General features: G+C 69.1%; 45 protein-coding genes (1 of these 45 running past the window's edge). 29 read left to right on the forward strand and 16 right to left on the reverse strand.

Annotated features, from left to right (window positions below; all coding sequences use genetic code 11):
- From AC1MBE_RS16585 to AC1MBE_RS16605, 5 genes are all read right to left on the reverse strand, one after another.
- Positions 1 to 124, reverse strand: the start of a protein-coding gene (locus AC1MBE_RS16585) for an OsmC family protein (protein ID WP_479779762.1). The gene continues 305 nt to the left of window position 1, outside the view; 124 of the gene's 429 nt are visible here — the first part of the coding sequence; the start codon lies at positions 122 to 124; its stop codon lies off the left edge, out of view.
- 237 nt (positions 125 to 361) lie between these two features.
- Positions 362 to 712: a hypothetical protein gene (locus AC1MBE_RS16590; RefSeq protein WP_479779764.1), complete on the reverse strand. Its 351-nt coding sequence runs from the start codon at positions 710 to 712 to the stop codon at positions 362 to 364.
- A gap of 96 nt (positions 713 to 808) precedes the next feature.
- The gene (gene sucB, locus AC1MBE_RS16595) at positions 809 to 2,572 is read right to left on the reverse strand and encodes a 2-oxoglutarate dehydrogenase, E2 component, dihydrolipoamide succinyltransferase (RefSeq protein ID WP_479779765.1); all 1,764 of its coding nucleotides are present in this window, start codon (positions 2,570 to 2,572) and stop codon (positions 809 to 811) included.
- 122 nt (positions 2,573 to 2,694) lie between these two features.
- Entirely contained in the window at positions 2,695 to 4,080 is a 1,386-nt protein-coding gene (gene lpdA, locus AC1MBE_RS16600; RefSeq protein WP_346959029.1) for a dihydrolipoyl dehydrogenase, read from the reverse strand.
- Positions 4,081 to 4,379: 299 nt separating this feature from the next.
- Complete coding sequence (locus AC1MBE_RS16605; protein WP_479779767.1) at positions 4,380 to 5,906, reverse strand: leucyl aminopeptidase; 1,527 nt, start codon at positions 5,904 to 5,906, stop codon at positions 4,380 to 4,382.
- Between the two features lie 321 nt (positions 5,907 to 6,227).
- Between AC1MBE_RS16605 and AC1MBE_RS16610 the strand changes: the two genes are divergently transcribed.
- From AC1MBE_RS16610 to AC1MBE_RS16625, 4 genes are all read left to right on the forward strand, one after another.
- Positions 6,228 to 7,166 (forward strand): proteasome assembly chaperone family protein, encoded by a 939-nt coding sequence (locus AC1MBE_RS16610; RefSeq protein ID WP_479779768.1) that lies wholly within the window; start codon positions 6,228 to 6,230, stop codon positions 7,164 to 7,166.
- Positions 7,167 to 7,200: 34 nt separating this feature from the next.
- Complete coding sequence (locus AC1MBE_RS16615) at positions 7,201 to 8,532, forward strand: MFS transporter (protein WP_479779770.1); 1,332 nt, start codon at positions 7,201 to 7,203, stop codon at positions 8,530 to 8,532.
- 83 nt (positions 8,533 to 8,615) lie between these two features.
- A complete protein-coding gene (locus AC1MBE_RS16620) occupies positions 8,616 to 10,013 on the forward strand; it encodes a DUF4192 family protein (RefSeq protein ID WP_479779772.1) in 1,398 nt (465 codons plus the stop codon).
- 277 nt (positions 10,014 to 10,290) lie between these two features.
- Complete coding sequence (locus AC1MBE_RS16625; protein WP_346959024.1) at positions 10,291 to 11,619, forward strand: RNA polymerase sigma factor; 1,329 nt, start codon at positions 10,291 to 10,293, stop codon at positions 11,617 to 11,619.
- A gap of 207 nt (positions 11,620 to 11,826) precedes the next feature.
- Here AC1MBE_RS16625 and AC1MBE_RS16630 read toward each other — a convergent pair whose 3' ends face one another.
- A complete protein-coding gene (locus AC1MBE_RS16630) occupies positions 11,827 to 12,048 on the reverse strand; it encodes a DUF7455 domain-containing protein (protein ID WP_175321658.1) in 222 nt (73 codons plus the stop codon).
- A 227-nt stretch (positions 12,049 to 12,275) separates the two neighbouring features.
- Between AC1MBE_RS16630 and AC1MBE_RS16635 the strand changes: the two genes are divergently transcribed.
- The gene (locus AC1MBE_RS16635) at positions 12,276 to 14,384 is read left to right on the forward strand and encodes a DNA gyrase/topoisomerase IV subunit B (protein WP_479779774.1); all 2,109 of its coding nucleotides are present in this window, start codon (positions 12,276 to 12,278) and stop codon (positions 14,382 to 14,384) included.
- Between the two features lie 76 nt (positions 14,385 to 14,460).
- Here the strand turns inward: AC1MBE_RS16635 and AC1MBE_RS16640 are convergent, their stop codons facing one another.
- Together AC1MBE_RS16640 and AC1MBE_RS16645 are read right to left on the reverse strand one after the other, a co-directional pair.
- Positions 14,461 to 15,447 (reverse strand): M56 family metallopeptidase, encoded by a 987-nt coding sequence (locus tag AC1MBE_RS16640; protein WP_479779776.1) that lies wholly within the window; start codon positions 15,445 to 15,447, stop codon positions 14,461 to 14,463.
- A 5-nt stretch (positions 15,448 to 15,452) separates the two neighbouring features.
- Positions 15,453 to 15,839, reverse strand: a complete 387-nt coding sequence (locus AC1MBE_RS16645; protein ID WP_346959021.1) for a BlaI/MecI/CopY family transcriptional regulator — start codon at positions 15,837 to 15,839, stop codon at positions 15,453 to 15,455.
- Between the two features lie 314 nt (positions 15,840 to 16,153).
- Between AC1MBE_RS16645 and AC1MBE_RS16650 the strand changes: the two genes are divergently transcribed.
- Genes AC1MBE_RS16650 through AC1MBE_RS16665 form a run of 4 tightly spaced genes read left to right on the forward strand, consistent with a single transcriptional unit; the run spans position 16,154 to position 23,352 of the window.
- Positions 16,154 to 17,752 carry a cytochrome ubiquinol oxidase subunit I gene (locus AC1MBE_RS16650; protein ID WP_479779778.1) on the forward strand — a complete coding sequence of 533 codons (1,599 nt, stop codon included), beginning with the start codon at positions 16,154 to 16,156 and terminating at the stop codon, positions 17,750 to 17,752.
- A 34-nt stretch (positions 17,753 to 17,786) separates the two neighbouring features.
- The gene (gene cydB, locus AC1MBE_RS16655; RefSeq protein ID WP_479779780.1) at positions 17,787 to 18,836 is read left to right on the forward strand and encodes a cytochrome d ubiquinol oxidase subunit II; all 1,050 of its coding nucleotides are present in this window, start codon (positions 17,787 to 17,789) and stop codon (positions 18,834 to 18,836) included.
- 6 nt (positions 18,837 to 18,842) lie between these two features.
- Positions 18,843 to 22,307, forward strand: coding sequence for a thiol reductant ABC exporter subunit CydD (gene cydD / locus AC1MBE_RS16660; RefSeq protein ID WP_479779782.1), 3,465 nt, complete (start codon positions 18,843 to 18,845; stop codon positions 22,305 to 22,307).
- Between the two features lie 22 nt (positions 22,308 to 22,329).
- Positions 22,330 to 23,352, forward strand: a complete 1,023-nt coding sequence (locus AC1MBE_RS16665; RefSeq protein WP_479779784.1) for a GNAT family N-acetyltransferase — start codon at positions 22,330 to 22,332, stop codon at positions 23,350 to 23,352.
- A gap of 45 nt (positions 23,353 to 23,397) precedes the next feature.
- Here AC1MBE_RS16665 and AC1MBE_RS16670 read toward each other — a convergent pair whose 3' ends face one another.
- A complete protein-coding gene (locus AC1MBE_RS16670) occupies positions 23,398 to 23,916 on the reverse strand; it encodes a DinB family protein (protein ID WP_479779785.1) in 519 nt (172 codons plus the stop codon).
- A gap of 64 nt (positions 23,917 to 23,980) precedes the next feature.
- Between AC1MBE_RS16670 and AC1MBE_RS16675 the strand changes: the two genes are divergently transcribed.
- On the forward strand, positions 23,981 to 24,364 hold the full coding sequence (locus tag AC1MBE_RS16675) for a VOC family protein (RefSeq protein ID WP_479779787.1): 384 nt from the start codon (positions 23,981 to 23,983) through the stop codon (positions 24,362 to 24,364).
- Between the two features lie 656 nt (positions 24,365 to 25,020).
- On the opposite strand, the gene AC1MBE_RS16680 is transcribed toward AC1MBE_RS16675, so the two are convergent.
- Positions 25,021 to 27,546 (reverse strand): DNA gyrase/topoisomerase IV subunit A, encoded by a 2,526-nt coding sequence (locus tag AC1MBE_RS16680; RefSeq protein ID WP_479779788.1) that lies wholly within the window; start codon positions 27,544 to 27,546, stop codon positions 25,021 to 25,023.
- A gap of 99 nt (positions 27,547 to 27,645) precedes the next feature.
- Between AC1MBE_RS16680 and AC1MBE_RS16685 the strand changes: the two genes are divergently transcribed.
- From AC1MBE_RS16685 to AC1MBE_RS16695, 3 genes are read left to right on the forward strand one after another with little or no spacing between them, the layout of a single operon-like run.
- Entirely contained in the window at positions 27,646 to 30,354 is a 2,709-nt protein-coding gene (locus AC1MBE_RS16685; protein ID WP_479779790.1) for a bifunctional acetate--CoA ligase family protein/GNAT family N-acetyltransferase, read from the forward strand.
- 45 nt (positions 30,355 to 30,399) lie between these two features.
- A complete protein-coding gene (locus AC1MBE_RS16690) occupies positions 30,400 to 31,143 on the forward strand; it encodes a DUF5998 family protein (RefSeq protein WP_479779792.1) in 744 nt (247 codons plus the stop codon).
- 1 nt (position 31,144) lies between these two features.
- On the forward strand, positions 31,145 to 32,440 hold the full coding sequence (locus tag AC1MBE_RS16695) for an alkaline phosphatase family protein (protein ID WP_479779794.1): 1,296 nt from the start codon (positions 31,145 to 31,147) through the stop codon (positions 32,438 to 32,440).
- Between the two features lie 28 nt (positions 32,441 to 32,468).
- Here AC1MBE_RS16695 and sepH read toward each other — a convergent pair whose 3' ends face one another.
- Positions 32,469 to 33,890 carry a septation protein SepH gene (sepH, locus tag AC1MBE_RS16700; protein ID WP_479779796.1) on the reverse strand — a complete coding sequence of 474 codons (1,422 nt, stop codon included), beginning with the start codon at positions 33,888 to 33,890 and terminating at the stop codon, positions 32,469 to 32,471.
- A gap of 324 nt (positions 33,891 to 34,214) precedes the next feature.
- Here sepH and AC1MBE_RS16705 point away from each other — a divergent pair, with 324 nt between their 5' ends.
- Positions 34,215 to 34,514, forward strand: a complete 300-nt coding sequence (locus AC1MBE_RS16705; protein ID WP_138769577.1) for a DUF4193 domain-containing protein — start codon at positions 34,215 to 34,217, stop codon at positions 34,512 to 34,514.
- Positions 34,515 to 34,553: 39 nt separating this feature from the next.
- Here the strand turns inward: AC1MBE_RS16705 and AC1MBE_RS16710 are convergent, their stop codons facing one another.
- The gene (locus AC1MBE_RS16710) at positions 34,554 to 35,039 is read right to left on the reverse strand and encodes a DUF3093 domain-containing protein (protein ID WP_479779798.1); all 486 of its coding nucleotides are present in this window, start codon (positions 35,037 to 35,039) and stop codon (positions 34,554 to 34,556) included.
- Between the two features lie 145 nt (positions 35,040 to 35,184).
- On the opposite strand from AC1MBE_RS16710, the gene dut reads away from it, so the two are divergent.
- The 4 genes from dut to AC1MBE_RS16730 all read left to right on the forward strand — a co-directional run bounded on the left by dut (position 35,185) and on the right by AC1MBE_RS16730 (position 37,626).
- On the forward strand, positions 35,185 to 35,715 hold the full coding sequence (gene dut, locus AC1MBE_RS16715) for a dUTP diphosphatase (RefSeq protein ID WP_479779800.1): 531 nt from the start codon (positions 35,185 to 35,187) through the stop codon (positions 35,713 to 35,715).
- A gap of 81 nt (positions 35,716 to 35,796) precedes the next feature.
- Complete coding sequence (locus AC1MBE_RS16720) at positions 35,797 to 36,513, forward strand: DUF3710 domain-containing protein (protein WP_479779802.1); 717 nt, start codon at positions 35,797 to 35,799, stop codon at positions 36,511 to 36,513.
- Complete coding sequence (locus tag AC1MBE_RS16725; protein WP_479779803.1) at positions 36,506 to 36,913, forward strand: hypothetical protein; 408 nt, start codon at positions 36,506 to 36,508, stop codon at positions 36,911 to 36,913. Before AC1MBE_RS16720 ends, AC1MBE_RS16725 begins: the two co-directional genes overlap by 8 nt.
- Positions 36,910 to 37,626 (forward strand): DUF3159 domain-containing protein, encoded by a 717-nt coding sequence (locus tag AC1MBE_RS16730; RefSeq protein ID WP_479779804.1) that lies wholly within the window; start codon positions 36,910 to 36,912, stop codon positions 37,624 to 37,626. Before AC1MBE_RS16725 ends, AC1MBE_RS16730 begins: the two co-directional genes overlap by 4 nt.
- A 54-nt stretch (positions 37,627 to 37,680) precedes the next feature.
- Here the strand turns inward: AC1MBE_RS16730 and AC1MBE_RS16735 are convergent, their stop codons facing one another.
- On the reverse strand, positions 37,681 to 38,448 hold the full coding sequence (locus tag AC1MBE_RS16735; RefSeq protein ID WP_479779805.1) for a potassium channel family protein: 768 nt from the start codon (positions 38,446 to 38,448) through the stop codon (positions 37,681 to 37,683).
- Entirely contained in the window at positions 38,449 to 39,120 is a 672-nt protein-coding gene (locus AC1MBE_RS16740) for a potassium channel family protein (protein WP_479779807.1), read from the reverse strand.
- 155 nt (positions 39,121 to 39,275) lie between these two features.
- Between AC1MBE_RS16740 and AC1MBE_RS16745 the strand changes: the two genes are divergently transcribed.
- The 11 genes from AC1MBE_RS16745 (at position 39,276) to AC1MBE_RS16795 (ending at position 54,101) form a co-directional block, all read left to right on the forward strand.
- Positions 39,276 to 41,252, forward strand: a complete 1,977-nt coding sequence (locus AC1MBE_RS16745; RefSeq protein WP_479779809.1) for an APC family permease — start codon at positions 39,276 to 39,278, stop codon at positions 41,250 to 41,252.
- Positions 41,249 to 42,601: a class I SAM-dependent RNA methyltransferase gene (locus AC1MBE_RS16750; RefSeq protein ID WP_479779811.1), complete on the forward strand. Its 1,353-nt coding sequence runs from the start codon at positions 41,249 to 41,251 to the stop codon at positions 42,599 to 42,601. The genes AC1MBE_RS16745 and AC1MBE_RS16750 overlap by 4 nt, the downstream gene beginning before the upstream one ends.
- Before the next feature lie 172 nt (positions 42,602 to 42,773).
- The gene (locus AC1MBE_RS16755; protein ID WP_479779813.1) at positions 42,774 to 45,587 is read left to right on the forward strand and encodes an aconitate hydratase; all 2,814 of its coding nucleotides are present in this window, start codon (positions 42,774 to 42,776) and stop codon (positions 45,585 to 45,587) included.
- A 144-nt stretch (positions 45,588 to 45,731) separates the two neighbouring features.
- Complete coding sequence (gene dxs, locus AC1MBE_RS16760) at positions 45,732 to 47,705, forward strand: 1-deoxy-D-xylulose-5-phosphate synthase (RefSeq protein WP_479782678.1); 1,974 nt, start codon at positions 45,732 to 45,734, stop codon at positions 47,703 to 47,705.
- A gap of 97 nt (positions 47,706 to 47,802) precedes the next feature.
- Positions 47,803 to 48,360: a hypothetical protein gene (locus AC1MBE_RS16765; protein WP_479779815.1), complete on the forward strand. Its 558-nt coding sequence runs from the start codon at positions 47,803 to 47,805 to the stop codon at positions 48,358 to 48,360.
- Between the two features lie 183 nt (positions 48,361 to 48,543).
- The gene (locus AC1MBE_RS16770) at positions 48,544 to 48,675 is read left to right on the forward strand and encodes a hypothetical protein (protein ID WP_479779817.1); all 132 of its coding nucleotides are present in this window, start codon (positions 48,544 to 48,546) and stop codon (positions 48,673 to 48,675) included.
- A 68-nt stretch (positions 48,676 to 48,743) separates the two neighbouring features.
- Positions 48,744 to 49,721 (forward strand): aldo/keto reductase, encoded by a 978-nt coding sequence (locus AC1MBE_RS16775; protein WP_479779819.1) that lies wholly within the window; start codon positions 48,744 to 48,746, stop codon positions 49,719 to 49,721.
- Between the two features lie 23 nt (positions 49,722 to 49,744).
- Positions 49,745 to 50,812 (forward strand): nucleoside hydrolase, encoded by a 1,068-nt coding sequence (locus tag AC1MBE_RS16780; protein ID WP_479779821.1) that lies wholly within the window; start codon positions 49,745 to 49,747, stop codon positions 50,810 to 50,812.
- A gap of 125 nt (positions 50,813 to 50,937) precedes the next feature.
- On the forward strand, positions 50,938 to 51,768 hold the full coding sequence (locus AC1MBE_RS16785) for an ECF transporter S component (protein WP_479779823.1): 831 nt from the start codon (positions 50,938 to 50,940) through the stop codon (positions 51,766 to 51,768).
- Between the two features lie 3 nt (positions 51,769 to 51,771).
- Positions 51,772 to 52,524, forward strand: a complete 753-nt coding sequence (locus tag AC1MBE_RS16790) for an energy-coupling factor transporter transmembrane component T (protein WP_479779825.1) — start codon at positions 51,772 to 51,774, stop codon at positions 52,522 to 52,524.
- The gene (locus tag AC1MBE_RS16795; protein ID WP_479779827.1) at positions 52,521 to 54,101 is read left to right on the forward strand and encodes an ABC transporter ATP-binding protein; all 1,581 of its coding nucleotides are present in this window, start codon (positions 52,521 to 52,523) and stop codon (positions 54,099 to 54,101) included. The genes AC1MBE_RS16790 and AC1MBE_RS16795 overlap by 4 nt, the downstream gene beginning before the upstream one ends.
- Positions 54,102 to 54,191: 90 nt before the next feature.
- On the opposite strand, the gene AC1MBE_RS16800 is transcribed toward AC1MBE_RS16795, so the two are convergent.
- Positions 54,192 to 56,357: a 3-hydroxyacyl-CoA dehydrogenase NAD-binding domain-containing protein gene (locus tag AC1MBE_RS16800; protein WP_479779829.1), complete on the reverse strand. Its 2,166-nt coding sequence runs from the start codon at positions 56,355 to 56,357 to the stop codon at positions 54,192 to 54,194.
- A complete protein-coding gene (locus AC1MBE_RS16805) occupies positions 56,354 to 57,643 on the reverse strand; it encodes a thiolase family protein (protein WP_479779831.1) in 1,290 nt (429 codons plus the stop codon). The genes AC1MBE_RS16800 and AC1MBE_RS16805 overlap by 4 nt, the downstream gene beginning before the upstream one ends.
- Positions 57,644 to 57,671: the final 28 nt, after the last annotated feature.

Here is a 57,671-nt window from a genome sequence, read left to right on the forward strand (position 1 = left end):
CCTCCGCGCGCGCCTTCCAGGTGACGTCGAAGTTGCCGAGCCCGGAGCTGTCCAGCGTGGTGTTGCCGGCGCCCGTCATCAGGTCGCCGTTCCATACAGTGTGTGCGGTGCGTGTTGCTGCCATGTCCACTCCTTAGAGTCGTTGAATCAGCGATCCGGCCAGTTAAGCGGATCCTGCCGCCTCCCATCCTAGGGATTGGGCCCCGCCGGCGCACCCGGTGTCCGCTGTCAGAGGATTTGTCTGGAATCCACCGGCTCCACCGTCTGCCGGCTGAGCGCCCGGCGCGAATCCGTGGGGATTGACGACGACGGCGACGCACCCGCGCGGGGTGCGTCGCCGTCGTCGTTGTGGTTTCGGTGCCTACTGCCAGAGGGTGGCGATGGCCACGTTGAGCAGCGCGAGGCCGCCTACGGCATGGGCGAGGCCCTTGCTGACCGGCTGGTCCTTCTTGTACTTGCGGCTGCCGATAAACGCGAGCACGGCCACCACCGCGGCGATCGCGAACTTGATGCCGAGCTTGGCGTAGTTGGCGTCCATGTCGAGAGCCGGAATCAGGCCCATCATCACGATGCCGGTGATGAGCTGCAGGGCAGCGCCGTCGAACTGGCGGGGGTGGACGGTGGGCTGCTTCATCTGGACAATCCAGATGCCCACGATCATGGCGGCGCCGATGATGTGCAGGAAAACCATGATGTTATAGACGATGTTCATGGGACCTAGCTTAGCGACAAAGTGTCCATAAATAGCGAAGGGCACCTTCCCTAACGGGGAGGTGCCCTTCTCTCACCCGTTCGGATGAGCTAGCGGCTAGAGGCCGAGGTCTGCCTCGAACGCGCCTTCTTCAAGGCGTGCCTTCAGCGTCTGCAGAAAGCGTCCTGCGTCGGCGCCGTCCACCAGGCGGTGGTCGTACGTCAGCGAGAGGTACATCATCGAACGGATCGCGATGGAGTCGTCGCCGTTCTCATCGGAGACCACCACGGCGCGCTTGACGATCGCGCCGGTGCCAAGGATGGCGACCTGCGGCTGGTTGATGATCGGGGTGTCGAACAGGGCGCCCACGGAACCGATGTTGGTGATGCTGAAGGTTCCGCCGGACAGCTCGTCCGGGCCGATCTTGCCGTCGCGGGTGCGGCCGGCCACGTCGGCGATCTTGCCGGCCAGGCCGGCCAGGTTCAGGTTGCCGGCGTCGGCGATGACCGGAACCAGCAGGCCCTTGTCCGTGTCCACCGCAATCGCCAGGTGCTCGGCGTTGTGGTAGGTGATTTCCTGCTTGTCCTCGTCGTAGGAGGCGTTCACCTTCGGGTGCTGCTTCAGGGCCTCGGCAACAGCCTTGGCGATGAAGGGCAGGAAGGTCAGCTTGGAGCCGTTCTGCGCCTGGAAGGAGTTCTTGGCCTTGGCGCGGAGCTTGGCGACCTTGGTCATGTCGACCTCGTGCACCTGGGTCAGCTGGGTGGAGATGTCCAGCGACTCACGCATGCGGCGGGCAATGACCTGGCGGATCCGCGGGGCCTTCTGCACGGTGCCGCGCAGGGAGGACTGATCAGCGGACGGGCGCGCAGCCGGAGCAGCTTGCGGGGCGGAGGACGCTGCCGGTGCGGCGGCGGGGGCTGCCTTGGCCTCAGCCGCGGCCAGCACGTCCTGCTTGCGGATGCGGCCGCCGACGCCGGTGCCGGTCAGCGAGGAGATGTCCACGCCCTGCTGGTTGGCGAGCTTGCGGACCAGGGGAGTGACGTAGCCGGACTCGGCCGGGGCAGCTTCCTGCTTCGGTGCTTCCTGCTTGGGAGCTTCAGCCGGAGCGGGTGCCTCCTGCTTCGGGGCCTCCTGCTGGGGAGCCGCAGCCGGAGCCGGTGCTTCCTGCTTCGGGGCCTCCTGCTTGGGTGCCTCCTGCTTCGGAGCCTCGGGGGCCGGAGCGGCGGCAGGGGCGGCCGCGCCGGAGCCGATCACGGCGAGGACAGAGCCGACCTCGGCCGTTTCGTCCTCGGCGACGCGGATTTCCTGCAGCGTGCCGGCAACCGGGGAGGGAATCTCGGTGTCGACCTTGTCGGTAGAGACTTCCAGCAGCGGCTCGTCCACCTCGACGGTGTCACCGATGCTCTTCAGCCAGCGGGTGACGGTGCCTTCGGTGACGCTCTCGCCCAGGGCGGGGAGGGTGACCTCGTGGCCCTCACCGGCAGGCGCGGCCTCGGCGGCCGGGGCCGGGGCGGCCGGCTCGGCGGCGGCGGCGGGGGTTTCAGCTTCGGGCGCCGGAGCCTCGGCGCCGGACGGTGACTCGGCGGGCGCCTCCTGGGCGGGGGCTTCCTCGGCGGCCGGGGCGGCAGCCTCAGCGGAGCCCGAGCCGTCGCCGATGCGGACCAGCGGGGCGCCGACTTCAGCGGTCTCGTCTTCGGCGACGAGGATTTCCTCGATCACGCCGGCGATCGGAGAGGGGATCTCGGTGTCTACTTTGTCGGTGGAAACCTCGAGCAGGGGCTCGTCCACCTCTACCCGGTCACCTACCTGCTTGAGCCAGCGGGTGACGGTTCCTTCGGTGACGCTCTCACCGAGGGCGGGCAAGTTAACGGATTCAGACATGTCGTCCCCGTTCTCCTTATTGATCTTTAGTGCGGATGGTTGCTGCCTTGTTCGAGCTTAGTGCACCCGGCATTTCGGGCCGGGCGCACTAAGCACGGAGTTCTTGCGGTGGTGCGGGGCTGTTAGCCGTGCAGGGGCTTCCCGGCGAGGGCGAGGTGGGCTTCGCCCAGGGACTCGTTCTGCGTCGGGTGTGCGTGGACCAGCTGGGCCACGTCCTCCGGGTAGGCTTCCCAGTTCACGATCAGCTGGGCCTCGCCGATCTGCTCGCCCATGCGGGCGCCGATCATGTGGACGCCCACGACGGGGCCGTCCTTCTGGCGGACCAGCTTGACCAGGCCGCTGGTTCCCAGGATGGAGCTCTTGCCGTTGCCGGCGAGGTTGTATTCCTGGGTTTCGATCTGGTCGTCACCGAACTTGGCCTTGGCGGCCTTCTCCGAGTAGCCGACGGTCGCGATTTCCGGCTCGGAGTAGGTGACCTTGGGGATGTTGACGTCTTCGACGACGACCGGCTTGAGGCCGGCGATTTCCTCGGCCACGAAGATGCCCTGCTGGTAGCCGCGGTGTGCGAGCTGGACGCCGGGGACAATGTCGCCCACGGCGTAGATGTTGCCGACGCCGGTGTGGAGGCGCTCGTTGGTGATGACGAAGCCGCGGTCGATCGTCAGGCCGGCTTCCTCGTAGCCAAGGTTGGCCGTGACCGGGCCGCGGCCGACGGCGACCAGCATGAGGTCAGCTTCGAAGGTCTTGCCGTCGACAAGGGTGACCTTGACGCCGTCGTTGTTCTGCTCAACGCCCTGGAAGAAGGTGCCGGTGGAGAACTTGATGCCGCGCTTCTTGAAGGCACGCTCGAAGGCCTTGACGATGGTCGCGTCCTCGTTCGGGACGAGCGAGGGCAGGCCTTCGATGATGGTGACGTCGACGCCGAAGGACTTCCAGACGGAGGCGAACTCGACGCCGATGACGCCGCCGCCGAGGATGATCGCGCTCTTGGGGATGAAATCCATGGTGAGGGCTTCGTCGGAGGTGATGACCTTGCCGCCGATTTCCAGGCCCGGCAGGGTGCGGGAGTAGGAACCGGTCGCGAGGACAATGTTCTTACCCTTGTAGGCGGTGCCGTTGACGACGACGGTGTCGGTGCCCTGGAGCTTGCCCTCACCCTCGATGACGGTGATGCCCTTCTTGCCCTTGATGAGTCCCTGGAGGCCCTTGAACTTGCCGGCAATAATGCCGTCCTTGTAGGCGTTGACGGCGTTGATGTCGATGCCGTCCAGTGTCACGTTGACGCCGTACTTCGCGGAGTCCCGGGCGTGGTCGGCCAGTTCGGCCGAGTGCAGCAGGGCCTTGGTGGGGATACAGCCGTTGTGCAGGCAGGTGCCGCCGAGCTTTCCCTTTTCGATGAGGCCGACGGTAAGGCCAAGCTGGACGGCGCGGAGCGCAGTTGCGTAGCCGCCGCTGCCGCCGCCGAGTACCAGGATGTCGAATTCTTGCGCAGTTGCCTGATCGGCCACTAAAACGCTCCCTCGCGTGAACGATGACACGAGAGTACGCATCATCTGGTCTTGGAACTGTCTGCCGTGATTATGCCAGCAGGCCGGTTCCCTTTCGTTTGGAATTACTTCTATGAAGCTGTTTGCTTTGAAACTACGGTTCACCTTAGCGAACCACTAATACATGCTCCACCTTGCCGTGGCGTTTGTGGAGCGCTTGTGTCCAGTGTCACGCGGCCTTGTGGCCGGGGTATCAGCCCCGGGCCGCAAGGCCGCGCTGGACCGGACGGTGCCTCAGCCGGTGCTTAAGGCGTGCGGGTTCAGACGGCCTTGGCGAGGATGTCCTCGACGTAGGACACCAGGGTGCGCACGGTGCAGCCGGTGCCCTGCTTGTGGTTGTAGCCGTAGGGGCTGCCGTTGTTAAAGGACGGGCCGGCGATGTCGATGTGGGCCCACGGGATCTGCTCCCCGTCCTTGCCCTTGCCCACGAACTCGCGCAGGAACACGGCTGCCGTCATCATGCCGCCGTGGCGTTCGCCGATGTTGGCGATATCCGCGACCTGCGAGTCCAGGCTGGGGCGCAGCTCCTCGGGCAGCGGCATCGGCCAGACGAGTTCGCCGGCACGGTCCGCCGCGGCCTTGAGTGCTCCGGTGACGGAGTCGGAGCCCATCACGCCGGCGGTGCGGTCGCCGAGGGCGATCAGCTGGGCGCCGGTGAGGGTGGCGACGTCGATGATCGCGTCCGGGTACTCCTGGCTCGCGGCGACGATGCCGTCGGCCATGACCAGGCGGCCCTCGGCGTCGGTGTTAAGGACCTCGACGGTTTTGCCGCCGAAGATGGTGAGCACGTCGGCGGGCCGCTGGGCGGCACCGGAGGGCATGTTCTCCGCAATGCACAGCCAGGCGGTCGCCTTGACCGGCAGGCCCAGCTCGGCGAGGGCGAGCACGGTGTTAAGGACGACGGCGGCGCCGGCCATGTCGGACTTCATGTCGCCCATGCCCAGGTGCGGCTTGAGCGAGATTCCGCCGGTGTCAAAGGTGATGCCCTTGCCCACGAGGGCGATCTTCGCGGTGGCCTTCGCCGGGGCGTATTCGACCTTGACCAGGCGCGGCTGCCGGGTGGAGCCCTTGCCGACGCCAAGGATGCCGCCGAAGCCGTCCTTCTCCAAGCGCTTCTCGTCCCAGACGGTCACCTTGACCGGCAGGCCCTTGGCCAGGTCCTTGGCGGCGTCGGCGAACGATTCGGGGTAGAGGTGGCTCGGCGGCTGGTTGACCAGCGTGCGGGTGGCGTTGACGGCCTTGCCGATCAGGGAAGCGCGCTCCAGCACGGACGCCAGCGCCTTGTCCGTCGCGAAGTCGGTGAGGATGCGGACGTTCTTGACCGGGTCCTTGAGCCCGTCCTTGGCGGAGCGGTACTCGGTGAAGGAGTAGGCGCCCATCGCGGCGCCCTCGGCGACGGCAGCAACGGCGGCGAGGTCCGGCGTCGGGAGCGCGAGGGTGACGGTGGTGACCCCGGCGAGCTGGCGGACGGCCGAGCCGGCCGCGCGGCGCAGTGCCTCCTCGGAGAGCGGGGTGCCGGCGGTGACCTTCCCGACGCCGGCGAGGACCAGGACGGAGGCGCCGGCCTCGGGCAGGCCGGGAAGGCGGTGCGCCTGGTCTGCGGCGCCGGTGAGGCCCAGAACGCCCAGCGACTCGGCCAGCGCCTCGGCAGCCTTGGCCGTCAGCGGGTTCTCCAGCAGCACGGGGCCGTCGGTGCCCTGTCCCACGCCCACGACGAGGGCGTCGGACGGGGACTTCTTCAAGTCTCCGGCGACCGCACTCAGTTTGACTTCGGTATTCTTGACCACGAGGACAATCCTCAATTCTCTGTGATTTTTCGGCAGGAACTGCATGTTCGGCGCCCTGCCATGGGTACCTGAGCCACCATCGGTATTGCACGTAACCTCAGTGTCTGCAAGGCCATCGATAAGGCCAGTTCCGATCGTAGTCTCTCCCCGGTACCGGAGTTCAATTTAATGAGAGCTGGCACACACCCGGGGCAGGAATTACCCCGGCCGGCGGCGCGTTGTAGCTGGTATCGGCACTTCGGCGCCCTGCGTTGGGCCCCACGGTCCACTGCCGCGGGCGCCGCCGCCCCACCCGTCCTGCTACTGCGAAAGGAACATGCCGTGATGGAACGGATTTCCGGCTCCTTGCTGGACCCCGAAACGCTTTACGTCCGTGATGACGCGCTGTTCCGCAGTCCTGAGCTGCGCGGGCTGAACCTGTTGATGGGCTTCACCGGGTTCGCCGACGCCGGCCACGTGGTCAAGCAGATCACCACCGAACTGCTCGACAGCCTGGACCATGAGCTGGTTGCCGAGTTCGACGCCGACCAGTTGATCGACTACCGCTCCCGGCGCCCGCAGGTGAGCTTCGTCGAGGACCATCTGCAGGACTACCAGGCTCCGCGCCTGGCCCTCTACCGGCTTATCGACGGACTGGGGAACCCGTTCCTGCTGCTGGCCGGGTTCGAGCCGGACCTGCAATGGGAGCGGTTCGCCCGCGCCGTGGTGGGCATCGTGGCGGAACTGGACGTCAACCTGGCGGCCTGGATCCACTCCATTCCGATGCCGGTGCCGCACACCCGGCCGGTTGGAGTCACCGTGCACGGCAACCGGCCGGAGCTGATCGAGGGAATCTCCGTCTGGAAACCCACCGTGGAGGTGCCCGCCGCCGTCGGCCACATCCTGGAACTCCGCCTCAGCGAGGCCGGCCGGAACATCGCCGGGTACGTGATCCACGTCCCGCACTACCTGGCCGAGGCCGAATACCCGACGGCCGCCGTTGCGGGACTTGAATACCTGGGCGCGGCCACCTCGCTGATGCTGCCCACGGACCGGCTCCGCGAGGCCGGCCGGGAGGTCGGCAGGCAGATAGCCGAGCAGATTGATGCCTCCGAGGAGGTCCAGCAGGTCGTCTCCCGGCTGGAAACGCGGTACGACGAGAAGGCCGAGGGGACGGTGCGCCGCTCGCTGCTCGCGGACGAGAACGACCAGCTCCCGAATGCGGACGCGCTCGGCGCCGCCGTTGAGGCTTATCTTGCCCGTAAAGAACCCGGCGAATAAATACTATTTATGACGGCCGGGGCATAATGGGGGAGTGACCTCCCCCCGCGCCTGGCTGATCTGGATCATCGGGATCTTCGCGTACCTGGTGGCGGTCAGCCAGCGCACTTCCTTCGGCGTTGTCGGGCTCGAAGCCACCGCGAGGTTCCACGCCAGCGCCGCCGAAATCTCCTTCTTCACCGTGCTGCAGCTGCTGGTTTACGCGGGCCTGCAGATCCCTGTCGGGGTCCTCGTGGACCGCTTCGGCTCGCGGGCCATGATTGCCGGCGGCGCCCTGCTGATGGGCCTGGGCCAGCTCCAGCTCGCGTTCGCTGACAGCATTCCGGGCGGAGTCCTGGGCCGCGTGCTCGTGGGGGCCGGCGATGCCATGACCTTTATTTCCGTGATCCGGCTCATCCCGCTGTGGTTTGCCCCGTCCCGGGTGCCGCTGCTGACCCAGTTAACCGGCATGTCCGGCCAGTTGGGCCAGCTCTTTTCCGTGGTGCCGTTCGCCATGATCCTGCACTCTGCCGGCTGGACCCCGGCGTTCCTGACCCTGGCCGGTATGTCCGGGCTCGCCGTCGTGCTGACGGTGCTGCTGTTGCAGGACCTGCCGCCGGGCCACCCCGCGCCGGAGCCGTCCCAGGGGCTGCGCGCCACCGGCGTTTCTCTCTCCCGGGCCTGGCAGCAGCCGGGCACCCGGCTGGGGCTGTGGAGCCACTTCACCGTGCAGTTCAGCGGGACGGTCTTCGCGATGACCTGGGGCTACCCGTTCCTGATCTCGGCCCAGGGGTTGGACGCCGGGACCGTGTCCGCCCTGATGGCCCTCTACGTGGCAGCCGCGATCGCCGCCGGGCCGCTGATGGGCAGCTTCGTGGCCCGCCACCCCCTGCGCCGCTCCACCATGGTGCTGCTGATCTCCGGGGCCACGGCAGCGGCCTGGGCCGCGGTGCTGCTCCAGCCGGGCCGGTCGCCACTCTGGCTGCTGGCCGGGCTCGTGGTGGTCCTGGCGATCGGCGGCCCCGGCTCGATGATCGGCTTCGACTTCGCCCGGACCTTCAACCCGGCCCACCGGATCGGGACGGCAACCGGCATCGTTAATGTCGGCGGCTTCATCGCCGCGCTGTTGTCCATCTACCTGATCGGACTGGCCCTGGACGCGCTGCACCTGGCCGGGGCCTCGCCGGGCGGGCTGTACAGCCTCGGCGCTTTCCGGATCGCGCTGAGCGTGCAGTTCGTGCTGCTGGCCTTTGGCGCCGCCGCCATCCTCATTACCAGGCAGAAGGTGCGCCGGCAGATGGCGGCGCAGGGCGTTGTGGTCCCGCCGCTGCTCAAAGCCCTCGCCCAGCAGCGCCGGGTCGTCGCGCAACGCCGCCGTACGCCCTGACGGACTTATCCGCCCTGTCGGACTTATCCACATAGGAAACATCGGGTCTGACTCCCTGCGCCGGCACGAACGAAGCTGGCACCATGACAGCTCCTGATCACCTGAAAATCACCGGCCCTGAGGACATCCTCGGCTTCATCCCGCATTCGCTCGGTTATTGGCCGGCCAACAGCCTCGTTGCCATGACCATGCAGGGGAAGCGGCTCGGAGCCACCCTCCGCGTCGACCTTCCGGACGCGTCCCGCTGCCGCGGCTCCGGGCTGAAAGCCTTCGCCCGGACCGTCCGCGACTACCTCGAGGCAGACGAGGACGCGGACGGCACCCTGCTCGCCCTTTTTGCAGGCCCGCCGGCGGAGGATACTGCCGGGGACACGGCAGAGGTCGGCTTTGACCCTGTCGGCTTTGACCCTGGCGGTGCGGACGACGGCGGTACGGATGACCGCGGCCCGGAGGCCACCGCGCTGGCCAGGCTGCTACAGGAGCTGGAGCGAACCCTCGGCGAAGCGGGCCTGCCGGTGCGGGACGCCTGGCTGGTCGGGGAGCGGTACTGGCGCAACGCCCGCTGCCTGGACCCCGCGTGCTGCGCGCCGCCCGGCCGACCGATCGAAGAGATCAGGAACAGCCGCCTGAATGCCGAGCTTGTCTTCCGCGGCAGCAGCGTGGGCGCCGCCCCGGGGGAATCCGCACCGGCCGTACTGCCGGACCAGCCGGAGCCGGGCGTCCTGGAAGCCCAGCAAACCTGGGCCCGGGAGTTCTCCGGCCGGTGGCGGGACCGGGCACAGTTCGGCGCGGTGCTGGACATCTGGGAGCGCGTGCTCGCACCCGCCCCGCCCGTGGCGCGTGCGCCCCAGGCAGCACGTCCGCCGGGCGGGGCGGATTCCGCGGCAGGGCCCCTGCCCGCCGCCCTGCCGGTAGGACTCACCGGGTACCTGCGGGCCACGTTGTGCGTCGCGGCGTGGCGCGACGCAGTTCTCGTGATGGCGGCGGCCGGTCGGGACGCAGCCGTCGCCGGTGCCGAAGACTTCGGCATGTTCGACGGCCGCCCGGGCAGGCCCGCCCCGCTGCCGGACCTCAAGGGATTCCCGGCCGCGGCCTCGGAAACGGCGGCGGCACCGGACCCGGCAGCACGGCGGACCCGGGCCGTAGCCGCCGCCGCCCCCGGCTACGGGGACGTTCTCCTGGGCCTTGAACCGCCGCTACCCGACTGGATGCGCCTGGCGCAACTCGACCGGGTCCTTATCCGGCTGGGCGATTGCGGCGGCGGCGAAGCCCGGGCCGCGGCGCTTACAGCCCGGGGCTGGATCGAATGGTGCCGTGGCCGCGGCTCGTTTGCCGACGCCTTGTTTGCCGCCGCCACAGCGGAACAACCCGGCTACCGGCTCGCGGAGCTGCTGGCCGAGCTGGGCCGCCGCGGAACGCTCTGCGGCTGGGCGCGCCGGAAGGAGGCCGCCTGGCAAAAGTTCGACCCGGATGCAGCCTGAACCGCGGCGGCTGGGGCCGCCACGTTGCGCGGAGGCGCGGGCTCCGGGGCCCCGAACCGCAAAAGTCGTGAGACAATGGTTGGCGAGACCCGGTTGGGTCCGTGTATCGAGTGCGTGTAGCGAACCTTGGAAACAGGGAACATTACGGTCGCCCCGGCAGTTCTACTAAGTGGCTCTGCTGGACGTGATTGCGCCTGATGTGAAACACGGACTTGACAGGGTCATAGTGGTGTTGCCCGTATGGTGATTCCACAGACCGCCGCTAGAAAGGTTTTCTGTGACCCCGTCTTCCGCGAAGAAGGAACCCGCCGACCAGGCCGTATTGTCCCCCGAGGAGAAGAAGGCGGCGGCAAACGCCAAGCGTGCCGCCACGCGTGCAGCCAACAAGGCTGCAAAAGACGCCGCCTCGGGTGATGACACCGCCTCGGCAGTCGCCAAGCCTGAGCCCAAGAAGCGCGGGCCCAAGCCCGGCGCCAAAGCCGCGGCCGAAGCCGCAAGCAAGTCCCGGGACGAAGATTCCGACGACGTCGAGGTCGAAGAGGACCTCGATGAGGTGACCCCTGACGCCGTCGAGCTCGGTGAAGACGGCGAAGAGGTAGCCGGCAAGGCGGCAGCAGCCACCACCGGCTCCGGCTTCGTCTACTCCGACGCCGACGACGATGACGCCCCCGTGCAGCAGGTCATGTCCGCCGGCGCCACCGCCGACCCGGTCAAGGACTACCTGAAGCAGATCGGCAAGGTCGCGCTGCTGAACGCCGAGCAGGAAGTCGACCTAGCCCTGCGGATCGAGGCCGGGCTGTTCGCCGAGGAGAAGATCGCGGCGGACGACGGTTCCATGGATCCCAAGCTCAAGCGCGAACTCGAGTTCGTAATCCACGACGGCAAGCGCGCCAAGAACCACCTGCTGGAGGCCAACCTCCGCCTCGTCGTCTCGCTGGCCAAGCGCTACACCGGCCGCGGCATGCTGTTCCTGGACCTCATCCAGGAAGGCAACCTGGGCCTGATCCGTGCGGTCGAGAAGTTCGACTACACCAAGGGCTTCAAGTTCTCCACCTACGCCACCTGGTGGATCCGCCAGGCCATTACCCGCGCCATGGCCGACCAGGCCCGCACCATCCGCATCCCGGTGCACATGGTGGAAGTCATCAACAAGCTGGCCCGCGTCCAGCGCCAGATGCTGCAGGACCTCGGCCGCGAACCCACCCCGGAAGAGCTGGCCCTCGAGCTGGACATGACTCCGGAAAAGGTCGTCGAGGTCCAGAAGTACGGCCGCGAGCCGATCTCGCTGCACACCCCGCTCGGCGAGGACGGCGACTCCGAGTTCGGCGACCTGATCGAGGACTCCGAAGCGGTGGTTCCGGCTGACGCCGTGAGCTTCACGCTGCTCCAGGAACAGCTGCATTCGGTCCTGGACACGCTCTCCGAGCGCGAGGCCGGAGTCGTGGCGATGCGCTTCGGCCTGACCGACGGGCAGCCGAAGACTTTAGACGAAATCGGAAAGGTCTACGGCGTGACCCGCGAACGCATCCGCCAGATCGAATCGAAGACGATGTCCAAGCTGCGCCACCCGTCCCGCTCCCAGGTCCTGCGCGACTACCTGGACTAAGCTGCCCGGACCGGGTGCCGGTTCAGCCAACGCGGGGTCACGTCCCGCCCATGATCTTCGGATTTACGGGCGCGACGTGACCCCGCGTTGTTTGTTTTAGGCGGCGGCGTGAATCGAAGTCGTTGCCCGTCTGGGATGTTAAAGCAGTAGGGCCCCTCCGCAACGGAGGGGCCCTACTGGCGGATCCTTGGGGATCCCTGAGTACGTCTAGTCGACCGGAACCGGTGCCTTCTCGTGGAGGCGGCCCGTCTCGTCGTGCCAGTCGGAACTGAGCGGGCGAAGGTTCGGCTCTACGGCGCGTGCGTGGTGAGCGCAGAACAGAAGCTCACCGCCGGAGGCTCCGAGAACAACCCGGACGTATGCCTGAGCTCCGCAACGGTCGCACCGGTCAACGGTGGTGAGTGTGCGGTCCGCAACTGCTGTTGTCATGTTCGGCCTCCTTGGTAGATCGATACATCTATATAACCAGCATTCGCGGCCGTTCCATGGCAAGGATGGGACACTTTCGCTGTCCGCGTATCACGGCTCAGTAACGGCGGCCAGGTCCTCTCCGTTGTGTTGTCCCTCCGGGGGAGTGGCAACCCGGCTTCCGGCGGCAGGACGACTAACCTAGGAAGAGCGTCTGCACGTTCCATCCCTGAAGGAGTTTCCGACCCGTGGCACCAAGTTCTGATTACACCGCCCGGCATCTCTCCGTGCTGGAAGGCCTCGAGGCCGTCCGCAAGCGCCCGGGCATGTACATCGGATCCACCGACTCCCGCGGCCTGATGCACTGCCTCTGGGAGATCATCGACAACTCCGTGGACGAGGCCCTCGCCGGATTCGGCCACGACATCAAGATCATCCTGCACGCGGACAATTCGGTCGAGATCCACGACGACGGCCGCGGCATCCCGATCGACGTCGAACCCAAGACCGGGCTCACCGGCGTCGAGGTGGTCTTCACTAAACTGCACGCCGGCGGCAAGTTCGGCGGCGGTTCCTACACGGCCTCGGGCGGCCTGCACGGCGTTGGCGCCTCCGTGGTGAACGCCTTGTCCTCCCGGCTGGACGTCGAGGTGGACCGCGGCGGCAAGACCTACAAAATGTCCTTCCGCCGCGGCGAACCCGGCCGCTTCAAGGACCCCGGCACCAAACCGGACCCGGCCGCCGTGTTCGAGCCCTTTGTGGACGGCTCGGTGCTCGACGTCGTCGGCAAGGCCAAGCGCGGCGTCACCGGCACCCGGATCCGCTACTGGGCAGACCGGCAGATCTTCACACCGGACGCGAAGTTCTCCTATGACGAACTCGCCGCCCGCGCCCGGCAGACCTCCTTCCTGGTCCCCGGGCTGAAACTCACCGTCCGGGACGAACGCCGGGTTGCCGGCACCCCGGGCGAATCCGGCCCGCACGAGGAGTTCTTCCACCACGACGGCGGCATCTCCGAGTTCGTCGAGTTCCTCGCCGCCGATCCGGCCGTCACCGACGTCTGGCGGCTGCACGGCGCCGGCAAGTTCAAGGAAACGGTCCCGGTCCTGGACGAGCGCGGCCACAGCCAGCTGGCCGAAGTGGAGCGCGACTGCGAGGTGGACGTCGCCCTGCGCTGGGGCATCGGCTACGACAGCACCGTGCGCAGCTTCGTCAACATCATCTCCACGCCCAAGGGCGGGACGCACCAGTCCGGCTTCGAGCAGGCCCTGGTCAAGACGTTCCGCAAGGCCGTGGAAACCAACGCCCGCAAGCTCAAGGCCGGCAACGACAAGATCGAAAAGGATGACATCTTCGCCGGGCTCACGGCCGTGCTGACGGTCCGCCTCGCCGAGCCGCAGTTCGAGGGCCAGACCAAGGAAATCCTGGGCACCTCCGCCGTCCGCGCCATCGTGGCGAAGGTGGTCGAGCGGGAGATCAACGCCAAGCTCACCTCCGCCAACCGGAACGACAAGGCCCAGTCGGCGCTGCTGCTGGAAAAGGTCGTCAGCGAGATGAAGTCGCGCATCTCGGCGCGCGTCCACAAGGAAACCCAGCGGCGCAAGAACGCCCTGGAGACCTCCTCGATGCCCACCAAGCTGGCGGATTGCCGCACTGACGACGTCGCGCGTTCCGAGCTGTTCATCGTGGAAGGCGACTCCGCCCTCGGCACCGCGAAGCTGGCCCGTTCCTCGGACTTCCAGGCGCTGCTGCCGATCCGCGGCAAGATCCTGAACGTCCAGAAGGCCTCGGTGGGGGACATGCTCTCCAACGCCGAATGCGCCGCCCTGATCCAGGTGGTGGGCGCCGGCTCCGGCCGCAGCTTCGACATCAGCGCCGCCCGCTACGGCAAGGTGATCCTGATGACCGACGCCGACGTCGACGGCGCCCATATCCGGACCCTGCTGCTCACGCTGTTCTTCCGCTACATGCGCCCGATGATCGATGAGGGCCGCGTTTTCGCCGCCGTCCCGCCGCTGCACCGCGTAGAGGTCATCAACGCGGGACAGAAGGCCAACGAGATGATCTACACGTACTCGGAGGCGGAACTGCATGTGCTGCTGGACCGCCTCGCCAAGGAAGGCAAGCGGTACAAGGAGCCGATCCAGCGCTACAAGGGCCTGGGTGAAATGGATGCGGAGCAGCTCGCGGAGACCACGATGGATCCGCGGCACCGCACCCTGCGCAAGGTCGGGATCGAAAACGCGAAGCAGGCCGAGGAAACCTTCGACCTGCTGATGGGCTCCGACGTCGCCCCGCGCAAGGACTTCATCATCGCAGGGGCCGCAAGCCTGGACCGGGAGCGCATCGACGCCTGACCGGGCCCGGTTTCCGGGACTGGGAGTCGGGCTCGCCGGGCCAACCGGGTAAGCCGGCTCAGTCGGTTCGAGCGGTTCAGCCGAGCAGGCCCGGCACGATCAGCAGCGCCGTGGGCACCGCCAGCAGCAGCAGGCATGCACCCAGCACCGCGTAGCGCAGGGCCCCCGGCAGCGGCGGCTGGGGTGACAGCAGCCGGCTGACCCGGGACACTGTGGTGACGGCCGAACCGGCGCCGCCGGTGGCTCCGGGCTGGCGGGCGTCGGCCTCGCCGCCCGCCTCGCCGAAGGCCATCCGTGCGCCCGGGGCGCCGGCGGACCCGCTCGCCACGATCGCGATCGCCTTGATCAGCGTGGCCTTGCTCTCGGTCTTCAGGGCGACGTCGTCGGCCAGCATCTCGATCAGCGAATTCACCGCCTCCTGCGCCAGCCGGGTGGTCGGCAGCCAGGGCAGGGCCTGCCGCCAGGCCGCGAACGCCCACAACAGCAGGTGGTGGCGCTGGCTTAGGTGGGCGTTTTCGTGGATGAGTACCGCGCGCAGCTCGTCCGGCTCCAGCGCCGCCATCAGCCCGTCCGAGAGCACGGTGACCGAGCGGGCGCCGCCGGGCAGGCAGTAGGCCACGGGCGAGTCATGGCTGATCACCATGGTCCGCGGGCCGTCGGCCGAGGGGGAGGCAAGCAGGGCAAGCAGCTCGCGGTGCCGCCGCCGCTGGCGCTGGATCTTGTAGTAGGTGAGCAGCAGGGTGAAGACCAGGTGGGCGCTCAGCAGCGCCGCGGCCGAGAGCGCGAAGATATGCCAGAAGCCCAGCGCCGTGGTGGGCTCATTGCGGAAGACCATTCCGGCCAGGGACCGCAGGCCGGCCAGGAGGTTGTCCCCGACTGGCTCCAGGCCGTAAACCAGCATGGCTCCGATCATGGACAGGCCGCCGGCAAGGGCGATCGCCTGCCAGAGCAGCATGGCCGTAAAGGGGGAGCGGGCCGGCCATTGGGCGCGCGAAAGAAGGATAGGCACCGGCCAGGCCAGTGCTATCGCCAGGACCGCCAGAAAATATGAGGTCCAGAACACCGGTGTTAGCTGTGGCCCAGCAGTTTGCGCAGCGTCTCCGCCTCGGTGGCGGACACGGAGCCAATGAAGCGGGCCAGCACGGCCTCGCGGTCGGGCGCGGAGCCGAGCACCTCGTGCATCAGTTCCGCGGTGTGGTCCGCGCGGCTGGAGACGGCCTGGTAGCGGTGCGGACGGGTGCCGCGTTCACGCTCCACGAGGCCCTTGCGCTCAAGCCGGGACAGGACGGTCAGCACCGTGGTGACGGCCAGGTCCTTGCCCTCGTGGCCGGCCGTGCCGCCCGCCGCGCGGGTGCTTTGCGCGAGCAGATCCCGCAGGGTGTTCGCGGTCGCAGCCTCCTGGCCTGCCCAGAGCAGGTCCATCACTGCCCGTTCCAGTTCGCCGAGACTTGCCATTCCGTACGTCCTTCTTGAGTGCCGCCCTGGGGAGTTGGTTCCGCCCCGGATGGTGTGCCGATACTTCAGCCTTAAATTTACAGTGTTTTACGCGCAGTTTCTACATGAGGTAGAACAGGCCCGCCGCGGCGTGTCGGCCGCAGCGGGCCTGCGGGGCGTGCGGTCGGCGCGGCGGCGGGCGGCCGCTCCATTGCGGGGAGCGGCGTGCCGTGCCACGCTGGGTGCGGGAGGGTGCGAACTTGTTCTACACTCTGTAGAAGTATTAGTTCTACGCATCGTAGAAAACTCTCGGGAACCTAGCCAAAGGGACTGCCTTGGACGCCTTGGAAATCGCACGCTGGCAATTCGGTATCACCACCGTCTACCACTTCATGATGGTGCCGCTCACCATCGGCCTGGGCCTGGTGGTGGCGGTGATCCAGACGCTCTGGTACCGCACCGGCAAGCCGGAGTATCTCCGGATGACCAAGTTCTGGGGCAAGCTCTTCCTGATCAACTTCATCATGGGCGTCGCCACCGGCATTGTGCAGGAGTTCCAGTTCGGCATGGCCTGGAGCGAGTACAGCCGCTTCGTCGGTGACGTCTTCGGCGCCCCCCTCGCCATGGAGGCGCTGCTGGCCTTCTTCGTGGAGTCCACCTTCCTGGGCCTCTGGATCTTCGGCTGGAAGCAGCTCAAACGCGGCGTGCACCTGGCCTGCCTCTGGATTGCCGTGATCGGCTCGGTCTTCTCCGCCTACTTCATCATCGTGGCCAACAGCTGGATGCAGCACCCGGTGGGCGTCGAGATGATTGACGGGCGGCCGGTGATGACCGACGCCTGGGCCGTCTTCACCAACAACACCGCCCTCGTGGCCGTGCCGCACACCCTCTTCGGCGCCCTCGCCGTCGCAGGTTCCTTTCTCCTCGGCATCGCCTGGTACCACCTGTGGCGCCGCCGGCACGACGGCATCGACACGGTGGGGGCGGACGGCAGGGTCGTTCCCGGGGAGTCCCGGATTCCCGGCCGCGACCGTGCCGACCACGCCGTCTGGATCCGTTCGCTGCGGATCGGCGCCGTCGTCGCGATGATCTCCTTCGCCGGCACCGCCATCACCGGCGACCTGCAGGGCAAGCTCATGTTCGTACAGCAGCCCATGAAGATGGCCGCCGCCGAGGCCGCCTGCCACGACGGCACCGGCTTCTCCATCCTGAGCGTGGGCAACGTCGGCTCCAAAAACTGCGACGACGTCGTTGCCGTGATCGAGGTCCCCGGCATCCTGTCCTTCCTGGCCAAGGGCGACTTCACCACCGAGGTCAAGGGCGTCAACAGCCTGCTGGATCAGTACAAGGCCGATTACGGCACGCACCTGCCGGACAACCCGATCTACGGTGACCGTGCCGGCCAGGAAATCCAGTACGTCCCGGTCATGGAAGTCACCTACTGGGGCTTCCGGATGATGATCGGCTTCGGCGGTGTGGCAGCCCTGGCCGCCCTCGTGGCGCTCTGGATCACCCGCAAGGGCACCGTCCCGGCCTCCCGCGGCCTGATGCGGCTCGCCGTCTTCGGCATCCTGGCCCCCTTCGGCGCGAACGCCGCCGGCTGGATCTTCACCGAAATGGGCCGCCAGCCCTTCGTCGTCGCTCCCAACCCGGACCCCAGCGGCATCGACCAGGTCTTTATGTTCACCGCGGCGGCCGTCTCACCCGGGGTCTCCGCCGGGGAACTTCTGACCTCCCTGGTGGTGCTGACCGCCGTGTACGCCGTGCTGCTGGTGGTTGAGGTGAAGCTGCTGGTGAAGTACATCCGCGGCGGCGTCGTCTCCGCAATGCCCGAGCTGGCCCACGCCCCGGCGGACGAAAACGAGGACCAGATCCCGCCCGGCGGTACCCCCGGCAAGCCCGAAGCCGACGACGTCCTGGCCTTCGCCTACTAACGGCCGCGAAAACAAGCTGCAGAGGATATTCAGCATGGAACTGCTACCCACCATCTGGTTCATTGCCATCGCGGTGCTGTGGACGGGCTACCTCTTCCTGGAGGGCTTCGACCTCGGCGTCGGCATGCTCATGAAGGGCTTCGCCCGGAACAACACCGAACGCCGGGTCCTGCTCAACACGATCGGCCCGGTCTGGGACGGCAACGAGGTGTGGCTGCTCACCGCGGGCGGCGCCACCTTCGCGGCATTCCCGCTCTGGTACGCCTCCCTGTTCTCCGCCCTCTACCTGCCGCTGCTGCTGGTCCTGGTGGCGCTGATCTTCCGCGCGGTGGCCTTCGAATACCGGGGCAAGGTGGACACCCCGCAATGGCGTGCGCGCTGGGACTGGGCCATCGTGCTGGGCTCCCTGGTGGCCGCGTTCGGCGTCGGCGCGGCCCTGGCACTGACCACCACCGGGCTTCCGCTGAACGCCAACGGTGACCGCGAGGGCGGGCCGTTCGCCTGGTTCAGCGCCTACGCCGTGCTCGGCGGACTCGCCGTCGTCGGCTTCTCGCTGCTGCACGCGCTGGCGTTCCTGGCCCTGAAGACCGACGGCGAGGTCCGGCACCGCGCGCGGCAGTGGTTCGTCCGGCTGCTGCCGGCGCTGCTCCTGCCGATCGCCGGCTGGGCGATTGTGCTGCAGCTGCAGAGCGGAAAGGCGTGGACCTGGGCCGCCGTCGTCGCCGCCGTCGTGGCCGCCGCCCTGGCCTGGAACTTCGCCCGGGGCGGCGCGGAGGGCAGGGCCTTCCTGTCCCTGGGCGCCTTCCTGCTGCTAGGCAGCGCCTCGATTTTCGGCGCCGCCTTCCCGGTGGTGCTGCCCTCGACCCTCAACCCGGACTTCAGCCTGACCGTCACCAACGCCTCATCCTCGGACTACACCCTGGGCCTGATGACGATCGTTGCCTGCATCGGGCTCCCGCTCGTCCTCGCCTACCAGGCCTGGACCTATTGGGTGTTCCGCCGCCGGGTAAGCGCCGCCCACATCCCCGAGGCGCACAGCTTCCTGCCCGCGATTGCCGCCAAGGCCCTGGCGCCGAAGGACTAACCGGCCATGAGACCGCAGTTCCCGACCGGACCGGCCACCCGCTCAGCGCTCTACCTGCTGGGGCTGCTGGCCGCCCTCAAGGCGCTGTCCCTTGTGCTGATGGGGCAGGCTGTCGCAGCCATGCTGACCGGGCTGATGGGGCACAACCCCGCCTGGGCCGACCAGCTCGGCTGGGGCCTGGCCGGGGTGGTGCTGCGCTCGCTCACCGTGTGGGCGCAGGCAGTGGCATCCCGCCGCGCCGCGCTGGGGGTCAAGGAGGAGCTGCGCTCGCGGCTGCTGGACCGGGCCCTGCACACCGGCACCCGCACGGCCGGGCCTGCCGACGGCGGACTCGCGGTCCTTGCGACGCGGGGACTGGACGCCCTGGACAACTACTACACCCAGTTCCTGCCCGCGCTGGTGAACTGCGCCGCCATCCCGCTGCTGCTGGGGGCCAGGATCCTCTTCGCGGACTGGATCAGCGCGGTGGTGATCGTCCTGACCGTCCCGCTGGTGCCGCTGTTCATGATCCTGATCGGCCGCTACACCGAGGACCGGGTCCGGGAAGCCCAGTCGGCGCTGTCCCGGCTCTCCGGACACATGCTGGAACTCGCCAAGGGCCTGCCCGTGCTGGTGGGCCTGGGCCGTGCCGCCGCCCAGCGCAAGGCCCTCGAGGACATCTCGGAGGAATACCGTGCCAAGACCATGGGGACCCTGCGCACCGCCTTCCTCTCCGCCCTGGCGCTGGAGCTCATCGCCACGATCTCGGTCGCCGTGGTCGCCGTCTTCATCGGCGTCCGGCTGGTGCACGGGGACATGGCCCTCGAAGCGGGACTGCTGGCCCTGATCCTGGCGCCGGATTGCTACCTCCCGCTACGCGAACTCGGCACCGCCCACCACGCCAGCGACGAAGGCCGTGCCGCGCTCGCGGACACCACGGACGTCCTTGGCGCCGCCCAGGCCTTGCCGCTCGTCCCCGCCAGCCCAGCCGCCGGCCGGTCCGCCGCTAGTCCGCCGGCCGTCACGGTCCACGGCCTGGCCGTGCGCTACGCCGGCCGCGCGGAACCCGCCGTCGGCCCGCTGAGCTTCACGGCCGCCCCCGGTCAGGTCACTGCCCTGGACGGCCCCAGCGGGGCCGGCAAGAGCACCGTGCTGGGCGTGCTGGCCGGCACCATCGGCGCCGGCGCCGGCACGGAGCTCACCGGCCAGCTGGCGGGGTTCACCAGGGATGATCTCGCCTGGGTGCCCCAGCACCCCGTGCTGGTCGAAACCACGGTGCTCGCGGAAGTCCTGCTTTACCTGGGCACCTCCCCGGACCGGTCCCCGGCGCAGAACGACGCCGAGGCCCGGCGGTGCCTTGCCGCCTGCGCCGCCGAACACCTCGCCGGGAAACATCCTGCCGAGCTCAGCCCGGGGGAGCTGCGCCGGGTGGCCGTCGCCCGCGGGCTGGCCCGGATCGCCGCCGGCGCCACGCTGCTGCTGCTCGACGAGCCCACCGCGCACCTGGACCGGACATCCGCGGACGCAGTCAGCCGCACCATCGCCGGCCTCCGGGGCAAGGTCACCGTGCTGCTGGTTGCCCACGACCGGCAGACCCGCGAACTCGCGGACCGGCTGGTGGCGGTAGGCGGACGCTCCGGCGCCGCCCCGGCCGGCCCCGCCTCCCCGCATGCCTTCCCGGTTGCTGGCCCTCAGCTTGCCGGCACCTCCGGACTATCAGCCCCCGCCCAGGCCGGGGCGGGCTCCACGAAGGGTGCTGCAAGCGCCGGAACGGACAGTGCTGGTGCTGCCCGTGTCGGAACGGCGGCCGCCCTGTTGCGGCGGCTGCTTGCCCCCGTCGCCGGGAAGTTTGCCGCGGCCGGCGCGGTCGCGGTCCTGGCCGCGCTGTTCGCCGTCGCGCTGTCCGGGCTGTCCGGCTGGCTCATCATCCGCGCCAGCGAGCAGCCGCCCATCCTGTACCTGCTCACCGCGATTGTGGGCGTGCGCTTCTTCGGTGTCGGCCGCGCCGCCCTGCGCTACACCGAACGGCTGCTCCTGCACGACGCCATCTTCACCGCGCTGACGCGGCTCCGCGGCCAGCTGTGGGAGTCGCTGAGCCGGCGGGCCCTGTCGCTGCGGCGGCTCCTGCAGGGCGGCAACGTCCTGGGCGCCGTGGTGGACGACGTCGACACCGTCCGTGAACTGCTGCCGCGCGTCGTGCTGCCGCCGCTGACCGCCGTCGCCGTGGGTGCGGCCGCCGTGACGGGCGTCGGGCTGCTGCTCCCCGCCGCGCTGCCGGCCGTGATTGGCGCCGCGCTCGTCAGCCTCGCCGCCGCGCCCGCCCTGGCGCTGCTCGCGGACCGGATGTCCGCCGGGACCGAACAGCGACTTCGCTCCGGCGTGCTGCGCCGGGTCGCCGCGGCGCTGGACGCCCGCGCCGAACTGCACGCCAACGGCGTAGGCTCCCCGGTCCTGGCCGGCATCCACGAGGCCGACCGGGCTGCGACAGCGGCGTCCCAGCGATCGGCCCGGGCCGAGGGACTCGGCCAGGCGCTCACCGTGCTGGCCTGCGGGTCCGCCGCCCTGGCCAGCGCGGTCCTTGCTGCCCCGCTTGCCCTCAGCGGCGCTGCCGAGCCGGCAACCGTCGCCGTCGTGGTGCTGCTCCAACTGGCGCTGGTGGAACCGTATTCGGCGATCACGACGGCGGTCCGCCAGTACCCGGCACTGCGCTCCGTGCTGCGGCGGATCAGCGCGTCCGGAGTCCTCACGCCGGCCGCGCCGGACGAAACCGGCGGACCCATGCCGGTGTCGGAGCGGCCCGGCGGGCGGTCCGGCCTGGAAATGGACAACCTGGCCGCCGCGTGGCCGGGCGGCACGGAGGTCTTCACCGGGCTGACCGGCAGCGCAGAACCCGGCCGCTGGCTGGCCGTGACCGGAGCCTCAGGGTCCGGCAAGTCCACCCTGCTGGCCGTGATGCTCGGCTTCCTGCCGGCCGCGGAAGGCCACCTCTTCCTGACCGGCCGCGCCGCCTGGTGCCCACAGGAGGCGCACCTGTTCGACTCCACCATCCGCGGCAACCTGATGCTGGGGCTGCCAGAGGGGGAGCGTCCCACGGCCGGAAAAGCCGATCCGGCCGTGGCCGCCGGGCTTGACCGGCAGCTAACCGCTGCGTTGTCCGCCGTCGGCCTGGAACCGCTGCTGCAACGGCTCGACCGGGCCCTGGACACTCCCATCGGGCCCGGCGGGGCGTTCCTCAGCGGCGGCGAGCGGCAGCGCCTGGCAGTGGCCCGCACGCTGCTGACCGGCGCCGACGTGATCCTGCTCGACGAACCCACAGCCCACCTCGACGCGGAAGCGGGCCGGACCATGCTGGCCGAGCTGCGGCGCGGGCTGGCCGGCCGCACGGTGGTCCTCGTGACCCACAACCCGGAGGACATCAGCCCGGAGGACAACCGGCTGGACCTGGACGTAGCCGGACTCCGGCAGGCCACGCCGGTGCTGGCGCGGGGGTAGCGCCGGCACTAGCCTGTAAGCCATGAACGGACGCACCGACCCGCAGGCCGGCCTGGACCCCCGCCTGACGTGGCGGCCCGCCGGCACCGCCGAGCTGGACGACTGGGCGGCCCTGATTGCCCGCACGGCCGCCGTCGAGCGGCCGGTCTGGTTCGAACGGCGTGCGGACCTGGCCCAGATCCTGGACTCCCGGACGAACCCGGCGGCCACGAACAGCGTCCTCGGCTTCGACGGCCAGGGGATCGCGCGCGCCTACGCCAGGCTCACGAAAAACCCGGACGGGGACAAGGCCGTCGGATTCGGCTGCGTGGACCCCGGGTGGCAGGGCAGCGGCGTCGGAACCGGGCTCCTGGCCTGGCTGGAAGCGCGGACCCGGCAGCGGTTCGCCGAAGATTCGAAAGAGATTGCGGACTCCGGGGACCCGGCGGCCCGGGCGGCCGTGCCAAAACTGCGCCTCTACATGGAAGAACAGCATGCCCATCAGGCGGCGCTCTTCGGCAATTGCGGCTACCGGGTCGTCCGCTACTACAACGAAATGCACCGGCCGCTGGACCAGGCCCTTCCGGAGGCAGGCCTCGACGGCGGGCTGGAACTCGTGGGCTTTGGGCCGGATCTGCACGAGTCCGTGCGGCTGGCCCACAATGACGCCTTCCGGGACCACTGGGGCAGCGAACCCCGCGACGACGAGGCCTGGGGATTCGTCGTGAACGATCCGCAGGCGCGGCCTGACCTCAGCGCCGTCGTCGTGGAGAAGGCCAGCGGCCGGGTGGCCGGCTACCAGCTCGCCAGCCACGACGCCGACGGCGCGGCGGACCGCGGCTTCAAGGAAGGGTACACCGACCTGCTCGGGGTGCCCCGCGAGTTCCGCGGCCGGGGCGTCGCCCAGGCGCTGCTGGCCGACGCCATGCGCCGCTTCGCCGCGGCGGGAATGGACAAGGCCTCGCTCGATGTCGACTCGGAGAACCCCACGGGAGCCCTGGCGCTCTACACCAAAATGGGATACCGCACGGTCAACCGCAGCATGGCCTGGGACAAGGACCTCTAGGCAGTCCCCGGCACGTCAGCCATCCACACGCTATCCGTCCACGCGCTATCCATCCACATCGCGGAGGTGGTGCACGACGTCATGCAGGAAATACTGCGCGAAGCTCAGCACCGTGAATTCCGAGCCGTTGCTGCGGGTGCCCTTGCGGCCCCAGTCCCGCTCCGGGACGCGGCCAAAGGACGCGGCGATCTGCTCGCCTTCGGCCGTCAGCTCGGCGCTCACCTCGGCCGGGTCGGAGCCGGCGTAATCCTGCTCCACCGCGGTCCGGTCCTGGTCCCAGTCCTCGAAGCGGGCGTCGTCCTCGGTGAGCATGAGGTCGAGGCGGTGGTCGAAGAGGGTGAAGACGTCCCGGACGTGGCAGGCGTACTCCAGCGGCGACCAGGTGTCCTCGTCCGGACGCACGGCCGCGTCCGGACGCCGCAGCACAGCACGCCAGCGCGGCAGCATGTTGGCGAGCCGTCCAGGCGCCGTGGCGGGGGTGCAAGCGGAGACGTCAAAACCGCACTCGGGGCACGGCCGTGCGAGCACCCAAGTCCAGTCCTTTTGATCGGGCACGATAGGCATGTCTGCAGTCTAGGCGAAGGAGTAGGATGCGTACCGGGGGAAGGGCCTGGAAAGGGACATAGCCATGCTCAAAGACCAACCTGTCGGCGCCGTTTTGCCGGCCGCGGACCTCGCCCGCGCACGCGATTTCTACCGCGACAAACTCGGACTCGAACCGGATAACCCGGATGCCGAGGACAACCTGCAGTACACCTGCGGCGCCGGCAGCAGATTCATGCTGTACCAAACGTCCAACGCCGGAACCGCCAAAAACACCCAGATGGGCTGGATGGTCACCGACCTCCCGGCCACCGTCGCCGAGCTCCGCGCGGCAGGGGTGGTCTTCGAGGACTACGACTTCCCGGGCCTGAAGACCGAGGACGGCATTGCCACGCTGCCGGACGGAAACTCCGCAGCCTGGTTCCTCGACAGCGAGGGCAACATCCTGAACATCAACTCGGGGATGTAAGGTCCCGCCAGCTGACCCCGGGCGTCCGCACCAGGCGGCGGCCCGGGATCGCTGTGTGCTGGGTGCCGCCTGCCCAGGCGGGAAGCCTTCCACATTCGTGAACTGCTGGGACACAGCGGCGTGCCGTTCCCTACTGCAGTCTGTTGCCTTGCGCTCCGATCCACGCCGGGGGTAACCTTCCCGCAATTGGAACCCGAAGGATATTAGCCTTCCGTCCCAGCCGTGGGCCAAGCATCGATAGGGGTGTGCACCCTCGAGCGGGGCACGACATAGAGCGTGCCGAGTTCGCCGCAATTCAGGACCTACACCAGTGTCCGTTTGCTCGAAAATTCCCTATCCAACACGCCGGTCTGCAGAGATCGCCCTTCGTGCCATCCAAAGGATCGCTTCGACGCGGGGACGAAAGCCGCCAGCGGGGCGTACTTTTGCAGCCCCTGCCGGCAGTGGCACCTCACCGCGAAGTCCAAAACACAGGTTCCACCGTGGCCCCCGCGGCCTGGCTCTGCCACGCTGCGGGGCTGCAACTGAATGCACCCCGGCCATTTGCCAGAAATGGCCGCTAATCCGGGCAAGTTAGCGGCCATTCGTGGCAAATGGGTGGACCTGGTCGCTTGCGCCGGCCCGCACGGTACCGAATGACCGGTCTAACGGCGCGCCTACCCCTCCGCTGCAGCTTCCTCCGCGGCCCACGCCATGCTCGGGCCGATCGCGTCGACGGCCTGGGAGAGCGGGATGCCGGAGCCGTCGCGGCGGCCGTGCTCGCCCGGCAGGGAGCGTGCCACCCCGGCCAGAGAGGAAGCCTTGGCTGGGCCGTGGCCGGCCCAGGCGAGCAGCAGGGTGTCCTCGCCTTTGAGGAAGCGGTGCGCACGGACGCCGGCCGTACCGCGGCCCTTGGCCGGGTATTCATTCAGCGCCGTGACCTTGGCCGCACCCGGAGCGGTGCCGGGCAGCGCCCCCTCGGTGCCGGCGATGGTGACCACCACGGCGGCGTCGTCGGAGGAGCGGGCCGTGCCGAAGTGCAGCACCCGGTCACCGGCGGCCAGTTTGATCCCGGCCATGCCGCCCGCGGTGCGGCCCTGCGGCCGGACCGCGGAGGCACTGAAGTGCAGCAGCTGGGCCTGCCGCGTGACGAAGACCAGCTCGACGTCGTCCGCGGCGGCGGGCTCGACGCCCACCACGGTGTCCTTGTCCTTGAGCGCGATCACTTCCCAGTCCTCGCGGTTCAACGGGTAGTCCGGCTGGACGCGCTTGACCACGCCCTGCGCGGTCCCGATCGCGAGGACCTGGTCCAGCGGCGCAAACGCCACAAGGGACTCGCCCTTGAGCAGCGTGATGAAGTCCTTGGCCGGAACGCCGCCGGCCATGTTGGGCGTCCCGGACGTGGGCGGCAGCACCGGCATGTCCATCACCTGGAGCCGCAGCATCCGGCCCTGGGACGTGACCGCAGCAATCTCGCCGCGCGCCGAGGTCTTGACCACCGAGCGGAAGACGTCGTGCTTGGTCCGCGGCCCGGATTCGGCAAGGCTGTCCTGGTTGGCCGTGCGAGCGATCTGCCCGGACGCCGTCAGGATCGCCCAGCAGGGGTCGTCCGCGATCTCCAGGGCCAGCGGCGCCGCCTTGCCCTTGGCACCGGGCGCGGCGGTAAGCGCCGCGGCGACCGTGGGGGAGACGGCCTCGGATTCGAGCAGCACGGTCCGGCGCGGGGTGCCGTACTTGTCGGCGAGTTCGCCGAGTTCGTCGGAGACCAGCCCGCGCAGCAGCTCGGGGGAGTCCAGGATGGCCTGGAGCTCTGCGATCTCGCGGCGCAGTTCGTCCTGTTCCTTCTCCAACTCGATCCGGGAGTACTTGGTCAGCTGCCGCAGCCGGAGTTCCAGGATGTAATTGGCCTGGATCTCGGACAGGTCGTAGATGGACATCAGCCGGGTGCGGGCCGCCGCGGCCTCGTCCGAGGACCGGATGATCTGGATCACCTCGTCGATGTCCACGATCGCGATGAGCATGCCCTCCACCAGGTGCAGGCGGTCCTTCTTCTTGCCCAAGCGGAAGGAGGTGCGGCGGCGCACCACGTTGATGCGGTGGTTGACGTAAACGGAGAGCAGTTCCAGCAGGCCCAGGGTCTGCGGCTGCCCGTCGACGAGCGTGACGTTGTTGATGCCGAAGGAGTCCTCCATCGGCGTGAAGCGGTAGAGCTGCTGGAGCACGGCGTTCGGGTTGAAGCCGTTCTTCAGTTCGATCACCAGCCGCAGGCCGTGCTTGCGGTCGGTGAGGTCCACGATGTCGCTGATGCCGGTCAGCTTCTTGCCGTTGACCGCGTCCTTGATCTTCTCGATCACCTTTTCCGGGCCCACCATGTACGGCAGTTCCGTGACCACCAGGCCGGTGCGGCGCGCCGAAAGCTGTTCCACCTCGACCTTGGCCCGGGTCTTGAAGGAGCCGCGGCCGGTGGCGTACGCGTCGCGGATGCCGTCCAGGCCCACGATCCGGCCGCCGGTGGGCAGGTCCGGGCCGGGGACGAACTTCATGATGTCTTCGAGGGAGGCGTCCGGGTGCGCGATCAGGTGCCGTGCCGCCGCCACCACCTCGCCGAGGTTGTGCGGGGCCATGTTGGTGGCCATGCCGACGGCGATGCCGGTGGCGCCGTTGACCAAAAGGTTCGGGAACGCGGCCGGGAGCACATCCGGCTGGGTCAGCTGGTTGTCGTAGTTCGGGACGAAGTCCACCACGTCCTCGTCGAGGTGGTCCGTCAGGGTGAGCGCCGCCGCCGCCAGCCGGGCCTCGGTGTACCGCGGGGCAGCCGGACCGTCGTCGAGCGAGCCGAAGTTGCCGTGGCCGTCGATCAGCGGCAGCCGCAGCGAGAAGTCCTGCGCCATCCGGACCATGGCGTCGTAGATCGCGGTGTCGCCGTGCGGGTGCAGCTTGCCCATCACTTCGCCCACCACACGGGCGCTCTTGACATGGCCGCGGTCCGGGCGCAGGCCCATCTCGCTCATCATGTACAGGATGCGCCGCTGCACGGGCTTGAGGCCGTCGCGGGCGTCGGGCAGGGCGCGGGAGTAGATGACCGAATAGGCGTACTCCAGGAACGAGCCTTCCATTTCGGAAGTGACGTCGATGTCGACGATGTTCTCGGTGAAATCCGGGCTGGCTTCCCCTGCCGGGGGCGTGGTTTGGCGGCGTGCCATGGGGCTGGTAGGTCCTTCTACGGGTTACTCAATTGATGGTGCGTGGCTGTTGAGGCGCGATGACGGCGGGCAGCTCAAGTTTATGGCTAGGCTAAGCCTATGGTGGATCAGCCCGCGGACGGCGTATATCCGGAACATTGGGAAGCCGATGTCGTGCTGCGCGACGGCGGGACAGCGCACCTGCGCCCCATCCACCCCGCCGACTCCGACGCGGTGCAGGCCTTCCACGTGGGCCAGTCGCAGAAGTCCATCTACATGCGCTTCTTCGCGTTCAAGTCCAAGCTCTCCGCCAAGGAACTCAAGCGCTTCACCGAGGTCGACTACAAGGACCGGGTGGCCCTGGTGATCACCATCGGCGGCGAAATCATGGGCATCGGCCGCTATGACCGGCTCGACGACCCGGAAGAGGCGGAGGTCGCGTTCAACATCGCCGACGCGCACCAGGGCCGCGGGATCGGCTCGATCCTGCTCGAACACCTCGCCGCGGCGGCCCGCGAAAACGGCGTCCGCAAGTTCAGCGCCGAGGTGCTGCCGGAGAACCGCAAGATGCTGATGGTCTTCTCCGACGCCGGCTACGACGTTAAGCGGCACTTCGACGACGGCGTCGTCAGCCTGGAGTTCAACATCGACCCCACGGACAAGTCCCGTGCCGTGATGGAGTCCCGCGAACACCGCGCCGAGGCCCGCAGCATCCAGGAACTGCTGGCCCCGTCTTCCGTGGCCGTGATCGGCGCCAGCCGCAAATGGGGAACGGTCGGCTACCAGCTGCTGGAACACATCATTGAGGGACACTTCACCGGCCCGGTCTACGCGATCAACCCCGAGGCGCTCGAACTCGCCGGCATGCTGTCCTTCGCCAGGCTCTCCGACGTCCCCGGTCCGGTCAAGCTGGCCATCATCGCGGTGCCGTACGACGAGGTGCCCAAGGTGGTGCAGGAGTGCGGGGAGGCCGGGGTCAAGGGAATTGTGGTGGCCACCGCCGGTTACGCGGACGACGGCGAACGCGGGCTCGCCCGGCAGCGCGACCTGGTCCGCCAGGCCCGCGCCAACGGCATGCGCGTGATCGGCCCGGCCTCGCTGGGCATCGTCAACACCAACCCCGCCGTGTCCCTCAACGCCTCAATGGCGCCGTCGCTGGCGCGCCGCGGCGGCCTCGGCCTGTTCAGCCAGTCCGCGGCGATCGGCGTCTCGCTCTACGCCGCCTCCAGCCGCCGCCGGGTGGGCATCTCCACCTTCCTTTCGGCCGGCAACCGCGCCGACGTGTCCGGCAACGACATGATGCAGTTCTGGGAGGACGACGCCGACACCACCGCCGTCGGGCTCTACCTCGAATCCATCGGCAACCCGCGTAAGTTCTCCCGGCTGGCCCGGCGGCTGGCGCGGACCAAACCGGTGATCGTGGCCAAATCCGACGCCATGGGTCTGAACCTGCCACCCGGCCACGCCGTGCGCACCACGCAGGCGCCGCCCGAGGCCCTGGATGCCATGATGCGCCAGGCCGGGGTGATCCGGGTGGAAACAATCGAACAACTCATGGACGTGGCGCAGATTGTCTCCAGCCAGCCGCTGCCCCAGGGCCCGGGCGTGGCCGTGTTCAGCAACTCCCGCGCGCTGGGCAAAGTGGTGGCGGACAGCGCCGCCGCGGCCGGCCTGGGCGTGGAACGCATCGTCGCCGACGTCGACCTGGACACCGGCATGTCCCGGGCGCTGCCGGCGCTGCGGCGCAGCCTCCAGGAGACGCTGACCATCGAGTCGGTGCACGCCGTGGTGGTGGCGCTGCTGCCGGCCCGCGGCCTCACGGTCGAAAAGATCGGCGCTGTGCTGGCCGAATGTTCGGCGGCCGCCGGGAAACCGGTGGTCGCGGCTTTCACCGGCCTCCTTGACCCCTCCATCTACGTGGAGGGCATGGTCGGGGCAGCCGCCGACGACGCCGCACCGGAGGCCGCCCCCGGCGTCCCCTGCTACTCGAACCCGGGGTCCGCCGTCGCCGCCCTCGCGGCCGTGGTCCGCTACGCCCAGTGGGTGGTCCGCGACCAGGGGCTCTTTGTGGAGCCCGAAGGCTGTGATCCGGAGGGCGCCCACGAGGACCTCGAGGAGCTGCTCCGGCCCGTGGGCGGCGAGCAGCTGGTGCGACTGGACCCCGACTCCGCCGCGAAGCTGCTGGGCCGCTACGGCATCCGCGTGTTGCCCTCCGAGGGCTTCGAGGGCGAGGACGACGCCGTCGCGGCAGCGGACCGGCTCGGCTGGCCGGTGGCGCTCAAGACCACGGACCCGGCGCTGCGGCACCGGCTGGACCTCGGCGGGGTGCGCCTGGACATCCAGGACGCCGACTCGCTGCGCCGCAACATCGTCCAGATGCGCAAGTCACTGCAGCGTTACGGCTCGCCGTCGCTGGAGGTCCAGTCCATGGCCCCGGTGGGTCAGGCCTGCACGTTCCGCGCCATCGAGGACCCGCTGCTGGGCCCGGTGGTGTCGTTCGGGCTGGCCGGCGACGCCGTCAACCTGCTGGACGATTGGGCGCACCGGGTCCCGCCGCTCTCCGGCTCCGACGTCCACGACTTCATCCGCGCGCCCCGCGCCTCCCGCAAACTCTTCGGCTACCAGGGCCTGCCCGCCGTCGACGCCGCCGCGCTCGAGGACCTCGCGGCCCGGCTGACCCGGCTCAAGGACAACCACCCGGAGATCGTCCTGGTCGAGTTCAACCCGGTCCTGGCCGGCCCTGACGGCGCGGTCATCCTGGCCGCCGACGTCCGGATTGCCAACGCCGCCCAGCGCACCGACACGGCCCGCCGCGCGATGCGCAGCTAGCGCCGCAGTTAGCATGTCCCCAGCCGATCTGTGAAAATGGAAGCCATGAGTTCCCAGCCTCCAGCATCCAAGCCCCAGGTGTCCGTCCCCGGCCGCCACGGCTCGCCGCACCACGGCCTGCACGACCACAGCGCGCAGGGCCAGAGCCTGGAAGGCGCCCTCCAGCAGGCAGGCTTCTACCCCCGCCTGGTGGCCGACGTCGTCGCCGACGCGCTGGACGGCCGCGACTGCGTGGCCCACCTGGTGCATCTCGAGACCCACTTCGACCGGGCCGAGGTGCGCCGGCACATCACCGTGCTGGTGCTGACCGAGGACATGCTGGTCATTACCCACGTCGACGACCAGCAGCTCGACGAAGCCGGCGAGCAGATCGTCGCCCAGGTCTCCACCGAATCCGTCCCCGTGACGCAGATCCGCTCCGTGGTGCTCAGCTACGTCTACGCCCAGCCGCAGGACTACAAGCCCTCGGACCCGGTGCGTGAGCTGACCCTCTCGATCGCCTGGTCCGGCGGGCAGCGCCTCGACATGGGCCCCGCCAGCTGCGGCGATCCGCAGTGCGAGGCCGACCACGGCTACAGCGGCACGATCGCGCAGGAGGACATCGTCCTGCGGATCAGTGCCGAAGCGGACGGCCTGCAGGCCGTCCAGGACGCCAAGCTCTTCGCCCGGGCGCTCCGGGCCGTGAACACCGGAGCGACTGCGGCCGCCCCACACGGGGTCTCCGCCCTTCCGCAGCGCCCCCGCAGCGGTGTCTTCGGCAACCGCCTCAGCCGCGGCCACCAGCGCTGAGATGGCGCCGGACCGAGCCGCCGCGTCCCCGGTAGCCTCCCCGCAACCGTCAGCCCCGGCGTCAGCCCCGGCCGGCGGCCCCGCCGGAATGCCCTCGCCCCCGGTCTACGGGGAACGTTCCATTGCCGAGGTGCTCAGCAGCGCCGCGGCCAGCCTCGGTGTCCCGGGATTCGACAACCGGTTGAACCTTCCCGCTGCGAAGCACGTCTGCGTCGTGCTGGCCGACGGTCTGGGCCGCCAGCTGCTCAAGCAGAAGACCGCGCACACGCCGTTCCTGCGCTCCGTGCTGCAGGCCGGCCAGGGCGCCGTGCCGGTGTGGCTCGACGCGGCCTTCCCCTCCACCACCGCCGCGTCGCTGGCCAGCTTCGGGACCGGCCAGCCGGCCGGGCAGCACGGGATGGTCGGCTACGACGTCCTGGACCCGGACCAGGACCGGGTGGTCAACATGCTGGGCAACTGGGACGACGGCGTGGACCCGCTGCAATGGCAGCCCCTGCCCACCGTCTTCGAGCGGGCCGCCGGGCACGTGGACGTCAGCACCGTCGCGCTGCCGCGGTTCAGTGATTCCGCCATGACCCGGGCCGCGCTGAGGGGCGGCCGCTTCCTGGCCGGCACCACCTCGCACGCCCGGACGGCCGCCGCCGCGGAGGCCATGGCCGGCGCGGACAGCTCGCTGATGTACTTCTACGTCCACGAACTGGACAAGGCCGGCCACCGGTACGGCTGCCAGTCGCCGCAGTGGGAACACCAGCTCGAAGAGCTCGACGCCACCGTGCGCCGGCTCAATGCCACCCTTCCGGCCGGCACCACCGTGCTGGTCACCGGAGACCACGGCATGCTGGACGTGCCGGCATCGCAGCGGATCGACTATTCCGCCGAGGCGGAACTCATCGCCGGAGTCCGGCACACGGCAGGGGAGCCTCGTATGGTGCACCTCTACCTCGACGCCGAAGCGGACGACGCCGGCCGGCGGCAGCTGCTGGACGCGTGGCGGTCGCGGTTCGGTGACCGGATCTGGGCCTTCACCCGGGAAGAGGCCGTGGCCGCCGGACTGTTCGGCGAGGTCCGGACCGGGGTCGGACCTCGGATCGGCGACGTGATGATCGCCGCGCGCGACGCGCTGGCCTTCTACGACACCCGCCGCGTCCAGGCCAGGGCGCTCGAGGTGGTGGGGCAGCACGGCTCGCTGACCAAGGCGGAGCGGGAGGTGCCGCTGTTGTGCTTCAGTGCCGAAGGAAAATCAGGCGCCGCCAAGGCCGGCGGCGGAAAAGCCGCCGGGAAGGCTCCGCGCCGCTAGGCCGGCTCGTTCCGGTTGGCCAGCGGCTTTAGTCGCTGCGGGTCCCGAAGACGATTTCATCCCAGCTGGGCACGCTGGAGCGCTTGGGCTTGGAGGGCTGGCGTTCCGGGGTCTCGGGCTCCCGCTCGGCGCGCGGTGTGCCGGTGCGGGATGCGTCCGGGCGGGGAGCCGCGGGGGAGTCGTGCTGCGCGCGCCGCGACGGTCCGCCGCCCAACAGCTCGTCAAGCCCGGGGCTCGACGTGGGACCGGTCCGCACCGGCCGCAACTGTGAGGCGGCGATGGTGATTTCACGGGTTTCGGTGCTGACCCCGTCGTGGAGCTTCAGCGCGTCGTCGTCGCCGGTGTCCTGGTGCCGCGGCGCCAGGCTTAGGCGGGACAGCATGGACGGCCGTGCATCCCTGCGGCGGGACAGGACGTCGGGGTTGGGAATGGAATGCGGTTCGGCTGACGCCGCGGGCGGGGTCTCTTCCACGGCCTCGGCGTCCTCCGCGGGTGCCTCAACTTCCGCCGCGTCGTCTTCTGCGTCATCAAGCGACGGGACTTCGGAGGGCCGCGGGTGGGCTGCGGGCACTCCGTTGGTCAACAGCAGTGCCAAGGCGTCGTCGGCGTCCTCGTCCAGGCCGAGGCGCTGCCCGCGGCGGGTGCGGAGCATGTCCAGCAGGCCGTCGGCGTCCTTTTCCTGCTGGGTGCCGTGCTGCTGGGTGCCGTTTTGCTGGACGATGCTGAGTTGCGCGGTGGCACCGCGCGCGGCTGCCTCCGCGTCGGTTTCAAAGTCAAAGGGCCGGTCCGAAACGGCGGAGAGGCGGCGTGCCGGGACCGGGCCGTCCATCGGCTCCAGTTCGCTGAGCTGTTGCGCCCAGCGGTTGGCGTTCTGCAGCGACTTGCGCGCCGGGCTGAACGTCCACATGGCCGGCGGCTCTTCACCGATGGCTGCGTGGGCGCCGGGCTGCGTTGCGAACCGCGCCACCACATTCCAGCTTCCATCCGGCCGGCGCCAGGAATCCCATTCCACGGAGGAGGGCTCGATCCCGTGCGCCCGGAGCCGGTGCATGACCATGTCGTCCAGACTTGCAGGCTGGTCGCCGAAGAAGGAGCGGTAGCTGTCATGTCCCGCGGACGGGGTGGCCACCTCGACCTTGCGGGCCTGCTGGGCCACGTACTCGCGCTCGGCCAGCACTGGACCCTCGTAGCGCTGTACCTTGGCCAGCGGAATGCCGGAGAGCTCCGCCACCTCCGCCGCGGTGGCACCGCTGCGGATCCTGGCCTGGATATCGCGTGGGGACATGGCAATGGGTTCAGCGCCCACGCCGGAAGCGGCCCTCGCCGGCGCCCGGCTGGCAGCCGCCCGAAGTGCCTCATCGATCGGCAGCTGGAACATCTCGCCGCCGGTGCCACTCAACAGGAGATGCTCCCCGCCGTCGTGGACGCCTACAAGCCGTAGATCCTGCATACAAATCCTCCACCCTGGCATTACTAACATTCGAAACTCTGCCACCGTTGGGCCGCAATTCGGGGTAGGAGGGAGGGCGCGCCGTGATTTTCCGCGACTTTCCGGCCTATTTGGCCCGTCCCGGTCCGGCGGAGCTGCGGCCGGACCACTGGCCTCTGGTATTTGGCAGGGGATGTGCGCAAAAATGACCCGACATCGGGCACAAAAAGCGTTTGTCCGGCGTTGACATCGGTGAACCAAACCCGGGCCGTACGGGGGCTACCAGCCCCGCCGGTGCGGAGGCGGCGATCCAACCAAACGACTGCGGAGTGTGAGCAACTACTAATGGCGACAGACTACGATGCGCCGCGCAAGACCGAGGAAGACCTCAATGAGGATTCCATCGAGGAGCTGAAGTCGCGGCGTACGGACAAGCCCTCCGCAGTGGTCGATGAAGACGAGACGGACCTTGCTGAAGGCTACGAACTCCCGGGCGCCGACCTGTCCGGCGAGGAGCTGCTGGTCCGGGTGCTGCCCGCCCAGGCAGACGAATTCACCTGTGCCTCCTGCTTCCTGGTCCGCCACCGTTCGCAGATCGCCCGCGAAAAGGACGGCCTGAAGTACTGCAAGGATTGCGAGGGTTAAAAGGACTGCGAGGCCCGGCGGTCAGCGGGGCCGCAGCACTCAGCGGGACAGGGCGGCGACGAGCTCGTCCGGGTGCCGGGTGGACGCCAGCCAGTAAGGCGTCCGGTCCGAGGGGTCGGTGATCTCGATCCGGACCACCGGGTCGATCCAGCCGCGGATGCACATAAAAGCGAGCCCGTTAAGGCGGGTTCCGCGCTCCGCCGTCGCCTCTGTGCCGCGGAAAGCCCGGGCGGTGCCGACGAAGCGGCGCTCGATTGTCGCCCGCCCGACGCGCAGCGTGGCGGCCGTGACCGAGATGGACGGCGTGGACAGGACCAGCAACACCGCCAGAATCGCGAAGAGCACCACGGCCGCGGTGATGCCCGCTGCGATGCTGATCGGCGCGAACACCAGGATCCCGGCCCCGGCCAGCCCGGCAGCCACCAGCCAGATCCAGAAATTCGGCCAAAGCTTTTCGCTGAACAGGACGGTCGCGTCGTCGGGGGTGCTGTTGGAGGCAGGCACAGCTGCACTGGATTCGGGCATGAGCCCAGCTTTCCACTTTTCCCGGGCCATTTCACCTTGACCGTCCCGCGGGGCCGGGCCGGCCGTCGCCCGGCCCGCCGGGGAGCCCCCGGGGGAGCAGCGCGCGGTAGGCCTATTCTCTCCGCGGGCGTTACAGTGGGGAACTGTGACTGAAGAAACCACTGCCGTGAACACCCCGCCGGCAGAGCCCGCAGCCGGCGGCCTTCCCGCGTACGGAGAGCCCACCCTGACCGTGCAGCTGAAAATGCTCGACGATGGGCTGCAGCCGCCGTCGTATGCCCACCCGGGCGACGCCGGCGCGGACCTGCGCGCCCGCGAGGACGTGGTGCTCGGGCCGGGGGAGCGGCGGCTGGTGCCGACCGGTGTGTCCATCGCCCTGCCCAACGGCTTTGTCGCCCTCATCCACCCGCGCTCCGGCCTCGCCACCAAGCACGGACTGACCGTGGTCAACGCGCCCGGCACGGTGGACGCGGGGTACCGCGGGGAGATTGCCGTGACGCTGCTGAATACCGACCGCGACGAGGCGATTGAACTGCGGCGCGGCGATAGAATTGCACAAATGGTCATCCAGCGGGTGGAGTACGCGGAATTCGTGCCTGTCCAGGAGCTCAGCGATTCAGTCCGCGGCGGCGGCGGTTTCGGCTCCACCGGCGGCTTCGGCGCCCCCGGGGCCTGAGCGCCCGTCCGACTGACGCAGCTGTTCCCTGTGCGGCGCTTAGGCCCTTCGCACAGGATCACAACTAAGGAGACAAACCCCATGGTTTTTGGGCGTGGCAGAAAAGCCAAGCAGGAGCAGATGACGGACACCGGCGAAACCCCGGAGGACGCAACTGTTGGAACCGACGCGTCGGCCGAGGCCAGCGATGGCGCCCTCCGCAGCGCCGGTCCGTACGACGTCTCGGAAATTGAGAACCAGGACGGCTACGTGGACCTCGGCGCCCTGCTGATTGCACCGCGCGAAGGGCTGCAGCTCCGGCTGGAGGTCGAGGAAGCCACCCAGCGCGTGGTGGCCGTCACCATGGACCTGGACAGCTCGAGCCTCCAGCTGCAGGCGTTCGCGGCGCCCCGTTCCGAGGGACTCTGGGACGAAATCCGCGAGCAGATCGGCCAGTCCGTCGGCAGCCAGGGCGGCCAGGTCGAAGAGATCGAGGGCCACTTCGGCATCGAGCTGGTCGCCAAGCTCCCCGCCGGTGACGGCAGTGACGGCTACCGGGTGGCCCGCTTCATCGGCGTCGACGGTCCCCGCTGGTTCCTCCGCGGTGTGCTCGGCGGCGAAGCGGCACTGGACCGCGCCGCCGCCGCCGGCCTCGAAGAGCTGTTCCGCCAGATCGTTGTGGTGCGGGGCGAGAACCCCATGCCGCCGCGCGACCTGCTCCAGCTCCGCCTTCCCCGTGACTCCGGCGTGTCGGCGCCGCAGGGCGCCCCGGAGTTCGAACAGCCCGAGCGCGGACCGGAGATTACCCAGATTGGTTGATGCCCCCGGCAGGAAACCTGCCGACGCCGTCCCCGTGCGGGGGCTGCCGGAGCGCGGACGGGTGCTGTGCCGCGGCTTCATTGAATCCGTGACGTACGCCCCGGCCAGCGAGGTGGCCGCCTTCACCGCGATTGTCACCGACCACGACGCCCCGCCGGCCAAGGTGCGGCCGGCGGCGTCGTCCGTCGGGGCCGCCCGGCCCGCCCAGCAGGGCGTCGGCCGCAAGCGGCCCGCCGTGGCCGCTGACCGGCTCCGGGTGGTCTGGCTGGGACGGCGCCGCATCCCCGGCATCCAGGCCGGCCTGGAGCTCCGGCTCGAGGGTATGGTCACGGTCCGGGACGGGCTGCCCACCATGTTCAATCCGCGCTACGAAATACTCTCCCGCAAGGAGGAGCAATGAGCACGCCCGAAGACCCGCAGCCCACCGTGGCCCAGCTCGCCGAAGGCTACGCGGCCAAGGCGGGCCTGCACCGCTCCAGTAACGGCAATATCGACGTGCTCAAGAGCGCCGGCGGCGTCCAGGGCATCGCCGAAAGCGTCCTCCCCGGCCTGGTCTTCCTGATCGCGTTCACGGTGACGCGGGAACTCCCGCCGGCCCTGATCGGCGCGCTGGCCGTGGCCGCGGTGTTCACCGTCGCACGGCTGGTCCAGCGCAAGCCGCTGACGCAGGCGCTGGCCGGTATTGTCGGCGTCGGGCTGTCAGCCTGGCTGGCGAACTCGACCGGTAAGGCCGAGGACTTCTACGTCCTGGGATTCTTCACCAACCTCGGGTACATCCTCGCGATGTCCCTCTCGATCGCCGTGCGCTGGCCTTTAGCCGGGCTATTGTTCGGTTTTATCCGGAACGAAGGCCTGGACTGGCGCAAGCACCCGGCCCGGGTGAAGGCATACCGGATCGGCACCTGGGTGATCATCGCGGTCCTCGTTCTGCGCCTGCTGGTCCAGGTCCCGCTGTACCTGATGGGGGAGGAGGGGCTCGCGGGCCTCGCGACCACCCGGCTCATCATGGGCGCGCCACTGTACATCCTCGGCATGTGGGTGGCGTGGCTGCTCACCCGCCCGGCCCCGGTTGACGCCCCGGCGCCGGTTGACGGGCCGGCCGGACCCAACTAACCCCCAGTTATTGTCGTTGTGAGCCTTCACAACGACAACAGCCGGTCGGGCGGGTCAGCCGTCGAAACCGTCGTCGCCGGCGGGCTGGGTCTCGCGACTGTGCTGGTCCGCGCCGGCCGGCTGCCCGCTCCCGGAAGCCTGGTCGGCTGCGTCGTCGGCGGACTCCGGCGCCGCGAGCAGTGCCCGCAGCCCGTCCTCCGCCGCGATCGTGGTAACGAAGAAGAGCTCGTCACCGCCGTCGATCACGTCGTCCCGGCTGGGCGTGATGGGCGCCTGGTCCCGCAGGATCGCCACCAGCGTCGCGTCTTCCGGCCACTCGATATCACCCACGGTCAGGCCGATCACGTGCGAATCATGCGGCACGGTGAACTCCACCAGCGAGGACACACCGGTCTGTAGGGTCAGCAGCCGGACCAGGTCGCCGATCTCCACGGCTTCCTCCACCAGGGCGGTCATCAGCTGCGGGGTGTTCACCGCGACGTCGACGCCCCAGGAATCGTCGAACATCCAGTCGTTCTTCGGGTTGTTGACCCGGCCCACGGTCCGTCCGACGCCGAATTCGGTCTTGGCCAGCAACGAGACCACCAGGTTCACCTTGTCGTCGCCGGTGGCGGAGACCACGACGTCGGCGTCTTCCAGCCGGGCGTCCTTGAGCGTGCTGAGTTCACAGGCGTCGCCGACCAGCCAGTGCGCGCCGCGCAGCCCGCTGCGGCCGATCACCTCGGGCTTGAGGTCGATCAGCAGGATTTCGTGTTTGTGGGCCAGCAGCTCACGGGCGATCGAGGAACCGACGCTGCCCGCCCCGACGATAACGACTTTCACTTAGGACTCCTTGGCGGGGGACTTGGCGAGAATGTGGGCGACCTCGGTGGTGCGGTCCACGCTGAGCATGGCGTGGACGGTATCGCCGTCCTGGTACAGGGTTCCGGGCCCGGGGAGGATGCCCTCGCCGAAACGGGTGAGGTAGGCGACGCGGATGTCGGCAGCCTTCTCGAGCGCGGTGACCGGGTGCCCGATCCAGCCGGACTGCACGTCCACCTCGGCCAGCACCAGCCGGCCGGAAGGATCACGGAAGTCGCCGGCCAGGTGCTGCTCGGGAAGGATCCTGCGCAGCACCTGGTCCGCGCTCCAGCGCACCGCCGCGACCGTGGGAATGCCCAAGCGCTGATAGATCTCGGCGCGGCCCGGATCGTAGATCCGCGCCACGACATGCGGCACGTGGAAGGTCTCGCGGGCCACACGGGTGGCCAGGATGTTCGAGTTGTCACCGCTGGACACGGCGGCGAAGGCATAGGCCTCCTCGACCCCGGCCTGCTTGAGCGTCTCCCGGTCGAAGCCGACGCCGGTGACCTTGCGGCCGGTGAAACCCGTCCGGAGCCGCCGGAAAGCACGGTCGTCCTGGTCGATGATCGCGACCGAATGGCCGGCGTCCTCCAGTGTGTGCGCCAGGGTTGCCCCAACACGGCCACAACCCATGATCACGAAGTGCGCCACCCGTGCCTCCTCAAGCTTTCTGTGTCTGATGCTGCGTAAAACTCTACCGGCCACCCGGACCCCGGAGCCGCTCCGGCGGCGGTGCGGCAAGCCGGCGGCCGTCAGGGCGCTTCCGCCGTCATGACATCGCGTCAGAATCAGACTAGCTTTGTCTGGTGCTGACAATTTTCAACGCCGTGAAGCGGGTGCTGGTAGGCAGGCCCTTCCGGAACGACCGTCTGGCCCACACCCTGCTGCCCAAGCGGATTGCGCTGCCCATTTTCGCCTCCGACGCGCTCTCCTCGGTGGCATACGCACCGGACGAAATCCTGCTGACCCTGGCGCTGGCCGGCGTCAGCGCTGTGGCGTTCTCGCCCTGGGTGGGGCTCGCCGTGATGGTGGTGCTGCTCACCGTCGTGGCCTCCTACCGCCAGAACGTCCACGCCTACCCCTCCGGCGGCGGCGACTACGAGATCGCCAACGTCAACCTGGGCAAGTACGCCGGCCTCACGGTCGCCTCGGCCCTGCTGGTGGACTATGTGCTGACCGTCGCGGTGTCGATGTCCTCGGCCGCCGCGTACCTGACCACCGCGGTCCCGTCGCTGCACGGCCAGCAGGCCGCGATCGCCACGATCGGCGTCGTCATCCTGGCCCTTGTGAACCTGCGCGGCATCCGTGAAGCCGGCAGCGTCTTCGCGGTCCCGACCTATATCTTTATGTTCTCCATCCTCGGCATGACCGCCGTGGGCATCTTCCAGGCCGCCACCGGCCAGCTCGGCCAGGCGCCCTCGGCGGCGTTCGAGATCGTCCCGGCTGCCGGCTTCGACGAGGGGCTGGTGGGGCTGGCCGGCGCGTTCCTGCTGCTGCGCGCATTCTCCTCCGGCGCCGCCGCCCTGACCGGCGTCGAAGCGATCAGCAACGGCGTGCCGAACTTCCAGAAGCCCAAGAGCAAGAACGCCGCCACCACGCTGCTGCTGCTCGGCGCGATCGCCGCCGCCATGCTCGCCGGGATCATCTACCTCGCCAATGCCACCAAAGTGCATATTGTGCTGGACCCGGCGACCGAATTCCTGCTCAACGGCAAACCGGTGGCGGAGGGCTACATCCAGAACCCGGCCATCAGCCAGATCGCGCAGACGGTCTTCGGCGCCGGTTCCATCCCGTTCTATATCGTGGTCGCCGCTACCGGCGTGATCCTGGTGTTCGCCTCCAACACCGCCTTCAACGGCTTCCCGGTCCTCGGCTCGATCCTGGCCCAGGACGGTTACCTGCCGCGCCAGCTCCGCACCCGCGGCGACCGGCTCGCATTCAGCAACGGCGTGCTGGCGCTGGCCGCCGGCGCGCTGGTACTGATCATCGCGTTCGACGCCGACGTCACCAAGCTCATCCAGCTCTACATCGTGGGTGTCTTCATCTCCTTCACCCTCAGCCAGCTCGGCATGATCCGGCACTGGGGCCGCGAACTGAAGCTCGCCAAGGACCCGGCCGCGAAACTGCGGATGATCAAGTCGCGCACCATCAATACCATCGGCTTCGGCATGACGGCCCTGGTCCTGGTGATCGTGCTGATCACCAAGTTCGAGCAGGGCGCCTGGATCGCGCTGCTGGCCATGTTCATCCTGTTCCTGATCATGTGGAGCATCCGCGCGCACTACGACAACGTGGCCAAAGAACTCGCCGTCGACGAGGACTCCTCGCCCCGCGCGCTGCCCACCCGGGTCCACGCCGTGCTGCTCGTCTCGCACGTGCGCAAGCCCGTGCTCCGGGCACTGGCCTACGCCCGGGCCTCCCGGCCCTCCCGGCTGGACGCCATCACGGTGGACATCAGCCCGGAGGAGACCGAGCAGACGCTGGCGGACTGGGAAAAACTGGAGATCCCGGTGCCGCTGACGGTGCTGGCCAGCCCGTTCCGTGAGACGGTCACACCGATCATGGAGTACATCAAGAACATGCGGCGCGACTCACCGCGCGACCTGATTGTCGTGTACATCCCCGAATACGTCGTCGGCAAATGGTGGGAGCAGCTGGTCCACAACCAGACGGCGCTGCGGATCAAGACCCGGCTGCACTTTGAGCCCGGGGTTATGGTCGCCAGCGTGCCGTGGCAGCTGAAATCGTCCGAAGAAGCCAAGAAACTGCAGGATATCCAATGAGCACCGACACCCGGACCCCCGCCCGCACCGAGCTCGTTGTCGACGTCGGCCCCGTCGCGCACGGCGGCCACTGCGTGGCCCGGCACGAGGGCCGGGTAATCTTTGTCCGGCACGGCATCCCCGGCGAAAAGGTCCGGATCCGGCTCACCGACGACGGCGAGTCCGCCAAGTTCTGGCGCGCCGACGTCGTCGAGGTGCTGGAGCCCTCCCCGGACCGGGTGGACCACTTCTGGCACGCGGCCGACGCGCAGCGGTCCTGGTCCCACGGCCATCCGCCCGTGGGGGGCGCCGAGCTGGGCCACATTACGCTGGAACGCCAGCGCGGCCTCAAAGCCGACGTCCTGGCCGAACAGCTGCACCGGCTGGCCGGCGTCGACATGCCCGTCACGGTCGAAGCCGTGGGGGAGGCCGCCGGCGGCGGCGGCACCGCGACAGGCCTGGCCTGGCGGACCCGCGCCGGGTTCGCCGTGACGCCCGGCGGCAAGCTCGGCATGCACGCGCACCGCTCCGACGCCGTCTTCCCGGTCCGCGAGATGCCCCTGGCCGTCGAGGGCATCAACGCCCTCAGGCTCTGGGACATCGACCTGCAGGGGATCGAACGGGTCGAGGTGGCAGCTCCCGCCAACGGTTCGCGGCCGCTGGTGCTCCTAGTCCCGGCCGCCGGCACCCGCGCCAAGCGGCTCAGCTCCATCGTCGCCCAGCTGCCTGCCGACGTCTCCGTGGCGCAGATGGATCCCGGCACCGGCGCCGTGACCCAGTTGCGGGGCCGCACCTGGGTGCAGGAAACCGCCGCCGGCCACGACTACCGCGTCACCGGCGACGGTTTCTGGCAGATCCACCGCGACGCCCCGGACACCCTGGTGGGGGCCGTGACCGGCTTCCTGCACGACGGCGGCTACCTGGGCGCCGGCTCCGTGGTGGCGGACCTCTACGCCGGCGCCGGACTCTTCACCGCCCCGCTCGCCGACGCCGTCGGCGTCACCGGGTCGGTGCTGTCCGTGGAAGGGGCGCCCGGCACCAGCCGGGATGCGCGCAAGAACCTGCACGGCGCCACCCAGGTCGAAATCATCCAGGGGAAAGTGGAGCGGGTGCTGCGGCAGAAGCCGCGCAATTTTGACGCCCTCGTCCTGGACCCGCCCCGGGCCGGCGCCGGCAAGACGGTCGTGAACCAGCTGGTCGCGGCAGGGCCCCGGGCGGTGGCCTACGTTTCCTGCGATCCGGCGTCCTTCGCCCGCGACGTGGGCTACTTCCAGCAGGCCGGGTGGGGGCTTCAGGGACTGCGTGCCTTCGACCTGTACCCGCACACCCACCACATGGAGACTGTGGCGTTACTGACTCCCCGGGCCTGAGGCCACTAGGATGGGCGGAGTAGTCCGACGTCGCGCTCCGTAATCACGGCTGACCTCCTGCACCCAAGTGCCGATCCTTGTGCAAACAAGGAAAAGCTCTAGTTAGGATGACCTAACTAGCAAGGGGTCTGCGGCGCGACAAAGATGAAACTGTTGCGAGAGGAGTCCTGCGATGAGCATTGTGGACAGCTTCGGTTCAAAAGGCAAACTTAATGTAGCCGGTACCGAATACGAAATTTTCCGGTTGAACTCCGTTGAAGGTGCAGAAAACCTTCCGTTCAGCCTCAAGGTATTGCTTGAAAACTTGTTGAGGACCGAGGACGGCGCCAACATCACGGCCGATCACGTCCGCGCACTGGCCGGTTGGGACCCCAACGCCGAGCCCGACACTGAAATCCAGTTCACGCCGGCGCGCGTGATCATGCAGGACTTCACTGGCGTGCCCTGCGTTGTCGACCTCGCCACCATGCGCGAGGCCGTCAAGGAACTCGGCGGCGACCCCAAGCGGGTCAACCCGCTGGCGCCGGCGGAAATGGTCATTGACCACTCCGTCCAGATCGACGCTTTCGGTAACTCCGGCGCGCTGGAGCGCAACATGGAGATCGAGTACCAGCGCAACGGCGAGCGGTACCAGTTCCTGCGTTGGGGCCAGACCGCGTTCGACGACTTCAAGGTCGTCCCGCCGGGCACCGGCATCGTGCACCAGGTGAACATCGAATACCTGGCCCGCACCGTCATGACCCGTGAGATCGACGGCGCGCTCCGTGCCTACCCGGACACCTGCGTGGGCACCGACTCGCACACCACCATGGTCAACGGCCTGGGCGTGCTCGGCTGGGGCGTCGGCGGCATCGAAGCCGAGGCGGCCATGCTGGGCCAGCCCGTCTCCATGCTGATCCCGCGCGTCGTCGGCTTCAAGCTGACCGGCTCCATCCCGGCCGGCGCCACCGCCACCGACGTCGTGCTCACCATTACCGAGCAGCTGCGCCAGCACGGCGTGGTCGGCAAGTTCGTGGAGTTCTACGGCGAAGGCGTCGCGGCAGTGCCGCTGGCGAACCGCGCCACGATCGGCAACATGAGCCCCGAGTTCGGCTCAACCGCCGCGATGTTCCCGATCGACGACGTCACCCTCGACTACCTGCGCCTCACCGGCCGCTCCGACGAGAACGTGGCCCTCGTGGAGGCCTACGCGAAGGAACAGGGCCTCTGGCACGATCCCTCCCGCGAGATCAAGTTCTCCGAGTACCTCGAGCTGGACCTGTCGACGGTTGTCCCGTCGATCTCCGGCCCGAAGCGCCCGCAGGACCGCATCATCCTCACCGAGTCCAAGGCCCAGTTCCGCGAGGACCTGCGCAACTACGTGAAGGAAGAGCTCCCGGACGGCAGCCTGGACGAAGCGATCGACGAGAGCTTCCCGGCGTCCGACTCGCCGTCGTTCACCGCCTCGGCGACCCACCTCACGGAGCAGGCGCCGCACGGGCATGGTCCGAAGTCCAACGGCCGCCCGTCCAAGACGGTGGCCGTCAAGACCGCCGACGGCCGCGAGTTCGAGCTGGACCACGGCGCGGTGTCGATCGCTTCGATCACCTCCTGCACCAACACGTCCAACCCGTCCGTGATGCTGGCCGCCGCACTGCTGGCCCGCAACGCCGTTGACAAGGGCCTCACCTCGAAGCCGTGGGTCAAGACCTCCGTGGCTCCGGGCTCCAAGGTCGTCACCGACTACTACAACAAGTCGGGCCTGACCCCGTACCTGGAGAAGCTCGGCTTCTACATCGTCGGCTACGGCTGCGCCACCTGCATCGGCAACTCCGGTCCGCTCGACGCCGAAATCTCCGAGGCCATCCAGGCCAACGACCTTTCCGTCACGGCCGTACTTTCCGGCAACCGCAACTTCGAAGGCCGGATCAACCCGGACGTCAAGATGAACTACCTGGCTTCCCCGCCGCTGGTCATCGCGTACGCCCTGGCCGGCACCATGGACTTCGACTTCGAGAACGACGCCCTGGGCCAGGACGAAGCCGGCAACGACGTCTTCCTGAAGGACATCTGGCCGAACCCGGTCGAGGTCCAGCAGGTCATCGACTCCTCGATCGACAAGGAAATGTTCGCCCGCGGCTACGAGGGTGTCTTCGAAGGCGACGACCGCTGGAAGGCACTCGACACCCCGGCCGGCGACACCTTCGCCTGGGATGAAAAGTCCACCTACGTCCGGAAGCCCCCGTACTTCGAGGGCATGCAGGCCAAGCCGGAACCCGTCCAGGACATCACCGGGGCGCGCGTGCTGCTCAAGCTCGGCGATTCGGTCACCACGGACCACATCTCCCCGGCCGGTTCCTTCAAGTCGGACACCCCCGCCGGCCAGTACCTGCTGGCCAACGGTGTGGAGCGCAAGGACTTCAACTCCTACGGCTCGCGCCGTGGCAACCACGAAGTCATGATCCGCGGCACCTTCGCCAACATCCGGATCAAGAACCAGCTCCTCGACGGCGTGGAGGGCGGCTTCACCCGCGACTTCACCCAGGCCGACGGCCCGCAGGCCTACGTCTACGACGCCGCGCAGAACTACCAGGCCGCCGGCACCCCGCTGGTCGTCCTGGCCGGCAAGGAGTACGGCTCCGGCTCGTCCCGTGACTGGGCTGCCAAGGGCACCGCACTGCTGGGTGTCAAGGCTGTCATCGCGGAGAGCTACGAGCGCATCCACCGCTCCAACCTGATCGGCATGGGCGTCCTGCCGCTGCAGTACCCGGCCGGCCAGAACGCCGCCAGCCTGGGCCTGACCGGCACGGAAACCTTCGCGGTTGAGGGCGTCACCGCCCTCAACGAAGGCACCACGCCGAAGACCCTCAAGGTCACCGCCACGGCCGAAGACGGCACCGTCACGTCCTTCGATGCGGTCCTGCGCATCGATACCCCGGGCGAAGCCGACTACTACCGCAACGGCGGCATCCTGCAGTACGTGCTGCGCCAGATCTCCGCTAACTAGCGCAGACTGAGCAGCCAAACGCGAAAGCCCCGGTCCGTCCCCGACGGACCGGGGCTTTCCCGTTACCGCACCCGCCCGGCACCGGGCCGCGCCGAAGAGGCGTTAGAGTTAAAAGGCATGTCTACTACCCGCAAGGAGGGGCCGTTGGGAATCTTGGAGACCATCCGGAATCCGCAGGACCTGAGCAAGTTGTCCCAGGCGCAGCTGGACCAGCTGGCAGCCGAGGTCAGGGAGTTCCTGATCGGCAACGTTTCCCAGACGGGAGGGCACCTCGGGCCGAACCTCGGCGTCGTTGAACTGACCATTGCGGTGCACCGGATCTTCGATTCCCCCCGCGACAGCATCGTCTTCGATACCGGCCACCAGTCCTACGTGCACAAACTCCTCACCGGGCGCCAGGACTTCAGCACGCTCCGCCAGCAGGGCGGCCTGTCCGGCTACCCGGACCGGGCGGAATCCGAGCACGACATCGTCGAAAGCTCGCACGCCTCCTCCTCGCTGTCCTGGGCCGACGGCATCTCCCGCGCCCGGCAGCTGACCGGCGACGGGGACCGCTACGTGATCGCCGTCGTCGGTGACGGCGCCTTGACCGGCGGCATGGCCTGGGAAGCGATCAATAACATCGCCGCGGACAAGAAACGCCGCGTGGTGATCGTCGTAAACGACAACGGCCGCTCCTACGCCCCGACCGTCGGCGGCGTGGCCGACTACCTCGCCTCGCTGCGCCCCACCATCGATTCACTCCGGGCGGCGCCGGCCTACGAAGGCGCCCTCGACTGGTGGAAGAAACGGCTGCAGAGCGGCGGCCCGGCGGGCCAGTTCACCTACAAGAGCCTGCATGCCATGAAGAAGGGCATCAAGGACTGGTGGGCGCCGCAGGGCATGTTCGAGGACCTCGGCATGAAGTACATCGGCCCGGTGGACGGCCACAACCTCCAGGCCATGGAACACGCCCTTTCCACGGCCAAGAACTACGCCGGCCCCGTGATCGTCCACGCCATGACCGAAAAGGGCCACGGCTACGCCCCGGCCCGCGCCCACGAAGAGGACCAGTTCCACGCCGTCGGGATCATCGATCCGGAAACCGGCGAGCCCACCGACGCCGGCGGCGCCAAGTCCTGGACCTCCGTCTTCGCCGACGAAATCGCCGACATCGCCGACGAACGCAAGGACATCGTCGGCATCACCGGCGCCATGCTGATCCCGGTGGGACTGCACAAGCTCGCGGCCCGCCACCCGGGGCGGGTGTTCGACGTCGGCATCGCCGAACAGCACGCCCTCACCTCCGCGGCCGGCATGGCGTTCGGCGGACTGCACCCGGTGGTGGCCGTCTACGCGACCTTCCTGAACCGCGCCTTCGACCAGCTCCTGATGGACGTCGCCCTGCATAAGGCCGGCGTCACGATCGTCCTGGACCGGGCCGGTGTCACCGGCCCCGACGGCGCCAGCCACCACGGCATGTGGGACATGGCGATGGTCCAAATCGTTCCCGGCCTGCACCTCGCCGCGCCGCGCGACGCCTCCCGGCTGCGTGAGGAACTGCGCGAGGCCGTCGCCGTCGAAGACGCCCCCACCGTGATCCGCTACTCCAAGGGCACCGTCGGCGCCGAAGTCGAAGCCCTCGAACGGCTCAGCGACGGCGTGGACGTGCTGGCCCGCCGCCCGGCCGGCTCCAGCGACAACGACGTGCTGATCGTCAGCGTCGGCGCCATGTCCGAACTCGCGCTGGACGTCTCCAACCGGCTCGGCGCCCAGGGCATCAGCTCCACGGTCGTGGATCCGCGCTGGGTCCTCCCGGTACCCAAATCCGTGATCGCCCTCGCCTCGCACCACCGGCTGGTCATCTGCATCGAAGACGGGGTCCGTGCCGGCGGCGTCGGTTCCCGGATCCGGCAGGAAATGCGGGCCGCCGGGGTGGACACCGCGCTCAACGAGGTGGGCCTGCCGGTGGAGTTCCTCGACCACGGGAGCCGCAGCCAGGTCCTGGAGCGCGTCGGGCTGACCGCCCAGCAAATTACCCACGACGTCGTCGCGCAGGTCCTCGGAACCAAGGTCCCGTTCGCGCGGCCGCTGCCAGGCCAACAGCACCCCAGCACCGGCAGCCTGCCGATCCTGTGAGCGGAACCCCGCGCCCCACCAGCTTTACCAGGCCGTCAAGGCACAGCAAGCACCCTTCGACGGCAAAGACCGCGGACGGTATACGAAGGGACTTACCATGAGCGGCATCATTCGGGTCTACAAACGCGACGAAGAAGGAGTCCTGCACTTCCGGGAGGCCTGGATCGACGAGGAATACCACGAGTTCGTGATGAACCACGGCGTCGTCGGGCACCAGAGCAAGACCGAGGAAACCGAGGCTGCCGACGCCGCCGCGGGCGAGGGACTGATGGAGGCCTTCGCGGCGCAGTGCGCGGAGGACGGCTACGCGGAAATCCCGGACGAGGAACAGTTCTGGGTGGTGGCGCAGTACGCATTGAAGACCAAGGACGGCACCAGCCGGGACCGCTACCTCGAGGAAAAAGCCAAGGACGCCCTGATCAGCCACCTCGCCTGGCGCGGCCTCGGTGTGGTGGACCGCTCCGAGTTCGCCGACGCCAAGCTCAACATCTTCTGCCTCACCCCGGACGTCAACAAGACCGTCAACGCGATCAAGGTCTGCATCCGCGGCGAGGACCTGGACTTCACCAAGCTGAGCATCGGCGCCGCCCCGTTCGGCAGCACCGAGTACAAGCTCAAGCACTCAGCCAAACCGGCCAACAGCTTCACGCTCTAGGCGGCACCGGCGGCCACCACGAGCTCCGGGCACCACCTGTTAGGAGCCGGGCACGGCTCACATCAATTTGGGGGCAAGCGACTGGAAGGTACGGCAATGACGCGTAAATCCCCTCGACCAGGCAGCACCCCGTTACCCGTAGGACTGGCGGCGCCGGCGCGCAAGTCCCTGGCGCACGCGGGAGTGGAAACCCTGGAACACCTGGTGCTGCTGGGCCGCCGGAAACTGGCCGGGATGCCCGGCATCTGCCCGCGCACCCTCGCGCAGCTCCAGGACGCCATGGACGAACACGGTTTGGAACTGCCCGCGGGATAGCCTGCCCGGAATAGCGCCGCCCGGGAGCCTGCCCGGGCCCCGCCCTCGGCCGTTATAGGCTGAATCCCATGACTGAATACCGACGCGTAGGAAATTCCGGACTGACCGTCTCCGTGGTGGGACTTGGCTGCAACAACCTGGGCCGGGCAAACACGGCCACCGAGACGCAGGAGGGGACCGACGCCGTCGTGCATGCGGCCCTGGACAACGGGATCACCTTCTTCGACGTCGCCGACGCCTACGGCCGGGAGCCCGGGCTCAGCGAAACCATGCTGGGCAAGGCTCTCGGCGGCCGCCGGGACGACGCCGTGATCGGCACCAAATTCGGCCTGGACATGCGCGGCACCAACGGCAACGACTTCGGTGCCCGCGGCTCGCGCCGCTACATCATCAAGGCGGCCGAGGCTTCCCTGCGCCGGCTGGGAACGGACTGGATCGACCTCTACCAGTTCCACACGCCGGATCCGCTGACGCCCATCGATGAGACCCTAGCGGCCCTCGACGAGCTCGTGACCAGCGGAAAGGTCCGCTACATCGGCCACTCCAACCGGGCCGGCTGGCAGATCGCGGAGGCCGAATTCGTGGCCCGCAGCCGCGGCGGAGCACGCTTCATCTCCAGCCAGAACCACTACAACCTGCTGGACCGCCGCGCCGAACTGGAGGTCACCCCGGCCGCCGAAGCGTACGGCCTGGGCGTGCTGCCCTATTTCCCGCTGGCCAACGGCCTGCTTACCGGCAAGTACTCCGAGGGGGAGGCACCGGAGGGATCGCGGCTGAGCCACACTCGCACCAACCTCGTCCACGACGCCGACTGGAATCAGCTGGGCGCCTTCTCCGCCTTCGCCGCCGAGCGGAACCTGACCGAGATCCAGGTCGCGTTCTCCTGGCTCGCCGCCCAGCCCTCCGTCAGCAGCGTGATCGCCGGCGCCACCCGTCCCGAACAGGTCCGCCAGAACGCCGCCGCCGTTGCCTGGGTCCCGGACGCCGCAGAGCTGGCAGAACTCGACGAGATCTTCCCGCGCACGCCGAAGGTCGCCCTGTTCTGAGCCGCCCTGATCTGAGCCGCACCGTGTTGAACGCTGTACCGCCTGGAGGGCGCGCCGCCGGAGACCGGATCCTGGTGGACGTGGATACCGGGATCGACGACGCCCTGGCCATCGTGTACCTGCTGTCCCGGCCCGAGGTCCGGTTGCAGGCCATCACGTGCACCGCCGGCAACGTCGGGGCACACCAGGTGGCGCTGAACAGCCTGTCCCTGTTGGAACTGTGCGGCCGGGAGGGGATTGAGGTGGCGGTCGGAGCCGAGGTTCCGTTGCAGATTCCGCTCGTGACGACCGAGGAGACCCACGGCCCGCAGGGGGTCGGCTACGCCGAGTTGCCGGCCCCCGCCCAGGCCATCTCGGCACGGCACGCCGTGGACGTCTGGGTGGAGGAAGCCCAGGCGCATCCGGGGGAGATCACCGGGCTGATCACCGGACCGCTGACCAACTTTGCCCTGGCCCTGCGCCGCGAACCGGAGCTGCCCAGGCTACTCAAGGGCCTGGTGATCATGGGCGGCAGCTTCTACTACCAGGGCAACACAACGCCGACGGCGGAGTGGAACACCGCGGTGGACCCGCACGCCGCCAAGGAGGTCTACGCGGCCTACCGCGGGATGCCCGAGGAGAAGCTGCCGGTGGTCTGCGCGCTGGAAACCACGGAGCGGATCGAGATGCTGCCGGAGCACCTGCGGCGGCTCGGCGAGGCCGCCGGCGCGCCGGAACCCGAGCTGGTGCTCCCGGAGCAGCCCGAAGGACTGCGCAGCAGCTCCAGCAGCCCGCTGGTGGCGTGCCTGTCGGACGCGATCCGCTTCTACATGGAGTTCCACCGGCTCTACGACCAGGGCTATGTGGCGCACATGCATGACGCGTTCGCCGCCTGCGCCGCCGTCGGACGCACCCCCGTCAGCACCCGGCTGGCAACGGTCGACGTCGAGACGGAGTCCCCGCTGCTGGCCGGCACCACGGTGGCCGACTTCCGCGGCCTGTGGGGACTGCCGCCGAACGCCAGGATCGTCACCGGCAATGATCCCGGGCAGTGCTTCGACGAGCTGATCTCCTCCGTGGGCGCGCTGGCACGCTCCCTGGGCACGAGGTAGCAGCGGGCGTCAGGCGGGCCCGCGGTGCTTGTGGTCCCGGCTGGCCCGCCGGATCGCTAAGATGATAGCTGCGCCGAGGTGACATGAGGCGGACGACAGCAGACCCCAGCCGAAGGACTTTTCCCATGTCACCGCAACCCCTGACCCTGCCCGACGCCGACGCCCGCGCCGGGACGGCTCCCGGCCGCCGCCGGCTGCTCGAACTTGCCGGTGCCGCGGCCATCGCGGCCACCTACGTTTTCCTGGTCCTCAGCCAGCCCGCGGACATCGCCACCGGACCCGCCAGTTTCTCCGCCCTGGTGGCCCTCGGCGGCTTCCTGCTCGGCGCGGTGCTGCTGCTCCTGGCCGTGCTGCCCGTGCTGCCCACCTCCACCCTGGTGCTGATGCCGGTAGCGATCGTGCTCAACGTGGTCCTCGGCCAGCTGATGGGCAGTACCGGGCTGCCCTTCTACCTCGACGCGATCGGCACGGTCCTGATCGCCGTCCTCGCCGGACCGGCCGCCGGCGCCGCCGCCGGAGTGCTCGGCAGCATCGTCTGGTCCTTCTTCAACCCCACCGTGCTGCCCTTCGCCGCCGGAGCGGCGCTGATCGGCTTCCTCGCCGGGCTGGCCGCCCGCGCCGGACTCTTCCGCCGCTTCTACTTCGCCCCCGTGGCCGGCTTCGTCACCGGCATCCTGGCCGGCGTCGTCTCCGCCCCGATCGCGGCGTTTGTCTACGGCGGAACCGCGGGACTGGGCACCGGCGCGATCGTCAGCGCGTTCCGGGCCATGGGCGACACCCTGCTGGCCGCGATCACCAAGCAGGCCCTCATCTCCGACCCGATGGACAAGGCAATTGTCTTCACGATCGCCGCACTGCTGGCCTACGCCCTGCCGCGGCGCACCACGTTCCAGTTCGCCTTTGTCCGCCGCTTCCGGGTGCTCGCAGGCAAGGTCCCGGCGGCGCACGAAGCCTAAGCCATGCGCCTGCACCCGCTCACGGCCTTGACCGCGGCCGGCTGTGCCGCGGTCATGACGACGGCGGCCGGCAGTTGGCCGCTCTCCGTCGGCGTGGCCCTCGCCGCGGTGCTGCTCGCCGCACGCGCACGCGTGGCAGCACGGGTGCTGGGGGCGGGCACGGTCATCCTGGCGCCGCTGTTCCTGTCCCTGCTGCTGCTGCACGGCTTGTTCTTCCCCGAGGGCCACACAGTGCTGGCGCAGTGGGGGCCGGCCCGGGTCACCGCCGAGGGGCTCGGGTTCGCCCTGGAGCTGGCCTCGCGGACGGCCGCGTGTGTCCTGTCTTTCCTGCTCTTTTCCTTCACCGTCAACGTCCCGGACCTTACGACGGCGTTGGCCGCGCGGCGCCTCCCGCCGCAGTTCAGCTTTGTGCTGGCCTCAACGCTCACGCTGGTTCCCGCCATGGCGGCCCGGCTGGCCCGGATCCGGCACGCCCAGGAAGCGCGCGGCCTCGTGGTCCGGCGCGGGCTGCTGTCCCGGCTCGGGGCCGCGCGGCTGCAGGCGGTTCCGTTGGTCCTGGGCCTGGTGGAGGACGCCGGGCTCCGGGCGCAGGCCCTGGACGCGCGGGGTTTCGGCGCCCCCGGCCCGCGGACCAGCTACCGGCAGCTGCAGGACCCGCCCGGGCAGCGGATCTTCCGGGCCGCGGCGCTGCTGCTGGCCGCGGCCGCCGTGGTGCTGCGGCTGATCACGGCCTGGCCGGCGGGGGTGCCCTCGTGACCGGGGACGAGCGAGCACCGGCCGGGCCACCCGCAGGAGTTGGGCAGCCCGCCACCGCCGCGCTGCCGGCGGCCGCTGCCCGGATCACCAGTTTCAGCTTCCACGGGGACACCGGCGCGGTGCTGCGGGACGTGCAGCTCTCCGTCCTGCCTGGATCCCTGACCGCCGTGCTGGGCGGTTCCGGCAGCGGCAAGACCACCCTCGGCAAGCTGCTCGCCGGCTGGGTCCGGGACGGCCACTCCGGCTCCCTGCGCGGCAGCCTGGCCCTCGGCGCGGACCGCCTGGACTTCCGCGGCGGCGCCGGCGACCCCCGGATCAACCCCGCCGCCTGGTCCGGCCGTGTGGGCTACGTGCCGCAGGACGCCGGGGCCGTGCTGTCCTCGGTGCGCTCCACCGTGGCCGAGGAGCTGGCCTTCGGGCTGGAAAACCGCGGCGTGCCCCGCCCGGAGATGATCCGGCGGGTGGCCCGGACCGCCGAACAGACCGGCCTGACCGGATTGCTGGAGCGGAACCCTGCGGAGCTTTCCGGCGGCGAACTGCGCCGGCTGGCGGTCGCCTGCGCCGTGATCGCCGGGCCCGACGTGCTGGTCCTCGACGATCCGCTGGCCTCCCTGGACGCGGCAGGGACCAGCCAGGTGGCGGAGCTGGTGGAGGGCCTGCTCGACGCCGGCACCGCCGTCGTGCTCTTGAGCCAGCGGGCCGACGCGCTGGCCCGCCGTGCCGGGCACTGGCTCGTCCTGGACGGCGGCACGGCAACAGCGGAAGGCCTCCCGGCCGAGCTGGCCGTCGGGCCCGAGCTCAGCGACGCCGGCGTCGTGACGGAGTCCGGCAGCGCCGGCACCCCGGCGCAGCCGCCGGCCCCTGCCGCCGCCGCGGTCCCGGTGCTTGAACTGCGGAGCATCAGCTTCGGCTACGGACCGGCAACAGCCACTGCCAGGAAGCCCGCCCGGCCCGCACGGCAGGAGACCCGCACGGCCCTGCTGCGCGATCTGGACCTGACCGTCCGGCCCGGTGAAATTGTCGCCATCACCGGTCCCAACGGCACCGGCAAATCCACGCTGCTCCGCCACCTGAACGGGCTGCTGCGGCCGCAGGCCGGGGAGGTGCTCGTCGGCGGACGAAGCATCCACGGGATCCCAACCGGCCGCGTAGCCGCATCGGTCGGCCTGCTGTTCCAGCAGCCGCGTGACCAGCTCTTTGAACGGACGGTGCTGCGGGAAGTCGGTTTCGGGCTGCGCCGGCTGCTCGGTGCGGCGGCGGCGGACCGGCTGGCGCACAAGGCGCTGGCCGCCGTCGGGCTCGCGGCCGACGCGCAGACGCACCCGGCCGAGCTGCCCTCGTCCCGGCAGCGGCTGCTGGCCCTGGCCACGGTCCTGGCCCGCAGCCCGGCGGTCATCGCGCTGGACGAGCCGACCGTGGGACTGGACCGGCACGGCCTTGAGCGGCTGCAGCACACCGTTGCCGCGGAGGCGGCTCGCGGCGCCGGCGTCGTACTGGTCACACACGACCTCGCCTACGCGCGCGCCAACGCCCACCGCGTCCTGGCTCTCGACGGCGGGAGCCTGCGGGAACTCTGACAGGCGACAGACCCCGGCAAGGCCGAACAGACAAAGACGCCGCCGCCCGCGCCATAACGGCAGGGGCGGCGGCGCCTTCGTCTTCGGCTGCTAGGCGGCAGGTTCCGACGCCACGCCCGGTGCCAGGAACTTCTTGCCGTTGACCCGCTCGGAGGCGCCCACCCGGTCCAGGTAGGGGGTGATGCCGCCCAGGAACATCGGCCAGCCCGCGCCGAGGATCATGCAGAGGTCGATGTCCTCCGGTCCGGCCACCACGCCTTCGGCCAGCATCAGGCCGATTTCCTCCGCGAGGGCGTCCTGCGTGCGGCGCAGCACTTCCTCTGCGGTGGAGGGCGAATCGCCGAACGACATCAGGGCCAGGGTCTCCGCCGGGATCACCGGCGTGCCGGCCTTCACCGAGGCCGGATCCCAGAGGGACCTGACTCCGTTGTCGATCAGGGCCTGCAGGTTCTTCGACACCGTGAAGCGGTCCCCGAAAGCGGCGTGCAGGGATTCCTGGACGTGCTGCGCGACCGGCAGCCCCACCATGGCGCCGAGCGTGAACGGCGTCATCGGCAGGCCCATCGGGCGCAGCGCGTTGTCCGCCACCTCGGCCGGGGTGCCCTCATCGAAGGCGGCAGTCACTTCGCCCATCAGCCGCAGCAGCAGCCGGTTGACCACAAACGCGGCGGCGTCCTTGACCAGCACCGCGGACTTCTTCAGGCCCTTGGCCAGCTCGAACGCGGTGGCCAGCACGGCGTCGTCGGTCTTCGGCGCGCGGACGATCTCCAGCAGCGGCATCACGGCCACCGGGTTGAAGAAGTGGAAGCCCACCAGGCGCTCCGGGTTCTGCAGGTCCTCCGCCATGGCGGTGACGGACAGCGAGGAAGTGTTGGTCGCCAGGATGCACTCGGGCGAGACGATCGCCTCGACTTCCTTGAAAACCTGCTTCTTGACGTTGAGCTCTTCGAAGACGGCCTCGATCACGAAGTCGGCGTCGGCGAAGGCTTCCTTGGACACCGAGCCGCTGACCAGGGCCTTGGTCCGGTTGGCCGCGTCCGCGCTGATCCGCTTCTTCGCCAGCAGCTTGTCCACCTCGGCATGCACGTAGTCCACGCCCTTGTCCACGCGCGCCTGGTCGATGTCCGTCATCACCACGGGCACCTTGAGCTGGCGGGCGAAGAGCAGCGCGAGCTGGCTGGCCATCAGGCCGGCGCCGACGACGCCGATCTTCGTGACCGGGCGGGCGAGCTTGCGGTCCGGGGCACCCGCGGGGCGCTTGGAGCGGCGCTGCACGAGGTCCAGGAAGGCATACACCGTGGAGCGGAACTCGTCCGTCTGCATCAGGTCCGCGAGGGTCTGGCATTCGAGCTCTGCGGATTCGGCCTGCGTCATGGTGCGGTTGGCTTCCAGCACATCCAGCACCTTGGCCGGGGCGGGGGAGGCATTGGAGGTCTTGGCCTCCACGAATGCGCGGCCCGCCGCGACAGCGCCGGCCCAGCGTTCGGCAACGTCCGGCGCGGCGGCGTCGACGGCGTTGGCACGCTCGGGGACGGTGGCGCCGGCGATCACCCGGGCGGCCCAGGCGACGGACTGTTCGACGAAGTCGGCCGGCTCGAAGATGGCGTCCGCGACGCCGAGCTCGTAGGCCTGCGGCCCCGTCAGGGTGCGGTTGTTGCTCAGCGGGTTCTCGATCATCACCTTGACCGCGTTCTCCGGGCCGATCAGCCGCGGCAGGATGTACACCCCGCCCCACCCCGGGATCAGGCCGATGAACGCTTCCGGCAGGGCCAGCGCGCCGGCCCCGGTGGAGACGGTGCGGTAGGTGGACTGCAGGGCGATCTCCAGCCCGCCGCCCAGGGCCAGACCGTTGATGAACGCGAAGCTCGGAACACCGAGGTTCGCCAGGGTGGCGTAGACGTCGTGGCCCAGCTGGGCCATCCAGAGGCCCTGTTCACGGCCGCTGACCGACTTGACCGTGGACAGGTCCGCGCCGGCCACCAGAAAGTAGGGCTTGCCGGTGACGCCGACGCCGACGATCTCGCCGCGCGCGGCACGCTCCCGCAGCCCCTCCAGCACGGTGCCGAGCTCGATCAGGGTGTTGGGACCAAGCGTGGTGGGCTTGGAGTGGTCCAGGCCGTTGTCCAGCGTCACCAGGGCGAACGTGCCCGGGCTCTTCCCGTCGACGGCGGGGAGCTGGATGTCCTGGACGTAGGAGTGCGTTACGGTTTCGTTCGGAAACAGCTCGGCAAGCTTGCGGAAATCGGCGGCGCTCATGCTGCGGCTCCAGTCTCGGTGGTGGGGTAATCGGTGCCGTAGTCGGCGTGGTGCGGGTTTTCCCAGATGACCGTGGCGCCCATGCCCAGGCCAATGCACATGGTGGTCATGCCGAAGCGGACGCCGGGGTCCTCCTCGAACTGGCGGGCCAGCTGGTTCATCAGCCGGACGCCGGAGGAGGCGAGCGGGTGCCCGACGGCGATCGCGCCGCCGTAGCGGTTAACCCGGGGATCGTCGTCGGCGATGCCGAAGTGGTCCAGAAAGCTGAGGACCTGCACGGCGAACGCCTCGTTGATCTCGAACAGGCCGATGTCCCCGATGCCGAGTCCGGCGTTTTTGAGCGCCTTTTCGGTGGCGGGGACCGGGCCGATGCCCATGACTTCCGGTTCGACGCCGGCGAAGGCGTAGCTGACCAGGCGCATCTTGACCGGCAGGCCCAGCTCTTCGGCGGCGTCGGCGGAGGCGAGCAGTGCCGCGGTGGCGCCGTCGTTGAGGCCGGCGGCGTTGCCGGCGGTGACGCGGCCATGGGCCCGGAACGGGGTGCGCAGCGCGGCGAGGTCCTCGACCGAGGTGCCCGGCCGCGGCGGCTCATCCACGGTGTTGACCGTCCAGCCCTGGCCCGGCTTCATCGTGGCCACGGGGACCAGGTCCGGCTGGATCTGCTCCCTGGCGTAGGCCGCGGCCAGCTTGTCCTGGGAGGCCACGGCGTAGGCGTCCGTGCGTTCCTTGGTGATGGCGGGGAAACGGTCGTGCAGGTTCTCCGCGGTGTTGCCCATATTCAGGGCGGCCGGGTCCACGATCCGTTCGGACATAAAGCGCGGGTTGGGGTCCGCGCCGGCGCCCATCGGGTGGTTGCCCATGTGCTCGACGCCGCCGGCGATCACCACGTCGTAGGCGCCGAAGCCGATGCCGCTGGCCGTCGTCGTCACCGCGGTCATCGCGCCGGCGCACATCCGGTCGATCGCGAAGCCCGGTACGGTCCGCGGCAGGCCGGCCAGCAGGGCGGCGGTGCGGCCGATGGTCAGGCCCTGGTCGCCGGTCTGGGTTGTGGCGGCGATGGCCACCTCATCGATCCGTTGCGCCGGCAACGACGGGTTGCGGCGCATCAGTTCGCGGATGCACTTGACCACAAGGTCATCGGCGCGGGTTCCGGCGTAAATGCCCTTCTCGCCGGCGCGGCCGAAGGGGGTGCGGACGCCGTCGACGAAGACGACATCGCGGACGGTGTTGCGTCGTCCGCTGCCCGGATGGGCGCTGCTGTGGGTTCCGCTGCTGGCTTGGCTCACGTATTACTCCTCATTGAGACATGGGTGC

This window comes from Arthrobacter sp. BG5 (genome assembly GCF_056680155.1).

Bases quoted from the DNA above. Each gene is read 5' to 3' on its own strand.
- AC1MBE_RS16590 (WP_479779764.1), bottom strand. From the start codon at position 712: ATGAACATCGTCTATAACATCATGGTTTTCCTGCACATCATCGGCGCC.
- sucB (WP_479779765.1), bottom strand. From the start codon at position 2,572: ATGTCTGAATCCGTTAACTTGCCCGCCCTCGGTGAGAGCGTCACCGAA.
- AC1MBE_RS16620 (WP_479779772.1), top strand. From the start codon at position 8,616: ATGACAGCTCCTGATCACCTGAAAATCACCGGCCCTGAGGACATCCTC.
- AC1MBE_RS16630 (WP_175321658.1), bottom strand. From the start codon at position 12,048: ATGACAACAGCAGTTGCGGACCGCACACTCACCACCGTTGACCGGTGC.
- AC1MBE_RS16645 (WP_346959021.1), bottom strand. From the start codon at position 15,839: ATGGCAAGTCTCGGCGAACTGGAACGGGCAGTGATGGACCTGCTCTGG.
- cydB (WP_479779780.1), top strand. From the start codon at position 17,787: ATGGAACTGCTACCCACCATCTGGTTCATTGCCATCGCGGTGCTGTGG.
- cydD (WP_479779782.1), top strand. From the start codon at position 18,843: ATGAGACCGCAGTTCCCGACCGGACCGGCCACCCGCTCAGCGCTCTAC.
- AC1MBE_RS16665 (WP_479779784.1), top strand. From the start codon at position 22,330: ATGAACGGACGCACCGACCCGCAGGCCGGCCTGGACCCCCGCCTGACG.
- AC1MBE_RS16670 (WP_479779785.1), bottom strand. From the start codon at position 23,916: ATGCCTATCGTGCCCGATCAAAAGGACTGGACTTGGGTGCTCGCACGG.
- AC1MBE_RS16675 (WP_479779787.1), top strand. From the start codon at position 23,981: ATGCTCAAAGACCAACCTGTCGGCGCCGTTTTGCCGGCCGCGGACCTC.
- AC1MBE_RS16680 (WP_479779788.1), bottom strand. From the start codon at position 27,546: ATGGCACGCCGCCAAACCACGCCCCCGGCAGGGGAAGCCAGCCCGGAT.
- AC1MBE_RS16685 (WP_479779790.1), top strand. From the start codon at position 27,646: ATGGTGGATCAGCCCGCGGACGGCGTATATCCGGAACATTGGGAAGCC.
- AC1MBE_RS16690 (WP_479779792.1), top strand. From the start codon at position 30,400: ATGAGTTCCCAGCCTCCAGCATCCAAGCCCCAGGTGTCCGTCCCCGGC.
- AC1MBE_RS16695 (WP_479779794.1), top strand. From the start codon at position 31,145: ATGGCGCCGGACCGAGCCGCCGCGTCCCCGGTAGCCTCCCCGCAACCG.
- sepH (WP_479779796.1), bottom strand. From the start codon at position 33,890: ATGCAGGATCTACGGCTTGTAGGCGTCCACGACGGCGGGGAGCATCTC.
- AC1MBE_RS16705 (WP_138769577.1), top strand. From the start codon at position 34,215: ATGGCGACAGACTACGATGCGCCGCGCAAGACCGAGGAAGACCTCAAT.
- AC1MBE_RS16710 (WP_479779798.1), bottom strand. From the start codon at position 35,039: ATGCCCGAATCCAGTGCAGCTGTGCCTGCCTCCAACAGCACCCCCGAC.
- AC1MBE_RS16720 (WP_479779802.1), top strand. From the start codon at position 35,797: ATGGTTTTTGGGCGTGGCAGAAAAGCCAAGCAGGAGCAGATGACGGAC.
- AC1MBE_RS16730 (WP_479779804.1), top strand. From the start codon at position 36,910: ATGAGCACGCCCGAAGACCCGCAGCCCACCGTGGCCCAGCTCGCCGAA.
- AC1MBE_RS16750 (WP_479779811.1), top strand. From the start codon at position 41,249: ATGAGCACCGACACCCGGACCCCCGCCCGCACCGAGCTCGTTGTCGAC.
- AC1MBE_RS16755 (WP_479779813.1), top strand. From the start codon at position 42,774: ATGAGCATTGTGGACAGCTTCGGTTCAAAAGGCAAACTTAATGTAGCC.
- AC1MBE_RS16765 (WP_479779815.1), top strand. From the start codon at position 47,803: ATGAGCGGCATCATTCGGGTCTACAAACGCGACGAAGAAGGAGTCCTG.
- AC1MBE_RS16775 (WP_479779819.1), top strand. From the start codon at position 48,744: ATGACTGAATACCGACGCGTAGGAAATTCCGGACTGACCGTCTCCGTG.
- AC1MBE_RS16785 (WP_479779823.1), top strand. From the start codon at position 50,938: ATGTCACCGCAACCCCTGACCCTGCCCGACGCCGACGCCCGCGCCGGG.
- AC1MBE_RS16790 (WP_479779825.1), top strand. From the start codon at position 51,772: ATGCGCCTGCACCCGCTCACGGCCTTGACCGCGGCCGGCTGTGCCGCG.
- AC1MBE_RS16800 (WP_479779829.1), bottom strand. From the start codon at position 56,357: ATGAGCGCCGCCGATTTCCGCAAGCTTGCCGAGCTGTTTCCGAACGAA.